37 protein-coding genes are annotated in these 54,726 nt (G+C 70.2%); 18 read left to right on the forward strand and 19 right to left on the reverse strand.

Annotated features, from left to right (window positions below; translation table 11 throughout):
* The 3 genes from QHF85_RS41370 to QHF85_RS41380 form a co-directional block, all read left to right on the forward strand.
* A partial coding sequence (locus QHF85_RS41370) for a DUF533 domain-containing protein (protein WP_281332960.1) occupies window positions 1-457 on the forward strand: 457 nt, incomplete at its 5' end.
* 31 nt (window positions 458-488) lie between these two features.
* Window positions 489-917: an archease gene (locus QHF85_RS41375; protein WP_281332961.1), complete on the forward strand. Its 429-nt coding sequence runs from the start codon at window positions 489-491 to the stop codon at window positions 915-917.
* A complete protein-coding gene (locus tag QHF85_RS41380; protein WP_281332962.1) occupies window positions 883-2,361 on the forward strand; it encodes an RtcB family protein in 1,479 nt (492 codons plus the stop codon). The genes QHF85_RS41375 and QHF85_RS41380 overlap by 35 nt, the downstream gene beginning before the upstream one ends.
* Here QHF85_RS41380 and QHF85_RS41385 read toward each other — a convergent pair whose 3' ends face one another.
* The 4 genes from QHF85_RS41385 to QHF85_RS41400 all read right to left on the reverse strand — a co-directional run bounded on the left by QHF85_RS41385 (window position 2,362) and on the right by QHF85_RS41400 (window position 8,925).
* Complete coding sequence (locus QHF85_RS41385; protein ID WP_281332963.1) at window positions 2,362-2,988, reverse strand: ABC transporter ATP-binding protein; 627 nt, start codon at window positions 2,986-2,988, stop codon at window positions 2,362-2,364.
* Window positions 2,985-4,226: a hypothetical protein gene (locus tag QHF85_RS41390; RefSeq protein WP_281332964.1), complete on the reverse strand. Its 1,242-nt coding sequence runs from the start codon at window positions 4,224-4,226 to the stop codon at window positions 2,985-2,987. Before QHF85_RS41390 ends, QHF85_RS41385 begins: the two co-directional genes overlap by 4 nt.
* 185 nt (window positions 4,227-4,411) lie before the next feature.
* Window positions 4,412-7,501 (reverse strand): DUF4215 domain-containing protein, encoded by a 3,090-nt coding sequence (locus QHF85_RS41395; RefSeq protein ID WP_281332965.1) that lies wholly within the window; start codon window positions 7,499-7,501, stop codon window positions 4,412-4,414.
* A gap of 332 nt (window positions 7,502-7,833) precedes the next feature.
* On the reverse strand, window positions 7,834-8,925 hold the full coding sequence (locus QHF85_RS41400) for a phosphodiester glycosidase family protein (protein ID WP_281332966.1): 1,092 nt from the start codon (window positions 8,923-8,925) through the stop codon (window positions 7,834-7,836).
* Between the two features lie 271 nt (window positions 8,926-9,196).
* Between QHF85_RS41400 and QHF85_RS41405 the strand changes: the two genes are divergently transcribed.
* Window positions 9,197-13,207, forward strand: coding sequence for a M36 family metallopeptidase (locus QHF85_RS41405; protein WP_281332967.1), 4,011 nt, complete (start codon window positions 9,197-9,199; stop codon window positions 13,205-13,207).
* Between the two features lie 4 nt (window positions 13,208-13,211).
* Here QHF85_RS41405 and QHF85_RS41410 read toward each other — a convergent pair whose 3' ends face one another.
* Window positions 13,212-14,012 carry an alpha/beta fold hydrolase gene (locus tag QHF85_RS41410; protein WP_281332968.1) on the reverse strand — a complete coding sequence of 267 codons (801 nt, stop codon included), beginning with the start codon at window positions 14,010-14,012 and terminating at the stop codon, window positions 13,212-13,214.
* Window positions 14,009-17,464: a hypothetical protein gene (locus tag QHF85_RS41415; protein WP_281332969.1), complete on the reverse strand. Its 3,456-nt coding sequence runs from the start codon at window positions 17,462-17,464 to the stop codon at window positions 14,009-14,011. Before QHF85_RS41415 ends, QHF85_RS41410 begins: the two co-directional genes overlap by 4 nt.
* Window positions 17,465-17,731: 267 nt before the next feature.
* Here QHF85_RS41415 and QHF85_RS41420 point away from each other — a divergent pair, with 267 nt between their 5' ends.
* From QHF85_RS41420 to QHF85_RS41455, 8 genes are all read left to right on the forward strand, one after another.
* Window positions 17,732-18,352, forward strand: a complete 621-nt coding sequence (locus QHF85_RS41420) for a DUF4142 domain-containing protein (protein WP_281332970.1) — start codon at window positions 17,732-17,734, stop codon at window positions 18,350-18,352.
* 285 nt (window positions 18,353-18,637) lie between these two features.
* The gene (locus tag QHF85_RS41425; protein WP_281332971.1) at window positions 18,638-19,483 is read left to right on the forward strand and encodes an HAD hydrolase family protein; all 846 of its coding nucleotides are present in this window, start codon (window positions 18,638-18,640) and stop codon (window positions 19,481-19,483) included.
* Window positions 19,484-19,632: 149 nt separating this feature from the next.
* Window positions 19,633-21,207, forward strand: a complete 1,575-nt coding sequence (locus tag QHF85_RS41430; RefSeq protein WP_281332972.1) for a hypothetical protein — start codon at window positions 19,633-19,635, stop codon at window positions 21,205-21,207.
* An 18-nt stretch (window positions 21,208-21,225) separates the two neighbouring features.
* On the forward strand, window positions 21,226-22,785 hold the full coding sequence (locus QHF85_RS41435) for a VWA domain-containing protein (RefSeq protein WP_281332973.1): 1,560 nt from the start codon (window positions 21,226-21,228) through the stop codon (window positions 22,783-22,785).
* A 119-nt stretch (window positions 22,786-22,904) separates the two neighbouring features.
* A complete protein-coding gene (locus QHF85_RS41440; RefSeq protein ID WP_281332974.1) occupies window positions 22,905-23,231 on the forward strand; it encodes a rhodanese-like domain-containing protein in 327 nt (108 codons plus the stop codon).
* Window positions 23,232-23,485: 254 nt separating this feature from the next.
* Window positions 23,486-26,005 (forward strand): serine/threonine-protein kinase, encoded by a 2,520-nt coding sequence (locus QHF85_RS41445; protein ID WP_281332975.1) that lies wholly within the window; start codon window positions 23,486-23,488, stop codon window positions 26,003-26,005.
* A gap of 619 nt (window positions 26,006-26,624) precedes the next feature.
* Entirely contained in the window at window positions 26,625-26,957 is a 333-nt protein-coding gene (locus tag QHF85_RS41450; RefSeq protein ID WP_281332976.1) for a DUF2325 domain-containing protein, read from the forward strand.
* Window positions 26,958-26,975: 18 nt separating this feature from the next.
* Window positions 26,976-28,619: an acyl-CoA synthetase gene (locus QHF85_RS41455; RefSeq protein WP_281332977.1), complete on the forward strand. Its 1,644-nt coding sequence runs from the start codon at window positions 26,976-26,978 to the stop codon at window positions 28,617-28,619.
* Window positions 28,620-28,626: 7 nt separating this feature from the next.
* Here the strand turns inward: QHF85_RS41455 and QHF85_RS41460 are convergent, their stop codons facing one another.
* Complete coding sequence (locus tag QHF85_RS41460; protein ID WP_281332978.1) at window positions 28,627-29,655, reverse strand: pyridoxal-phosphate dependent enzyme; 1,029 nt, start codon at window positions 29,653-29,655, stop codon at window positions 28,627-28,629.
* Window positions 29,656-29,669: 14 nt separating this feature from the next.
* Window positions 29,670-31,997, reverse strand: a complete 2,328-nt coding sequence (locus tag QHF85_RS41465) for a GH92 family glycosyl hydrolase (protein ID WP_281332979.1) — start codon at window positions 31,995-31,997, stop codon at window positions 29,670-29,672.
* Between the two features lie 90 nt (window positions 31,998-32,087).
* Between QHF85_RS41465 and QHF85_RS41470 the strand changes: the two genes are divergently transcribed.
* Window positions 32,088-33,644 carry a serine/threonine protein kinase gene (locus QHF85_RS41470; protein WP_281332980.1) on the forward strand — a complete coding sequence of 519 codons (1,557 nt, stop codon included), beginning with the start codon at window positions 32,088-32,090 and terminating at the stop codon, window positions 33,642-33,644.
* Between the two features lie 12 nt (window positions 33,645-33,656).
* The gene (locus QHF85_RS41475; RefSeq protein WP_281332981.1) at window positions 33,657-36,530 is read left to right on the forward strand and encodes a TonB-dependent receptor; all 2,874 of its coding nucleotides are present in this window, start codon (window positions 33,657-33,659) and stop codon (window positions 36,528-36,530) included.
* A gap of 417 nt (window positions 36,531-36,947) precedes the next feature.
* Here QHF85_RS41475 and QHF85_RS41480 read toward each other — a convergent pair whose 3' ends face one another.
* The 6 genes from QHF85_RS41480 to QHF85_RS41505 all read right to left on the reverse strand — a co-directional run bounded on the left by QHF85_RS41480 (window position 36,948) and on the right by QHF85_RS41505 (window position 44,449).
* Window positions 36,948-37,934, reverse strand: a complete 987-nt coding sequence (locus QHF85_RS41480) for an NAD(P)H-quinone oxidoreductase (protein ID WP_281332982.1) — start codon at window positions 37,932-37,934, stop codon at window positions 36,948-36,950.
* A gap of 55 nt (window positions 37,935-37,989) precedes the next feature.
* Window positions 37,990-39,561 carry a hypothetical protein gene (locus tag QHF85_RS41485; RefSeq protein ID WP_281332983.1) on the reverse strand — a complete coding sequence of 524 codons (1,572 nt, stop codon included), beginning with the start codon at window positions 39,559-39,561 and terminating at the stop codon, window positions 37,990-37,992.
* A gap of 400 nt (window positions 39,562-39,961) precedes the next feature.
* Window positions 39,962-41,050 (reverse strand): hypothetical protein, encoded by a 1,089-nt coding sequence (locus tag QHF85_RS41490; protein WP_281332984.1) that lies wholly within the window; start codon window positions 41,048-41,050, stop codon window positions 39,962-39,964.
* Window positions 41,051-41,150: 100 nt separating this feature from the next.
* On the reverse strand, window positions 41,151-42,185 hold the full coding sequence (locus QHF85_RS41495) for a PEGA domain-containing protein (protein ID WP_281332985.1): 1,035 nt from the start codon (window positions 42,183-42,185) through the stop codon (window positions 41,151-41,153).
* 12 nt (window positions 42,186-42,197) lie between these two features.
* Window positions 42,198-43,667 (reverse strand): serine/threonine-protein kinase, encoded by a 1,470-nt coding sequence (locus QHF85_RS41500; protein ID WP_281332986.1) that lies wholly within the window; start codon window positions 43,665-43,667, stop codon window positions 42,198-42,200.
* Between the two features lie 134 nt (window positions 43,668-43,801).
* Complete coding sequence (locus QHF85_RS41505; protein WP_281332987.1) at window positions 43,802-44,449, reverse strand: DUF2267 domain-containing protein; 648 nt, start codon at window positions 44,447-44,449, stop codon at window positions 43,802-43,804.
* 108 nt (window positions 44,450-44,557) lie between these two features.
* On the opposite strand from QHF85_RS41505, the gene QHF85_RS41510 reads away from it, so the two are divergent.
* Window positions 44,558-45,595: a Glu/Leu/Phe/Val dehydrogenase dimerization domain-containing protein gene (locus QHF85_RS41510; protein WP_281332988.1), complete on the forward strand. Its 1,038-nt coding sequence runs from the start codon at window positions 44,558-44,560 to the stop codon at window positions 45,593-45,595.
* Here QHF85_RS41510 and QHF85_RS41515 read toward each other — a convergent pair.
* On the reverse strand, window positions 45,579-46,400 hold the full coding sequence (locus QHF85_RS41515; protein ID WP_281332989.1) for a hypothetical protein: 822 nt from the start codon (window positions 46,398-46,400) through the stop codon (window positions 45,579-45,581). The genes QHF85_RS41510 and QHF85_RS41515 overlap by 17 nt on opposite strands.
* Before the next feature lie 413 nt (window positions 46,401-46,813).
* Here QHF85_RS41515 and QHF85_RS41520 point away from each other — a divergent pair, with 413 nt between their 5' ends.
* Window positions 46,814-47,572 carry a hypothetical protein gene (locus QHF85_RS41520; protein WP_281332990.1) on the forward strand — a complete coding sequence of 253 codons (759 nt, stop codon included), beginning with the start codon at window positions 46,814-46,816 and terminating at the stop codon, window positions 47,570-47,572.
* Between the two features lie 54 nt (window positions 47,573-47,626).
* Window positions 47,627-48,628, forward strand: coding sequence for an NAD-dependent epimerase/dehydratase family protein (locus QHF85_RS41525; protein ID WP_281332991.1), 1,002 nt, complete (start codon window positions 47,627-47,629; stop codon window positions 48,626-48,628).
* Between the two features lie 56 nt (window positions 48,629-48,684).
* Here QHF85_RS41525 and QHF85_RS41530 read toward each other — a convergent pair whose 3' ends face one another.
* The 4 genes from QHF85_RS41530 to QHF85_RS41545 all read right to left on the reverse strand — a co-directional run bounded on the left by QHF85_RS41530 (window position 48,685) and on the right by QHF85_RS41545 (window position 54,302).
* Window positions 48,685-49,248, reverse strand: coding sequence for a phytochelatin synthase family protein (locus tag QHF85_RS41530; RefSeq protein WP_281332992.1), 564 nt, complete (start codon window positions 49,246-49,248; stop codon window positions 48,685-48,687).
* A 120-nt stretch (window positions 49,249-49,368) separates the two neighbouring features.
* Window positions 49,369-50,244: a hypothetical protein gene (locus QHF85_RS41535; RefSeq protein WP_281332993.1), complete on the reverse strand. Its 876-nt coding sequence runs from the start codon at window positions 50,242-50,244 to the stop codon at window positions 49,369-49,371.
* Between the two features lie 1,683 nt (window positions 50,245-51,927).
* Entirely contained in the window at window positions 51,928-53,238 is a 1,311-nt protein-coding gene (locus tag QHF85_RS41540) for an aminotransferase class I/II-fold pyridoxal phosphate-dependent enzyme (RefSeq protein ID WP_281332994.1), read from the reverse strand.
* A 134-nt stretch (window positions 53,239-53,372) separates the two neighbouring features.
* Window positions 53,373-54,302 carry a LysR family transcriptional regulator gene (locus QHF85_RS41545; protein WP_281332995.1) on the reverse strand — a complete coding sequence of 310 codons (930 nt, stop codon included), beginning with the start codon at window positions 54,300-54,302 and terminating at the stop codon, window positions 53,373-53,375.
* Window positions 54,303-54,448: 146 nt separating this feature from the next.
* Between QHF85_RS41545 and QHF85_RS41550 the strand changes: the two genes are divergently transcribed.
* A partial coding sequence (locus QHF85_RS41550) for a hypothetical protein (RefSeq protein ID WP_281332996.1) occupies window positions 54,449-54,726 on the forward strand: 278 nt, incomplete at its 3' end.

The raw sequence follows: 54,726 nt of genomic DNA on the forward strand, positions 1-54,726 counted from the left end.
GCCCGTCGCCGCGCCCGCGCCCGCGCCCGCGCCCGCGCCCGTCGCCGCGCCCGCGCCCGCGCCAGTCGCCGCGCCCGCGCCCGTTCCCGCCGCCGACGTGCAAGCCGATGCCTTGCTCCTCGTGCGCGCCATGATCACCGCAGCCTTCATCGACGGCCAGATCGATCCCGACGAGCGCGCGCGTATCCTCGACCGCCTCGCGCGCGCCGGCCTCGGCCCCGAGGATCGCGCCGCGCTCGCCCGCGAGCTCGAAGCCCCGCAGCCGCCCTTCGCGCTCATCGGGCAGATCCGCTCGCCCCAGATCGCCGAGCAGTTCTACGTGGTCTCCCTCCTCTCCGCGGGCACCGAATCGGAAGCCGAGCGCGCCTATCTCAAAGGGCTGCCCTCCATGCTCGGCCTGCGCCCCGAGGACGTCGCACGCCTGCACGGTGGCCTCGGCATTCCATCCCTCCCGTGACGTCGGCCTCCCGGCGACGATATTCCCCCGCATGACGTCCGGCCCGAAAGGCCCACGCCACACCTTCGAGGACCACACGGCCGAGCTTCGGCTCGGCCTGTTCGCGCCCACGCTCCCCGAGCTCTTCGCCGAGGCCGGCCGCGCCCTCGCCGAGCTCGCCGTCGGGGAGGCGCCGCTGCCCGAGGCCTCCGGCGAGAGCGTCGCCGTCTCGCTGCATTCGGTCGATCGCGAAGCGCTGCTCGTCGACTGGCTGAACGAGCTCGTGTTTCGGACCGAGGTGGACCGCCGGGTTTACGTCGATTTCCATTTCGACGAGCTCGCCGCCGATCACCTCGTGGCCCGGGTGCGCGGCGCGCTCGTTTCGGACCTTCGGCCCCTCGTCAAGGCCGCCACCCTGCACGACGTCCACATCACGGAGGATTCGCATGGCTATTCGGTCCACGTCGTCCTCGACATCTGAACCCCCGCGCGCGCCGCCTCCGCCGCTCGTCGAGGTCGCCCCCTCCGTGTACGAGATTCCGACCTCGTATCGCAGCGACATGCGCGTGCCGGCGCGGATCTTCGCGAGCCCCGAGACGCTGCCCAGCTTGCTCTCCGACCATTCCGTCGAGCAGCTCGTGAACGTGACCACGCTCCCCGGCATCGTGGGCGCCGCTTGCGGAATGCCCGACATGCACGAGGGGTACGGTTTTCCCGTCGGCGGCGTGGCCGCGACGGCCCTGCCCGACGGCGTGATTTCGCCGGGCGGCATAGGGTTCGACATCAACTGCGGGGTGCGGCTGCTCGTCTCGAACCTCGAACGCAAGGCGATTGCCGATCGCGTGGAGAGCCTGGTGCACGAGCTGTCGCGCAGCGTGCCCTCGGGCGCCGGGCGCGGGGGGCGGTGGTCGTTTTCGGGAAAGCAGCTCGACAGGATCCTCGAAGGCGGCGCGGGCGCGCTCGTCCGGGATCACGAGGTGGGGACGGCGTCCGATCTCGAGGCCATCGAATCGGGCGGCGCGCTCGAAGGCGCCGACGCGTCCGCGGTGTCCGAGCGGGCGAGGCAACGCGGCGCCGATCAGCTCGGCACGCTGGGCAGCGGAAACCATTTCCTCGAAGTGCAGGTCGTCGACGAGGTGTTCGACGAGGGGATCGCCGGGCGGCTCGGACTCGCGGTCGGGCGCGTGACGGTGCTCGTGCATTCGGGATCCCGCGGGCTCGGGCATCAGGTGTGCACGGATCACGTGCGCTTGATGGACAGCGTGATGCAACGATATGGCATTCACGTGCCGGACCGTCAGCTCGCCTGCGCGCCGCTTTCGTCGCCCGAGGGACAGCAATACTTCGCGGCCATGTGCGCCGCCGCCAATTTCGGTTTCGCAAACCGGCACCTCATCGCGCACCTCGTGCGGGATGTGTTTCGCCGGATGTTCGGGGACCGGGATGGCTTTTTGCGGTTGATCTACGACGTGGGGCACAACACGGCGAAGATCGAGAAATACGAGGGGAAGAAGGTGTGCGTGCATCGCAAGGGCGCGACGCGCGCCTTCGGCCCCGGGAGCCGGGACGTGCCGGCGGCCTATCGGGACATCGGGCAACCCGTGTTCATTCCGGGCAGCATGGGGACCTCGTCCTTCGTGTGCGTCGGGACCGAGCACGGGAGCGAGGCCTCGTTCGGGAGCACCTGCCACGGCGCAGGGAGGCAAATGAGCCGCACCGCCGCAAAGAAAAAGGTGACGGGGCAGGCGCTCCGCAAGGAGCTCGAAGGGCGCGGAATCGTGATCCGTTGCGCGTCGAATGCGGAGCTCGCCGAGGAGGCGCCCGTGGCCTACAAGGACGTCGATCGGGTGGTCGACGTCGTGGCCGCGGCCGGGATCGCCAGGAAGGTCGCCCGATTGCGGCCGATCGGCGTCGTGAAAGGGTGATCAGGCCTCAAGCTTGCCGGCCGAGAGCCGGAGGCGCGTCGCGGCGATCGCCTCGGCGAACGCGGGATCGTGCGTCGCGACGAGGATCGTCGTGCCCGCCGCGCGACGCTCTTCGAGCAGCGCCGCGAGCTCGCGCACGCCGGCCGCGTCGAGGCCGTTCGTAGGTTCGTCGAGCAATAACAAGCGCACGTCGCCGAGGATCGCCGCGCACAGGCAGCTCCGGCGCCGCTGGCCGAGGGAGAGGCCGCCAAAGGGACGATCCCAGTACGCGCGGAGGCCGAGCCGTTCGAGGAGCGCTTCGTCCGGGAGCGGGACGCGCTTCAACGCGGCGACGAGCGCGGCGAGCTCGCGCGGCGAGAGGTGGGCCGGCGCGTCGGCGGCCTCGGGCACGTAGCCGACGTGCGCGCGCGCGGAGGCGCGTGGGCCGAGGAGCGAGGCGCCGTCGAGGCTCGCGCGGCCCCGATCCGCGTCGAGCACGCCGGCGAGGATGCGCAGGAGCGTGGATTTGCCGGCGCCGTTGTCGCCGAAGATCGCCACGATCTCGCCCGGCGCGGCCGAGAGGCTCGCCCCGTCGAGCACGAGCCGCCCGCCGAGCTGCTTGTTCAAGTCCACAATCGAGAGCGTCACGCCGCACCCCGCAGCCTGCGTAGCACCTCGGCCCGGCGCGCGGCCAAGCCGATCCGCATGATTCCGACGGCGACGATGCCCACGAGCGAGAGCTCTCCGGCGAGCGAGGCCGCGGTCGCGCCGAATGCGGCCCACACGAGCGCCTCGAGCATGCCGCGATCGCCGCGCCGCGGAGAGGCCTCGGCCTCGCGCGCGCCGCCGACGAGGACCGCGCCCGTGGCGAGCCCGGAGGCGACCGCGAGCGTGACGATGCGCGCACCGAGCGCGAGGCGCGCATGCAGGCCGAGGGCCCCGACCGTCGCGAGGACGAGCCCGCTCGTGGCCCCGAGGATGCCGCCTGCGAGGGCCGCCGCGAGTGCGCGCGTCCGTGGCGGCGTCCCGGTCGCGTCGCAGAGCCACGAGGCCGCGCGCTCCGCCCGCACGACGGCCGCCGCGGCCCCCGAGAGGCCCGGCGCGAGCGCGATGGCTGCGAGGCCGAGGGCGAGCGCGCCGATCGACGCGTCCGCCTCGAGATCGTGCCCGCGGGCCGCGAGCGGCAGCACGAGCCCGGCGAGCGCTGCGAGTGCGAGCGCGCGTCCGACGACCCCTGGCTCGCCGCGAAGGACGCCGAGCACGAACGTCGAGGCGAGCGCGCCGAGCGGGGATCGGGCCCACAGGCCGCGGTTCGTCCCGGCCGCGGCTTCGGGGGCGCGGCGGAAGGCGGCCGGGACGGCCAGGCAGGCTGCGAGGAGGGCTGCCCCGAACGCGAGCGGCGGGTTCCGCGTGAAGACGGCGAGGCCCACGCCGGCCGCCGCGAGCGCCTCCTGCGCGCCCCACGGCCGCGTGCTGGCGAGTGCGTGCCCTGCGAGGGCCGCGAGCCCGGCCGTGACGCCGGACAGGAGCCCCTCGCCGCGCCCGAACAGGAGCATCCACGGCGCCTCGACGGCGAGCGCGCAGGCGCCCCCTGCGAGGTGAAACACGAGGCGTGGTGCTGGTAACCAGCGTAGATACGTCCCGGACGGAGGAACGAGCGCGGCGCGCGCGGCGGGCAGACCGAGCACGAGCCATCCGGCCCAGAGGACGGTCATGAGTGTGGGGGAGGCGCGCATCACGGCGAGCGCCTCGGGCGTGCTCATCCCGTTGGGCCCGAAGAGAACCGTGGCGAGGATGAAAATGCCGAGCAGGAGCGGGGCCGCGAGGGGATACGCGGCGCGGATCGAGAGGACGACGAGGATCTTCGCGAGAGCGAGGTGTCGCATCGCACTCCCTTGCCGTGTGCGCGCAGGAGCTGAGGATTCTAGGCTGTTCTACCCAATCTGATGCATCGACCGCATCGCGGTCGATGCACCAGAGGTCCAGGGCTTGCCCTGGTCCGGGTTGAGGGGCGGACAGCCCCTCATCGGGTCCGGGGTGAAACCCCGGCGCTACGCCATGAAGTACCCCTTCAGGGCGTGGCGCAGAAGACCATGGCCCAGCTGTTGAGCGTGCCTTGATCCGAGCTCGTGTCGTCGAGGACGTGGAGCCGCCACCGTCCGACGGGTGACTTGCCGTTGACGGGCGTCAGCGACGTCTCCGGTGCGTAGCAGCCCGAGAAGGGCGCGGCGCCCGAGGTGACGGCTGTGGCGCAGGTCGAGTCGAGGATCGTGCTCGTGTAGTTGTCGCTCGAGCTGCCGTTGTCCGTGGTCATGTCGAGCTCACCGAGGCCCGGCGGCTGCAGGAACACGTCGACGTCTGCGTCCCAGGTGTGCGTGACGTTCAGGAGCACTGCCGCGCGGTTCACGGTGCCGACGTTCGCCACGCCGACGTAGCTGCTGATGCCCGTCGTGTTGCCGTCGGGCAGGGCGAGCGGCGTGTCGTAGGCCCGGACGACCACGAGGCGCTGTCCTGCCGCGCAGGCCGTGAAGTAGGCCGGGATCGCGCAGTCCGTGTCGGCGGCGTCGATGAGCGTGTCGCCGTCGTTGTCGATGCCGTCGTTGCAGTACTGCTCGACCGGCGTGCAGACGCTCGGCGTCCCGATGCACTTGAAGTTCGGCTCGAGCGCGCACAGGGACGAGCAGCCGTCGCCGTTGTTCAGGTTGCCGTCGTCGCAGGCGTCCGTGCCGTTGATCGTGCCGTTGCCGCAGCTCGTCGTGCAGACGCTCGGCGTGCCCGTGCAGGCGTAGCCCTGCTCGACCGTGCAGACCGAGGAGCAGCCGTCGCCGTTGTTCAGGTTGCCGTCGTCGCAGACGTCGCTGCCGTTGATGGTGCCGTCGCCGCAGCTCAGGGCGCAGACGCTCGGCGAGCCGTTGCACTGGTAGCCTTGCTCGATGGTGCAGGTCGACGAGCAGCCGTCGCCGGCCGTCAGGTTGCCGTCGTCGCACGCCTCGCTGCCCGCGCGCACGCCGTCGCCGCAGAGCGCGGTGAACGTCACCTGGAGCTGGTAGGCGCCGATGGTCGCGTTGCTGCCGAACTCCTCCACGCGCACGTAGTACGTGCCCGGGGCGAGCTTTTTCGCCGCCGCGTCGGCCGCCGTCGTCGGATCGATCACCGAGCAGCTATTGATGCCGTCGTCGTCGTCCTCGACGAGGATCGTCGAGCAGCTCGCCGCCGCGTAGAGATAGACCTTGGTGTCGTTCCCCGTCGTGCAGCTGCCCACCGACGGGACGAACGTCTCGACCCTCACGTCCGCGACGGCGGGCACGGTGAACGAGTACCAGTCCTGATCGCCGACGGGGCTGATTTTGCCCGTGATCGCGAAGGGCGGCTTGAGCGGACCGCTCGCCGTGCCGCAGGCGGCGTTCGGCTCGGTCTCGACGAGGACGCAGGTGCTCGGCGCGCCGTAGCACGCGTAGAAGGGCTCGGCGTGGCAGGTGGGGTCGCAGCCGTCGCCGGGCGTCGCGTTCGTGTCGTCGCAGGTCTCGGCTGCCGCGTTCACGTAGCCGTCGCCGCAGGTCGCGGCGATGCAGCCCGGAAGGCAGGCGTCGTCGTCGTTGAGGTTGCCGTCGTCGCACGGCTCGGTGCCGGCCTTGATGCCGTCGCCGCAGACCGTGTGGCACGTGCTCGGCGCGCCGCTGCACACGTACCCGAGCTCGGCCTGGCAGGTCGCGCCGCAGCCGTCGCCGGGGGCCGTGTTGGCGTCGTCGCACGTCTCGGGGCCCTTCTGGAGGCCGTCGCCGCAGATTGGCGTGCAGGCGCTCGGCGTGCCCGCGCAGAGCCAGCCCGCTTCGATCGCGCACGCCGCGTCGCAGCCGTCGCCGGCCGTGGCGTTGCCGTTGTCGCAGACCTCGGCGCCCGTGATGAGGCCGTCGCCGCAGAGCGAGATGACGCAGACATTGCCCGCGCAGATGTTGCTCGTGCAATCGCCGTTCACGAGGCATGCCTTGCCGATGTCGCAGGTCGTGCAGGCGCCGCCGCCGCAATCCACGTCCGTCTCGGCGCCGTTCTTCACGGTATCGTTGCACGCCGCCGTCTGGCAGAGGTTGCCCGTGCAGACGCCGCTCTTGCAATCGGTCCCCTGATTGCAGGCGAGGCCGTCGGCGCACCCGGCGCAGTCCGTGCCGCCGCAGTCGACGCCGGTCTCGCTACCGTTCTGGACCGTATCCATGCAGGAAGGCTGGTTGCAGATGCCCGCCGTGCAGATCTTGCTCGCGCAATCCGAGTCCACCGAGCAAATGAGGCCGCCGGCGCAGGGCGAGCAGTTCGGGCCGCCGCAGTCGACGTCCGTCTCGTTGCGGTTCGTCACCGTGTCGGTGCAGGTCGGCAAGCAAACCGAACCCGAGCAGGAGCCGCCCACGCAATCGCTGTCCTGCGAACAGCCGAGGCCGGGGCCGCAGGGGTCGCAGGTCCCGCCGCCGCAATCGACGTCGGTCTCGGCGCCATTCTCGACGGTATCCGTGCAGGTGGGCGCCTGGCAGGTGCCGGCTTTGCACACGCCGCTCTGGCAATCGGAGGCCGCGCCGCAAATGAGGTTGTCGGCGCAGGGGGCGCAGGTGCCGCCGCCGCAGTCGACGTCCGTCTCGGCGCCGTTCTTCACGGTGTCGCCGCACTCCGCAGGGACGCAGATGTTCCCGGCGCAAACATTCTCGGGGCAGTCCGAAGGCGCGAGGCACTCCACGCACGTGCCCATGCCGTCGCAGAGCTTGCCCTCGTTCGACGTGCAGGCGTCGCCGGCCTGGAGCGGGTTGTTCTCCGGTTGTCCCGCATTGCAGACGTCCTGGGTGCAATCGTTTTGATCGTCGAGGATGTCGGTGTCGTCGTTCTCGAGCGAGACCTTCCCCTGGCCGTCGCAGATCTCCTTGGCGCAGTCGCCGACCATCTGCGTGTCGCTCGGTGTGCCCATGGGGGCGAACTCTTCGCCGCAGACGCCCGCCGTGCAGGTGCGCGTCCGGCAGGCCGTGTCGGCGCCGGGGCAATCCTCGGGCCTCGTGCACGCGCCCGCGCCGCCGGCGCCGCCCGCGCCGCCTTGACCACCGGCGCCGCCGGTGTTGCCCGGGGGCTCCGTGTCCTCGCAGCCCGCTCCCGCGCTCACGGCCACGAGAAGCGCGAAGGTCGCCATGGCGACCCTTGTGATTCCGAACCTTCTCCATCGACTCATGGGCGACATGCCCTTTCTCCCCGTCGGCGCCATGCCAGCGCGAGGGACCACACGGCCCGCCGGCCCCCGGCGACGCCGATCTCTCCGGTTTGCCAAAGCGAACCTCACCACAGGCGAAAAAACCGGTCAAGGGGTAGATCGGTCCGGAAGCACCCTCGGAGAGCCGCTTTCGGGGCTATGGGGGGCCTCGCCTTCGGGCGCATGCTCCCGCGTCCGTCGACTCTGCGGTCTGCCCTACCCAACCCCTCGGCCGCGGCGGTTCACAGCGGGGGCCGGTCAAGGCGGGCGCCACGTCAAGGCCGCGCGGCGGCGCCGGATTGTTTCTGCTTCAGGTAGAAAAAGTCCCGGGGTGCGGGCTTCGACACATATCCGGTCTTCGTGTATTCGACCTTTTCGATCAACGTCGACACGACCGCCGGCGGGGTCGAATGGTCGTACAGGAGGAACCGCGTATACGACCAGTTGATGTCGAGCTCCGCGGCGGACGCGGCGCCCGCCGATTTCATCGCCGCCGCGAGGTCGCGCGCCCATACCCATTCGCCGATTGCGAAGAGGAGCGTCGTGCCGTCCTCGTGCAGGCCGATCGCCGTGCGGCGAATCTCGCGATCGCCGCCCTCGGCCGCGCCCCAGAGCCGCGCCGTGTCCTCGGCCGAAAGGCGCGGGTGGAGCGCGCCGCCCTCGATCAGGCAGGGAGGCGTTTGCCGATACGACCGGATCTGCGCGGTGAGGGGCGCGAGCGCCGGGAAGCTCGTGATACGCACGGACCCGTCCCCGAGCAGCGCCACCGTGCAGCCGTCTTCCCGCGGCGGGAGAAAGACGTCGCCGTCGACCATCATCCCCCATTGGCCGTGCTTGGCCATGAAGCCACCATTGAACACCGCAATCAGCGAGGGCAGATCCGCCGCGGGGACGAGGCCGGGGCGTCGATCTTTTGACACCCCCGTCGACGTGGGCTCCTCCGTGCCCGCGACGAGGCGCAGATCGACCCGGCGCAGGTCGATCGCCACGAGGACGACGTACGGGTGCGGCTTGATCGCGTGGGGGTGGACCGTGGCGCGCGCGAGCGCTCCGGTGCCGCGCGCGCGGCCCTCCTCGATGGGCGTGAAGACGCCGTCGCCGGGTTTGGCGGTGCGCGCGTGGGGCGGCGTGAACGCGGGTGGCGGAAAAGGAGGACCCGAATTCGTGGGAGCAGGAACCTTTGGTGCAGCAGCGGTCTCCGCAGGGCTCGGTTCCGCAGGCTTCGGCGGCGGCGTGACGACGGGCGGGGACGCGGGGATCGCCGCGGATCTCGGCGGCGGCGGGGCCGAAGCGTCGAGGGGAGGGGGCGTCCCGCCGCACCCGCAGGCGAGGATCGAAAGGAACCACGGGAAGAACCGGCGCGCCATGTCCGGCCGCCATTAGCACAAGTCGCGCGGCGAGCACCTGAACTGCGAAAGAAAAGCGGCGCGGTGGGAGTTTTCCAAGCCGCGGTCGACGGAATCTTGCATCATCGTCCGAATACGTGCGGGAGCGCCCGCCGGGCTTCGCCGATACCATAACGTTCGGCGCAAAATTGCTTCCCTCTGGCGCTCCGACCGAGTACGCCTGGCTCTTGCCCCGCTCTCGCCTGCTTCCCTTTCGAGGGGGCGAGAGCGTCTCCTTTGGTGGAGGATTTTGATGAAGCGCTCCGTTCGTTGTCTCACCATGCTCACGGCGCTGGTCGGTGCTTCCTTCGCGCACGCGAAGGAGCTGCCGAATTTCGATGCATTTTATCGTGCGCAGCCGGCGCCCTCCGGGACGCCGCGCATCTCGCGGTCTCCCCTCGGCGGACACGTCACGTCGGTGCATCCGCAGACGGGCGCGCCCACGTTCTTCTGGGCCGCGCGGGATCAGGCCGGCACGAAGGCGCTCGTCGCTTCCACGAAGCCCGACGTCGCCGCGCGCAAGGCGCTCGTCTCCGCGGCCGAGATGCTGAAACTGCCCGAGGCCGCCATCCAGGCCACGGTCGTGCGTGAAATTCACGATCGCGGCGCCGGCGGCGTCGTCGTGCGCCTCGGCCAGGAGATCGACGGCGTCGAGGTTTTCCGCGGCGGCGCGAGCGTCATGCTCGATCGCAGCCACCGCCTCGTGGCGGCCGCGAACAACCTCCACCCGGCCGGATTCGCCGGAAACAAGCGGGTCCCGCGCACGTTCGTCGTGACCCCCCAGGGCGCGCTCGCCAGCGCGTTCCGGGATTTCCACAAGGCCGATCTCCCCGCGGCGAACCTCGTCCCGCGCGGCGAAAAGGGCCGTTACCAGACCTTCGATCTCCTGCCCACGCAGGATCACGAGTTTGCCGGCCCCGCGCGCGTGAAGAAGGTGTACTTCCCGCTGCCGGATCGCCTCGTTCCCGCGTACTACCTCGAAATCCGCCCGCGCGAAGTGGGCGAGAAGGACGCGGGGCTCTACGCATACGTGATCGCGGCCGACGACGGTCGCGTCCTCTATCGGCAAAACCTCTCGCACGACGCGGTCTTCAATTATCGCGTCTGGGCCGACCAGAACGGCGACAAACGCCCCCTCGACGGCCCGCAGGCCGATTTCACGCCGCACCCGACGGGCCAGCCCGACGGCTCCGTGCCCCCGTTCATCGCGCCGGTGCTCGTGTCGATGGATGGGTTCAACAAGAACCCCCAGGGCACGTTCGATCCGTGGTTGCCCTCCGGGGCGACCTCGACGTCCGGCAACAACGTCGACGCGTACGCCGACCACTACCAGCCGGACGGCTTCGGCAATGGCGACACGCGCCCGAGCGTGACGGCGCCCGGAGCGTTCGATCGGACCTACGACGTGAACGTCGCGCCGACGGCGAACCAGAACCAGATCATGGCCGCCGCCACGCAGCTCTTCTACGTGACGAACTGGCTGCACGATTACTGGTACGACTCGGGCTTCGACGAGGCCGCGGGCAACGCGCAGAAGAGCAACTACGGCCGCGGCGGCGTGGAGAACGATCCGCTCCTCGCCGAGGCGCAGGACGACGCGTTCAACAACCAGAGCCGCAACAACGCGAACATGCAGACGCCTGCGGACGGCGAGTCGCCGATCATGCAGATGTACCTCTGGTCGGGCGCGAGCGCGCGTAGCCTCACGACGAACCCCGGCGGCAAGGGCTACGGCACCGACATCGCCGAGTTCGGGCTGCAGGTGTTCAACACGACCGGCTCCCTCGCGCTCGTCGACGATCAGTCCACGACCACGACGAACGAGACGCCCGGCACCTTCACGGACGGCTGCCAGTCCATCAAGAACAACGTGGCCGGCAAGATCGTCCTCATCGATCGCGGCGCCTGCACGTTCAAGCAGAAGGCCGTGAACGCACAGGCCGCGGGCGCGATCGGCATGATCCTCGCGAACAACGCCGACGAGCCCGCGCCGCCCTACATGCCGAACGGGCAGCCGAACGGGAACGTGAACATCCCCGTCCTGTCCGTCACGCTGGCCTCGGGCAACGCCATCAAGCAGGCCATGATGGCCGGCGACGTGACGGCCACGATGGTCCGCTCAGCCGAGGGCGTCGAGCGCGACGGCACGATCGACAACCACATCGTCGCGCACGAGTGGGGCCACTACCTGCACAACCGGCTCGCGTACTGCGGCGCCAACATGTGCGGCGGCATGGGCGAGGGCTGGGGCGACACGGTCGCGCTCCACATGACCCTGCGCGAGGGCGACGATCTCGACGGCGTCTTCGGCATGAGCGTCTACGCCACGGCGTCGCTCGGCGACAGCGGCTACTACGGCATCCGGCGTGTCCCGTACACGACCGACATGTCGAAGAACGGCCTGACCTACCGGCACATCGCCGACGGCGAGGCGCTGCCCGATCACCCGATGGCGGTGATCCCCGCGCCGAACTCCGAGGTGCACAACGCCGGCGAGGTGTGGGCGACGATGATGTTCGAGGCGACGGTCGCGCTCCTCAAGCGCAGCCAGGAGCCGGGCGCTCCCTACGACTTCGAAGGGGCTCGCCGGCGCATGGCCGACTACATCGTCGCGTCGCTGAAGATGGTCCCGCCGGACGCGACGTACCTCGAGCAGCGCGACGCGATCCTCGCGGCCGCGGCCGCGGTCGACGTGAAGGACATGGAGACCCTCGCCCAGGCCTTCGCCAAGCGCGGCGCGGGCTCGTGCGCGGTCTCGCCGCCGCGCGACTCGAACGACAACGTCGGCGTGGTCGAGAGCTTCGAGGTCAAGGCCGCGGTCTCCGATCTCACGAGCGGGCTCGACGACGCCGTCCAGTCCTGCGACTCCGACGGGCGCCTCGACGCCCAGGAGTCGGGCCGCGTGACGATCGAGCTCAAGAACACGGGCGTCGCGCCGATGACGGACGCGGTCGCGAGCGTGACGGCGCAGCAGGCGGGCATCTCGTTCCCGAACGGCACGCAGGTGCAGTTCGGCACGGTCCCGCCCTTCGGGACGGCGAAGGCCACGATCGACGTGGCCCTCGACGGCTCGGTCGCCGGCATCAGCTCGGTGAAGCTCGACGTCGCCGTGACGAGCGCCCAGACGTGCGAGCCCAAGTCGACGGTCGTCGAGGTGCCGTACATCAACTACGACAACGTGCCGGAGTCGGCCACGATCGAGAGCGCCGAGAGCGACATCGAGACGTGGACGGCGTCGGGCGACGGCGCCGATCGGGTCTGGAGCCGCATCCAGAACGGACCGCCGAACCACGTGTTCTACGGCGTGGACTCGGGCAGCCTGACCGACACCTCGTTCGAGTCGCCGGTGATCATGGCGGGCCCGGGGCCGCTCACGATCACGATGAAGCACCGTCACGAGTTCGAGGTGGGTCCGCCGCCGCAGGGGGGTGGGCAGCTCAACTACGACGGCGCGGTCATCGAGGTCTCGACGGACGGCGGCCAGAGCTGGCAGGACGCGGCCCAGTTCGCGAACGTGCCCTACACCGGCCAGATCACGAACGTCTCCGACAACCCGCTTGGTAACCGTCAGGGCTTCACCAACCGGAACGCGGCGTGGCCGGGCTTCAGCTCGATGACGCTGAACTTCGGCACCTCGCTCGCGGGCAAGGCGTTCAAGCTGCGCTTCCGGATCGGCACCGATCCGGCGGCCGGCGCGTACGGCTGGGAGATCGACGACATCGACGTGCAGGGCGCGACGAACAAGCCCTTCGCGTCGATCGTGGAGGACAGCACGAGCTGCGTGGGCCTGCCCGTCGCGAACGCCGGCGAGGACCTCGTGGTGTCGGGCGGTGATTCGGTCGCGCTCGATGGTTCGAAGAGCAACGATCCGGACGGCGAGCCGCTCACGTACAAGTGGACGCAGACGGCCGGGCCCGAGGTCGCGCTCACGGCCGCCAACGAGCCGAAGCCCACGTTCGTCGCGCCGGACACGCAGGTCGAGCTCAGGCTCACGTTCCAGCTCACCGTCTCCGACGGCAAGGGCCTGGCGAGCGATCTCGTGAACGTGACCGTTCAGCCGGGGTCGAGCGGCAACGGCCCGGCCACCGGCTCGGGCACGGGCGGCAACACGGGCGCCGGCGGCGGCCCGATCATCGTCGACGAGGGCGGCTGCGGCTGCGCCGTCGTCGGTGACGAGCAGAAGAGCCCGGTCGTGCCTGCGGCGGCGGCCCTCGGCATGATCGGCGCGGTGTTCGCGCGGCTGCGTCGTCGGAACCGCAAGTAATCCGTCACGGACTGGAGGCGGCGGCCCTCTCGGCTGCTGCCTCCAGCGCCTTCTGCCAGTCCCCCCGCATCGAAGCGCTCACCGTGTGCCCCACGCCGGGGTAGGTGGTGAGCTCCGCCGAAAAGCCCACCGCGACGAGCGCGCGCACGGTCTCGGTCGCGCCGGAGAGCGGCACCATCGCATCCGCGTCGCCGTGGAACGCGTGGACCTTCGGGGCGAGTTTTCCCATGGGCCACGCGCTCGGGTAGAGCGGCGGCGCGAGCAAGCCGGCGAGGGGAAGCGCCTCGCCGACGCGCTCGGGGTGCTTCACTGCGAGCGTGAAGCTCAGCATCCCTCCCTGGGAAAACCCGGTCACGATCGGCCGTCCCCGCGTCGGCTTCGTTCGTTCGAGCTCTTCGAGCATCGTCGCGAGCCCGTCCGCCGCGAGCGCCGTGCCCTCCGCGAGCTTCGCCGGATCCCGACGCGCGAGCGGGAACCAAGAGAAGCCGTCTCCGTGCGGCGAGGTCCCGTACGGAACGACGACCCGCATGCGGCCTTCGATCCGATCGAACAGCCGAACGAACGACTCCGGACGATCGCCGAGCCCGTGGATCGCCACGACGAGCGGCAGCCGTTCGGTCGCGGCGGCGCCGCCCGTCACGCGTTCGAGGTAGCGGATCCCGGCGGCTTCCGTCGGCCCGGATGCGGGCTTCGCTTCCGTCTTCGGGGCTGCGCTGCCCGGCGGAGGCTCGGGCGGCGCGTCTCGCCCGCACGCGGGCGCGAACAGCACGAGCGCGACGAGGACGGCGCCCGCCCCGCGGATCATGCCGAGGCCAGGCGCGCGGCCCGCTCCCGTTCGCGCATCGGCGGCGGCAGGATCGACGCGCCGAACAGCACGCGCCGCGGCGCCTCGCCCGCGACCTCCTCGCGCCACGACAGGGCCCACTCGGCCCAGGGGATGTGCTGATCCCGGAACAGGATCTTCCGCAAATCGAGCGGCTTGGGCTCGATCGCCGGGCGCTCGCCGCGGAGCGTGGGAGCCGCGAGCGGGCCGCTGAAGCCGGCGTCGAGCGTGTAGATCACCTCGGTCCGGTAGCCCTCGCCCGGCCAGAGCACGAGGCCCTCGTCGGCGATGTCGTACGGCACGTCGTCGCCGAGCGCGGCGCGGATCTGCTCGCGCACGAGGTCCACGCCCGCCATGCGGTAAAACCCGGCGATCGCGTTCTCGAACAGGATGCGATCCGGCCCGTCGAGCGCGTCGACGAACCCCGGCTCGGTCACGCTCGCCACGACGAGCCCGCTCTGCTCCTCGAACGCGATCACGGCCTTCGCCCTGGAGACCGCGTCGCACGCGAGCTCGAGGCGCAGCCGGTTCGATCCGAGCTCGACGCTCTGCACGGTGATGGCGCCGGCGCGGAAGCGGGGGCAGGCGGCGAGCAGCCCGCTCACCTCGCGATCGACCGCGCGCCGCACGGTCTCGCGCAGATCGTCGAGCTGCTCCTGCAGGCCGCGCAGTGAGCCGTGTCCGCGCTCGATGCCGCGGGACTCGTCGAGCTCGGCCCGCCGCGCGGCGCGCCGAAGCTTCCCGTACAGCTTGGGCAACGTGCCCGAGTGAAAGCCTGGGCGCATGAGCGTGCCGACGGTCTCGCCTTGGTGACCGATGGGCACGGGCCCTAGATTTTTCGCGCGGTTCTCACGGTAAAGGCGGAAGTTTTCCTTGAACTCCCACACGAGGAAGCCGAACACGCTCGGGAAGAGGAAGACCGTGGTCGCCGCGATCGTCCCGCCGATCACCGGGCCGAGCGGGGCGAGCGCGTGGTTCATGACCGTCAGCATCTCCGCGAGCTGCTGGATCAGCATCTTCTGCGCGACCGTGACCACCGGGAAATGCTTCACCGGGTTGATCTCGGGCTCGATGAGCAGCGTGATGTAGAGCCGGATCACGTACGCCACGAAGAACCACACGAGCCCGAGCCCGGCCTTCAGCGGGATCGTGGCGCGCTTGTCGCCCTCGCGGAAGCGCAGGAATTCGTCGACGCGGTAGAGCGTGCGCTCCGAGAGCTCCAGCATCGCGCGGAAGACGCCCATCACGAGCCGCAAGAGCCCCGGCAGCGCGCGCCCCTTCAGCGCCTCCCAGCCGAGCGCGATCTGATCGAACACGACCTCCTGCGCCACGAGGCCCGCGCGCGTGTTGAGCAGCACGCTCGCCGCGACGAACACGCCGGCCGCGCCGAGGGGCCCGATCACGCCGGGCACGTCGCGCAGCGGCGTGGCCATGTAGAGGATCGTCGCGACCACGAGCGGCATGAGCACGTACCGCGCGATCGCACGGGCGAGGCCACTCTCCAGCACGCGCCGGATCGGCCCGAGGGAGAAGACCCACCGCGGCAGGCGCACGAAGACGGCGGCGAGCGCGTGGCCGAGGATCGACAGGAGCCGCATCGCCCCCGCGCGCAGCGCTTCGCTGTGGATGAGCCCGAAGAGCACGACCGTCATCACGAGCAAGGACGCCGTGCTCACGAGGTGCGGCGGCGAGAAGCCGAGCGCCTTCGCGGCCGGCCCGACCATGTGCTGCAAACCCTCCAGCACCACGAACGCGCCGCCGGCCGGCAGGATCACGAAGAGCGTGACGAGCCGGCCGAGCTTCGTGCCGAAGAACACGCTCGACACCTTCTGCAAGGCGCGCAGGTACACCTCGCCGCGGCGGTAGACGCCGTCGAGCGAGACGTCGAGCGCCTTGTCAGCGAGCAGCAGCGGATCGCCGCGCACGAGCTCACCGGGGAGCCCGACGTCGCCCATCTTGAGCTGACTGCGGGAGAGCGCGTCGCGGAGCTGCCCGATGCTCAAGAATCCGCGCGTCACCACCTGATCGCAGAGCTCCTCGACGAGCTTCTTGCGCGCCACGCGCTCGGGCACGCTCGCGGGCCGGAGCCCCACGCCGTCGAGCGTCCCCTCGATGACGGGCCGGAGCGTCTTGCGCACGTTGTCCTCGGCCCGGCGCACCGCCATCCGCAAGAGCCGCGCGATGAGCCTTCGATCCGCGGACGGCATCTCCACGTGCCGCAGCTTTTGCAGCGCGCTCCGGAGGTGCCGCGCGATCTTGAGCGGCCGCGTCGCCGGTAGCTTCCGCACGATCGGGCGATCCCCGAGCGAGAGCGCCCACGTCACGAGATCGACCGCCGACGCCCCGCGCTCGTGCGCCACGCAGGCCCGCTGCAGATCGTAGAGCAGCCGCGCCTCGACCGGGTACCGGAGCGCCTGCCGTTCGCTCGCCGTCACCGCGAGCGGCATCAGCGACGAGGTCCACGGCACCCGCGGCGCGCTCTCCGCGCTCTCGCCGGGGCCCACGAGCGCCGCATCGAGCCGCGCCCCGAGCGCGTCGAGATCCCGCTGCACCTGGGCGCGCAGCTTCACCTGCTGGTCCTCGCCCGCCGCGGGCATCGCCGCGAGCAGCGAGAGCGCGGCCCGCACGTGGTTGCCCTCGGCGCGCGCCTTCTCGGCCTGCACCACGAGCTTCTGCGCCCCTGCGACCGTCGTCGCGCGTCGCGACAGGAACGCGGGCAGCACGTCGAGCGCGGGGAGGGCCGAGTACGTGGGCGTCGTCGACTCCTTGCCGAACGGCGCGTCCGTCGGATCGGCCGCGCCCTCGGGCCGGCAGCCCGCGAGCAGCGCGCGGGCGTCCACGTCCCCGCCGATCACGGAGAGCGCCCGCGACGTGTCCCGCAGCGTCGGAAACGTCCTCGCCACGAGGCGCGGGGCAAAGTGATGGAGCTCGAGGAAGAGCGCCGCGAACTCGGTGTACACCTCGGCGTCGTCGCCGGGGGGCAGGAGCAGATCGTCGGCCCGCAAGACGCGCCGGATCTCGTCGAACTCCGTCTGCCCGATCCGATCGATCCGCGCCCGGATCGCCGCCTCGTCGAGCGCGCCCCTTCGCCGCGCGGCCTCGAGCGCGAGGTGCACGTGCCCGTGGAACGCCCCGCGCCAGATCCGCGTCAGCACCTCGGCCGGCGACGCATCGAGGATCTCCGAGCCCTTCGGCCGGGGCAGGAGCACCACGTGCTCGGGCAGCTTCGCTCCGACGGCGCCGAGCTCCGCGGCCGGCACGAGCGCGAAGAGCTCGTCCCGCGCGAGCGCGTAACACGACGGATGCGGCACTTGCAGCCCGATGCCCACGATCCGCCGGTGGCGCTTGATCACGCGGGCGACGAGGCGACTGTCCACCACGAGCGTCCCGGTCTCCGCGCTTCGCAGGCTTCGCTCGATGGGGGTCGTATCCATGCGCAAGAGCAAGAGCGACGGGGACGATGGGGCGTTGGGCCCCGGGATCCCGAGCGCCGCGCTCGTGCCCCCTTACACCACGCGGCGCGCAGGTACAACGACCCGGGCGGAAGGCAATTTGCCGTCCGGGGCTCCCCGACTTCGGGAGACACGGTGGGCCCGGCTCTCGTTCGGCGCCGCGGGGCCTCATGGCCACGACGGCGCTGGCGCGTGGATCTCGGCTCTGGCCGGAGCGAGCGAGCGGCGCCTTGGAAGAGGAGACGACGCATGGCTCACGCATTCCATCGGTCCTTCCGCCGGGCCTTCATGTTGCTCGGGCTCGCGTGCGCGGGCGCTTGGGGCTGCGGCACGGAGGCGGGGCAGCACCGTCCGGGTCAGACCACGGAGGAGGCCTCGGAGCCGCTCTCGGACGGACAGATTTTGGCCGTCGTGGCGACCATCGATCAAGGCGAGATCACGAACGCGGAGACGGCGCGGATCCGGGCCACGAACGACTCGGTCCGCAACTTTGCGGAGCACATGGACGCCGCGCATCGAGAGAACGAGACGCGCATCCAGGGGCTCCAGGCGAAGCTCCGGGTCAAGCAGGAGGGGAGCGAGATGCAGTCGAACCTGCGCCGCCAGGCCGAGCGCACGGCCGAGGTGCTCCGGACCACGCCGGCGAACAAGTTCGACGTCGCCTACCTCGACGCGCAGATCGCCATGCACCAGCGCGCGATCACCCTCTTCGATGCGCAGCTCATCCCGAACGCCGAATCGACGGACCTCCAGACCTTCCTGCGCGACCTGCGCCCCTCCCTGGTCCAGCACCTCGGGCAGGCGCGGCAGCTCCGCAATCGCTTCCCGGCGCCCACGGGCAACGAGATTCCGAGCCGCCGAGGCCGATAAACACGAAATATCTCCCGAGCGCCCAGATCGGACAGGGTACGTCCGATCTGGGCGTCGATTTCGGACGGCCGCCCGCCATTGCATGATAATCTCGCCTGTGGCTGGCGTCACGGACGGGGCCCCGAGGCCATCGGGCTCGCCGCGGCCGATCGTGGCCTCGCTCGTCCCACGCCCGGGGGGCCACCTCTTTCTTTTCTGGCCACGCCTGCGAAGGAATGGATGCGATGCTTGTCTTGACAAACTCTTGCCACGGCTTTTTTTCGCCGGCCGTGCGGTGGACGCGCCATGCCGCCGCTCGGTGATCGCCGGATGTATCTGCCGCGCATCGCGGCCCCGCGCTGGGTCGTCTTCGCCGATTTCGACGAGACCTACCTCGCGCACGACGGCTCGCCCGAGCGCCGCCGCGATCGGCGCTCGCTCGAGCAGCTCCTCCTCGAAGAGGCCCGCGCGCTCGGCCTCGTCTTCGGCTGGATCGCCGACGGGCCGATCGACGTCGTCGCCGCCACGGTCGGCACCCACGGCCTGCGCGTCGTGCCCCATTTCATCGCGAGCTCCTGGGGCGCCGAGCTCGATTTCTTCACCCGCGAGGAAGGCCGCCGCCCGGTCGCCGAGTGGGACGCGCGCGTCGCTCAGAGCGGCTTTTCGAGGGCCCGCGTCGCCGCCGCGCTCGACGATCTCCTCCGCCGCGGCGTCCCCCTCGTCCGCCGCGAGCAGGCGGGCCGGCGCATCGATAGTTACACGTTCCAGCCGAACGGGCGCGGCCGACCCGAGATCGCCTCGATTCTCCACAAGGTCGCCGAGCGCCACGGGATCGGCGTCCACGTCTATCCCTGCCACCCCGCGCTCGGCGAGCCCGAGGGTACCTACGACGTGGATTTCGTGCCGCGGGGCGTCGGAAAACGCCAGGTCGCCGATTTCGTCCTCGAGCGCCTCGGCATCCCGCGCTCGCGGGCCTTCGGCTTCGGCGACGACGTGGGCGACGTCGACATGCTCTCCGCCGTCGAGCACGGCTACCTGGTCGACAACGCCACCGATGACGCCCGCCGCCGCTTCTCCCGCACCGCCGGGGCGAGTTATGCCCGCGGGATCCTCGACGTGATCGAGCGACGCATCGAGCGCGTCCGCCTCTGATTCGCCCTCCGCCGCGACACCGCTGTCAGGGCCGCGCGGCGGGCCCAGGAGCACGATCCCTTCTCGAATGGCCGGAATACATGTATGGCACGTGCTTTGCTGGCCGTGCCCAGCCTTCGCCTTTCCCTCACGCAGGAGAAGAAATGCCAATGGAACGACCGTTTGCGGCGCGTCGCGCGCTCTTGCACCCCCTTTGGCTCGGATCTCTCGCCCTCCTCGCCCTGAACGACCACGTCCTCAAGGGCGCGGGCATTCTCCCCGGCGCGCTCACGGGCAAGCTGAGTGATTTCGCCGGCCTCGTGGTGGCGCCTGCCCTCCTCGCGACGCTCCTCCGCCTCGGGAGCCGCCGCAGCCTCTTTTTCGCGCACCTCGCGACGGGCGCCGTCTTCGCCGCCATCAAGCTCTCGCCCGCGGCGGCCCGCGGCTTCGAGGCCCTCGCCGCGCTCACGCCTTTCCCGTGGCAAATCACCGTCGATCCCACCGATTTGATGGCGCTGCCCGCGCTCGCCCTCGCGTGGCGCGTCCTCCTCCCGGCCATGCAGCGCCCGCTGCCCGAGCGCCCCCTGGTCCAGCGGACGGCCGTCGTCTTTGGCTCCCTCGCGTGTGCCGCCACCAGCGAGCCCGTGGAGCCGCCGCCGGAGTGCGGCCCTGATTTCTGCGGCGTCACGCCCACCGAGAGCGGCGCGCTCTCCCTCGGCAATACGACGTCCGACGAGCGCCTCGTGCGCCTCCGGCCCCTCAAGGACTCGGTTCAGGTCGATTGCGACACCCTTCTCGCCAATCCCGAGTCCGCGCTCTCGCGCGAGCTCTTCGCGCCTGCCGAGGCGTGGCTCCTCCAGCCGGGCCGGGGTTTGCCCCTCCAGAACAATGACGTGGCCGGCTGCGTCGCCTACCTCATCGACGCCGACGGCCTCTCGCCCACGCTGCTCGCCTGGTCCTCCGCGACGTTCCCCACCCAGTTCGTCTCCACGTCGACGGACGCGCCCGACGGCCGCATGGTCCCGCTCTCGCTCGATTCGAATGGCAAACTCTCGATCGGCCCGCACGCGGTCGTCTTCAAGGCGCCCGCGCTCGAAGAACCGCCCGTCGCCCCCGGCTGCGGCTCGCCCGACGAGACCGTCGGGATCGAGTGGTCCACGCCGCTCCCCCTCGGCGGGCCCTGGCTCGTGGAGTCCGTGATCTCGTCGCCCGACGATTGCCACGCGCTCGTGCTCCAGAACAAATCGACGATGTACGTCTGCGTGCCCGGCGCGGCCATGCCGTTCAAGGCCGGCGACAGCATCAAGATCAACGAGACCGAGATCGTCGGCGGCTCCTACGGCGAATCGAACGGCGAAGCGCCCGAGGGCAAGGCCCTCTTCATCCGCAGCGAGACGCATACGGTCCTCGCGGTGCGCGGCAACGTCCTCGCGCGCTACGAGATGACGGGCGGGAACGCGCCGGTCTCCGAGCCCACCGTCGAATCCGATCTCGCCGAGGGCTGCGGCGGCGCGCACGACGAATGCGGCAGCCTGCTCGTCCCGCTCGAGGTCAGCTACCTCGGCGATCACGTCCCCTCGATCACCTTCCTGCGCGCGGGCAGTAGCCTCAGCCTCACGGACGGGTATGGCACGCTGCACCTCGTGCGCGCCGAGGCCATGCCCATCCGCGACACGGATTGCCCGCCCTTCGCTCGCTCCAGCCGTCATTACGAATCCGTCCTCGTCGTCCCCGCGGGGCCCTGATTTCGGGAGGAAACCACCATGGACCATCGAATCGGTACTGCGCTCCTTTCGACCCTGCTCGCCTCGCTCGTGCTCACGGGCTGCGCGGCCGACTCCGCGGAGTCGGGCGGCTCCGCCGTCCCCCCTGCCGAGCCCGGCGCCACCGGCGTCTCGCAGGGCGGCGCCCAGGACTTCGGCCTCTTCCGCAAGATCCTCGAAGACGGGAAGATCCCGGGCCCCGGCGCGCTCGACGACCTCGGCTTCTTCGCCGAGCACAAGCTCGATTACACCGCGCCGAACTGCGGCAACGACGTCTGCATGCACGGCCTGCTCGGCGTGATGGGGAACATGATCACGGGCTCGAATTGCACCCTCGTCCAGATCGGCATGAACTCGCCGATCGACGTCGGGAACATCGCGCGCCCGCCCTTGCACCTCGTCGTCGCCGTCGACGTCAGCGGATCCATGTCCGGCGAGCCCATGGATTACGTGAAGGCGGGCCTCGTCGAGATGATCCCGGCGCTGAAGCCCACGGACAAGATCTCTCTCGTCACGTACTCGACGAGCGCCAAGCTCGTCCTCGATCACGTGAACGCGTCGGATACCCAGGCGCTCGAGAGCGCGTTCGAGGGCCTCTACGCCGCGGGCTCGACGAACCTCTACGACGGCCTTTTCACCGCGTTCTCCGTCGCCGATTCGCATTTCGATCCGGGCTACCAGAACCGCGTGCTCTATCTCTCGGACGGCGTGGCCACGTCGGGCCTGACGAACCCGAGCAAGCTCACCTCGCTCGCCGAGGCGTACGCGAAGAAGGGCATCGGCGTCACCACGATCGGCGTCGGCGCCGAGTTCGACGTCGAGGTGATGCGCGATCTCAGCGAGGTCGGCGCCGGCAACTTCTACTTCCTCGAAGATCCGAAGGCGGTCGTCGAGGTCTTCACCGACGAGGTGAATACCTTCCTCGTGCCCGTCGCGCTCGACGTGAACATCGATGTCGCGGTCGGCGGCGGCTACGTCGTGCGGGGGGTGTACGGGACCAACGGATGGCAGACGGCCGAGGGCGGGGGGACGATCTCGATCCCGAGCCTCTTCCTCGCGGGCCGCACGAGCAGCGAGGACCCCATCTCCGAGGGCCGGCGCGGCGGCGGCGGCGCGATGATCCTCGAGCTCGTGCCGCGCTCCGGCGCGATCAGCGTGCCCGATCCCTACGAGGTCGGCTCGCTCGTCCTCTCGTACAAAGACCCGCTCACGGGCTTCACGAAGTCCCAGGTCACGGACATCAAGGCCCCGCACGTGTACGACGATCCGCAAGAGTTCTTCACGGACGAGACCGTCGAGAAGGGGTTCGTCATGTTGAACATCTACGCCGGCTTCAAGCTCGCCGCCGAGCTCTCGGCCGACAGCGATCCGCGCACCGCGCGCCGCACGCTGGAGGCGCTCCGCCCGAACGTTGACGCGTGGCTCGCCGAGCACCCCGACCCGGACATCCAGGACGATCTCAAGTACGTCGACCTCTTCATCGAAAACCTGAAGGTCGTCGAGGCGACCACCACGCCTTACGAACCCGCCGATCCGCCCCCGCCCTGGCCCGCGGACTGACCAAGCTGGCCCACTGACACGATCCTGCCCTTCGATCGAGGCGCTCGTGCAGGGCGCCTCGATTTCCCTTACGCTGTTCGGCGCGCGCCCCGGCGCGCCAAACCAAGCAGAAAGGGATCATGAAGCACAGGTACATGTTCGTCGCGCTCGCGGCGGCCGTGCTCCTCGCCCTGCCCGGGTGCAAGAAGCCCGGCGGATCCGCGGGCGAGCACGGCGCCGAGACCGAGGCCTTCGGCAGGCTCTCGGTCGACGAGGTCGAGGCCAAGATGAAGGAGGCGAAGGAGGGCAAGCTCGCCTTCCACGTCATCGACAACAACGCGCGAAAGACCTTCGACAAGGGCCACCTGCCCGGCGCGAAATGGGTCGACTACGAGAACGTTCGAGCCGAGGATCTCCCTGCGGACAAGGAGGCCACGCTCGTCTTCTATTGCGCGAACGACCATTGAACGGCTTGCCACGAGGGCGCGGTCGGCGCCCTGAAGCTCGGTTACAAGAAGGTCTTCATCATGCCCGCCGGCCTCGCCGGCTGGAAGAAGGCCGGCAAGCCCGTCGAGCCCGCCTCCTGAACCTCTCTGCCGGTTTTTCCAACCGGTCCGTTTTTCCCTCCCTCTCTTCTCACGCAACCGGAGCTTCCCCTGCCGCTCGCGCCTGGGTATAACGGCGCCGCGCGTTTCGCGGGAAAACCGGGAGGAGCACGTCCGTGGGCGACGATCGGAACGAGCTGGGCGAAAAGGCCCCGGGCATGCGCCACGACGACGCGCTCCCCGATCTCGATCCCGAGCCGCGATCCGTCGCGCCGAGCAGCATCTCGCTCTCGCCGGGCACCGTCGTCGCCGACAAGTTCGCGCTCCAGCGCGTGATCGCCTCGGGCGGCATGGGCACGGTGTTCGAGGCGTGGGACACGCTCATCGAGCGCAAGGTCGCGCTCAAGCTCATGCACGCGCACTACGCGAGCGATCCCTCGATGGTGGCCCGCTTCCGCCGCGAGGCGCAGGCCGCGGCGCGCGTGCAGCACCCGAACATCGTGAACGTGCTCGAGGTCGGCCGGCGCCGCGACGGCGCGTTTTACCTCGTGCAGGAGCTGCTCGTCGGGCAGACCTTGCGCGAGCACCTCGACGCGCGCGGGCCACTCGAGCCCGACGAGGCCCTCGCGATCCTCGTGCCCGTGATGAGCGGCATCGCCGCCGCGCACGCCTCCGGCATCATCCACCGCGATCTCAAGCCGGAGAACGTCATCCTCGCGCGCTCGCCCTCGGGCGAGATCATCCCGAAGATCATCGACTTCGGCCTCGCCAAGCTCCACGACCCGGGCAAGCAGAGCCTCACGCGCCTCGGCATGCTGCTCGGCACGCCGCAGTACATGGCCCCCGAGCAGGTCCTCGCCGAGAAGGTCGACACGCGCGCGGACGTCTGGGCGATGGGCGTCGTCACGTTCGAGATGCTCTCGGGCGTGCAGCCCTTCGGGGCCGATGGCCTCGCCAAGCTGCTCGCGAAGATCGTCTCGTCCGAGCCGCCGCCCTCGCTCGACTTCGTCGCGCCCAAGGCCGCCTGGCCCCTCGCGCCCGTCGTCGCGCGCGCGCTCGAACGGAGCCTCGACAAGCGCTTCGCCACGATCCTCGATTTTCGCGACGCGCTCTGCGAGGCGCACGGCGGCGCGCGCTTGCTCGTCGGGCACGCGGCGCCGCACGCGGGGCAGCTCGCTTGGCCGGGATTCGCCGACGTCGTCCCCCTCGAAGACCCGGTCCTCGACGCGCCGGTGCACGACCTCGCCGACGGATTTTCCGCGCAGAGCCACGACGACGGAGGCGGGTACGTCCGGGTCCACCGCCCACCGCCCGCGCGTCCGTCCCGTCCTGCGGCGCCTTTGCCTCGCGTGCCCGTCTTGACCCCGCTCCCGGCTTCCCGGACGGAGTGGGGCGGCCCCGAGAGCGCGCGCCACACGGACGAGGAGCCCGTCAAGCTCGCCGAGGAGGCGCTCGACGTGAATGCCCTCGCCGACGCGGTTCGCTGGGCCGAGATCGCGCTCGAGATCCCCGGCGAGAACGAGGACGTCCGCGGCAAGGCCTGGCTCGTGCTCACGATCGCGCACCGCTGGCTCGGCCATTACGGCGAGGCCGCGCGCGCGGCGCAGGAGGCGATGGCCCGCATGCCGCGCGGCTCGAACGGCTGGCATGCGGCGTTCGGGCACCTCGTCATCGCGTACGGCTACCTGGGCCGCAAAGACCGCCTGCTCGCGCGCGTGGACGAGCTCGTCCAGCTCGAAGAGGAGGAGGGCGTCACGACCGAGGCGCACCTCGTGAGCGCCTGCCGGCTCGCGATCTTCGTCCTTCGCGCGGGCGTCCCGCAGCTCGGCCGCAAGCTCGCGCGGGACGCCCACAGCCGCGTCGCGCGTGCGGGCGCCGTGGGCCCCTTCCTCCGGGCCTGGCTCGCCGCGGCCCGGGCGGAGATTGCCATTTTCGAGGGGGATCCGGCGGCATATCTGCGCCGCGTCGAGGCCGCCGTGGACGGTTTCACCGAGGCGAGCGACGTCCGCAATGCTTGTTTGCAGCGCACGAATGTCGGGCTCGCGTACATGCACCTCGGGGCGTACGACCGGGCCTGCTTCGGCCTGCGGCGCGCGGTCGCGGTGGCGGAGCCCATGCAGCTCGATTTCGTGCCGTTCGCGCAGGGGGCGCTCGGGTATTGCCTCGCGCACCTCGGCCGCGACGCGGAGGGGCTCCCGATCATCGAGGCGGCGCTGGAGACGTCGCGCAAGCGGAACGAGCGGCGCCGCGAGGCGGGGCTGCTCATCTACGCGGCGCGGATCCGGGCGATGCAGGGTCATCACAGCAGCGCGGTGACGCTCGCGCGCACGGCCGCGGAGGAGGCCGAGGATCTGCCGGCCCAGCGCGCGTATGCGCTCGCGGTGCTGGCGGACGCGCTCCTCGCCGAGGGTCATGCGGTCGCGGCGCTGGCGCCCGCGAGCGAGGCGGCGAGCCTGCTCGACAGGATCGGCGGAATCGAGGAGGGCGAGGCGTTGACGCGCCTCGTGCAGGCGCTCGCGCTGCGTGGCACGGGCCAGGAGGCCGAGGCGAAGCGCCGGCTCGGCGAGGCGCGGCGACGATTGCTGGAGAAGGCCGACAAGATTGGGGATCGGCGCTTTCGTCGAAGCTTTCTGGAGCAGGTGCCGGATCACCGGCGGCTCCTGGAGATTGCGTCGCAATGGCTCGGGGCGCCGTGAGGCCGAGCATGGTCTCATCTCGAAGCCGCTTCGCTGGGGCTTTGCCCCAGACCCCACCGGGGCTATCCGCCCCTGGACCTGGACCAGCGCAAGCGCTGGACCCGGGGTCGATGAACTGCGCGATGCGCAGTTCATCGAACGGGCCGAATCAAGACCGGCGACGATCTTGCCGACCAAGACAGCAGCGCTGACGTCCTGACTGGCGGGGTGGTCCCACCGGCCTGTGGGAAGAACTGCGCATCGCGCAGTTCTTCCCCCTGAGGTCCAGGGCTGGCCCTGCAAAGAGGGGGCGGACAGCTTGATAAACTTTCCCCGCATCGACTGCGCTTCGCGCAGTCGATGCCCAGAGGTCCAGGGCTGGCCCTGGTTCGGGTCGAGGGGCGAACAGCCCCCGCGGGGCCCGGGGCAGCGCCCCGGCTCCACGGTCCCAGATGAGACCCATGCCCCTCCTTCCTCATTCTGTCGTAGCGCCTGCCACGAAGCCCCCCTCCTTGCCAGCTTGTCAGACCCCGCTTCGGGCGGGTCGACATTTTGACCGGGAATAAAGCGAGTCACCCTGCGAAATGCGGGGAAATCGCGATCGTTCGCGCTGGCCCGGGGCTTGCGATGGACGTCTGGCATGAGCCGAGAAGCCCTTGCCAGAGAGTTCGAGAAGGATTCGCGTGGTGGTCGGACCGTGCTCGTGATCGGCGGCAGCGGGGGAATGTCGGACCGGTACCGGGACGTCGCCGAGAAGCACGGCTTTGCCCTCAAGCACTACGAGACGCGCGTGCCGAAAGGGGTGCGTCGCGACGTGGGGAAGGTCGCCCTCGTCATCATCATGGTGACCATGGTCTCGCACGCGCTCCGGGATCAGGTGCAAAACCTCGGGATCGACGACACCCCCGTGGTGTACCTGCGGAGCGCGTCCGTTTCGGCGCTCAGAGGCGCGCTCGAACAGTGGGAGGCGTGATAGGCTGCGCCCGCCAGCATGAGCACGAAACGGAACCCTTACGAAGACTTGCCCCGCACGAAGGCGAACTACGCCCCGCTGACGCCGATCACGTTCCTCGAGCGCGCAGCGGCCGTCTTTCCGGATCGCGTCGCCGTCATCCACGGCCGCATCCGTTTGACCTGGGCCGAGGCCGAAAGGCGCGCGCGGCGGCTCGCTTCGGCGCTCTCGCGACGCGGGATCGGCGTGGGGGACACGGTGGCCGTGCTCCTGCCAAACACCCCGGCCATGCTCGACGCCCATTTTGGCGTCCCGATGACCGGCGCGGTGCTGAACACGCTGAACACGCGCCTCGACGCGCAGACGATCGCGTTCATGCTCGATCACGCGGAGGCAAAAGTCCTGCTCGTCGATCGTGAGCTCTCGGGGATGGCGCGGCAGGCGCTCGCGCTCGCGCAATCGAAGCCGCTCGTCGTCGACGTCGACGATCCGATGTACGAGGGCCCGGGCGAGCGCATCGGCGCGCTCGAATACGAGGCCTTCCTCGCCGAGGGTGATCCCGGCTTCACGCCGCGCGTGCCCGAGGACGAGTGGGAGGCGATCTCGCTCAATTATACCTCGGGGACGACGGGGGATCCCAAGGGCGTCGTCTATCATCACCGCGGCGCGTACCTGAATGCCATCGGCAACATCGTCACGTGGAGCATGCCGAAGCACGCGACGTACCTGTGGACGCTGCCGATGTTCCACTGCAATGGCTGGTGCTTCACCTGGACCGTGGCGGCGAACGCCGGGACGAACGTTTGCCTTCGTAAGGTCGACGCGCGCCACGTCTTCGAGGCGATCCGCGAGCACAAGGTGACGCATTATTGCGGCGCGCCGATCGTGCACGCGATGCTGGTGAACGCCGATCCCGCGCTCCGGGAGGGGATCGACCACCGCGTGCACGCCATGGTGGCCGCGGCGGCGCCGCCGGCGGCGATGATCGAGGGCATGGAGCGGATGGGCTTCGATCTCACGCACGTCTATGGTTTGACCGAGACCTACGGGCCCGCGGCCGTCTGCGAGAAGCACGACGACTGGGCGGCGCTCGACATCAGCCACCGCACGGAGAGAATGGGCCGCCAGGGCGTGCGGTACCTCGTCGAGGAGGGGCTCACCGTGATGGATCCCGAGGTCATGGAGCGCGTGCCCGCCACGGGGGAGGTGATGGGCGAGGTCGTGTTCCGCGGGAACATCGTGATGAAGGGGTATTTGAAGAACCCGCGCGCGACGGAGGAGGCGTTCCGGGGCGGATGGTTCCATTCGGGTGATCTCGCCGTCCTCCAGCCCGACGGGTACGTGAAGATCAAGGATCGCTCGAAGGACATCATCATCTCGGGCGGAGAAAACATCTCCTCGCTGGAGGTGGAGGACACGCTCTATCGCCACCCCGCCGTGCTCGCCGCGGCCGTCGTGGCGGCCCCGGATCCGAAATGGGGCGAGACCCCACTCGCGTTCGTCGAGGTGAAGGAGGGCGCCGCCATCACGGAGGGGGACCTCATCGCGTTTTGCCGGACACACCTCGCCCACTTCAAGGCGCCGCGCAAGATCGTCTTCGGCCCGCTCCCCAAGACCTCGACGGGCAAGATCCAGAAATTCTTGCTGCGCGAGCGCGCGCGGTCGACCGACGCGATCGAATAGAAGGGTTTTACGCTTCGCTACGTCCTGCCTCCGGAGGCGAAAGAATTCCCCGGAGCGTTGCTTCCGACACGTTGCGTCCGGTAACGACATTCACCACGCGCGGGCGCGCCACGCCGGTCCGCGCGAGATCGATCTTCCCCGCGATCAGCGCGGCCGCGCCCACGGCGGCCGATCCTTCGACGACGAGGCGCTCCTCGCGCAGGAAATGGCGCATCGCCTCGGCGATCTCGGCCTCCGTGACGAGGACGAGATCGTCGAGGAAGCGCCGGCAGAGATCGAACGTGATGGATCCCCGCTCGACATTCCCGGACAAACCATCCGCGAGGCTCGGCAGCTCCTCGGCCTCGGTGACGTGGCCCGCGGCGAGGCTCTTGTGCATGGCGGGCGAGGCCTCGCTTTGCACGCCGACGACGCGGGTGCGCGGCGCGATCGATTTCACGTAGAGCGCGATGCCCGCGGCGAGCCCGCCGCCGCCGACGGGGACGAGGACGAGGTCCACGTCGGGGAGATCCGCGAGGATCTCGATCCCGACCGTGCCCGCGCCGGCGATGACGTCGGCGTCGTTGTAAGGCGAGACGAACGTGAGCCCGCGCTCGGCCTCGATGCGCCGGCCGTCGGCCTCCGCGACGTCGTAATTGCCCACGGAGACGATGAGCTCGACGGGGTAGCGCCAGAGCGATTCGAGTTTGGCGGGAGAGACGGTGCGAGGCACGACGAGCGTCGCGCGCGCTCCGAGCGCGGCGGCGGCGTGGGCGAGGCCGAGGCCGTGATTTCCTGCGGATGCAGCCACGAATCCGCGCCGAAACACCTCCTGCTCCTCGTCGCGCAATCGCAAGAGCTTGTTCGCCGCGCCGCGCACCTTGAACGAGCCCGTCGGCTGGAAGAGCTCGAGCTTGTGGAAGACGTCGGCCGGGATCGTGGCCGAGAGCGGGAGGCTCGGATCGAGCGGCGTTTTTCGGATGAGGCCGCTCGGGGCGAGCCTCTTCGCCGCGGCGAGGACGTGCCGCGGCGAGACGGAGGGGAGGGGATCGTTCATGGAAGAATGGTTTGTCAAGGCGTGGTGACGCCGAAGGAGCCCGGGGAATTTCCCATCTCGAAGCGGAGGGTGCCGCCCTGGGCGAGATCGCCGTGGAGGATTTCGGGTTTGTCGAGGGCCTGGCCGTTCCAGGTGACGGCCTGCACGTAGATGTTCTCGGCCGAGACCGCGGGGGCCTCGACGACGACGGTGCCGCCCGCGACGGTGATTTCCATGCGGGGGAAGAACGGCGCGCCGAGGATGTACCGATCGGTGCCGGGGATCGGATAGAAGCCCGAGGCCGTGAAGAGGTACCAGGCGGAGAGGGTGCCGCCGTCGTCATTGCCGGCGAGGCCGCTCGGCTTGTCGGTGTAATGGGCTCCCGCCGCCCAGCGGACGTATTTCTGCGTGAGGTCCGCGCGGCCGATCTGCGCGAAGCCATAGGCCGCGTGGATGTCCGGCTCGTTGCCGTGCCAGTATGCATTGCGCGGCGCCGCCGAGGCGAAGTTGTCCTCGATGGGGCGCTCTTCGAGGTCGGCGACGGATTCGTCGAAGAAATGCTGGAGCTTCTCCACGAACGGCGCTTGCCCGCCGAGCAGCTCCGCGATCCCGGGGATGTCGTGCTGCGCCCACAGGCTGTGCCAGCCGTTCGCCTCGGCATAATGGTCCGAGATCGCGTACGGGTTGTACGGGTTCTCGACGAAACTGCCGGCCTCGTCCTTGGCGCGGAGGAAGCCCGTCACGGAATCGAAGAGGTTTCGGTGGTTTTTCGCGCGCTCGGCGAACATGGCCGCGTCGTCGGTCTTCCCGAGCGCCTTCGCGAAGAGGCCGAGCGCGAGGTCGTCGTGCGCGTATTCGAGCGTGTGCGAGACCGAGCGGCCGGAGCTCGACGGCACGTAGCCGTACTCCATGTAAGGCACGACGCTCCCGCGCCCGCCACGCCCGCCGGGCGGATCGACCGGGTCCACGGCGGCCCGACGTGAGATTGCATAGGCGCCCTCGGCGTCGAAATCCTTGACGCCCTTGATGTAGCTGTCGGCGAGCACCACGTCGGCGCTGGCTCCGATCATCGTGCCCGCTTCCCCGGTGGCGATGGGCCATTTCGGGAAGAAGCCGGAGATCTCGGCCATGGCGTGCAGCGATCGGACGGTGTCGCGCGCGGCCTCGGGCGCGACGAGCGAATACAAGGGCGTCAGCGTGCGGTAGGTGTCCCAGAGCGATTGATCGGTCAGGAAGGAAAAACCGTCCGCGGTGCGCTGCTGTCCGCCATACAGGTACCTCCCGTCGACGTCGCTCGACGCGGTGGGCATGAGGAACGCGCGGTAGAGCGCCGAATAAAAGATGCGCCGCTCGGTCTCCGTGCCGCCCCAGAGCTTCATGCGGCCGAGGAGATCGCCCCAGGCTGCGGCCGTCTTCGCCCGCGTGCCGTCGAAATCCCAGTCCGGGATCTCGGCTTCGAGGTTTTTCGTGGCGTTCTCCAGCGAGACGAAGGAGAGCCCGACCTTCAATTCGACCGCCGCGTCCGCGCCGAGATCGAAGGAGAGCGCGAAGCCGACCTTCGTGCCGCTGCCCGACGTCCCCTCCGCGGGCGCGTCGCCGTTCGACCAGACCTGCGCCGCTTTCCAGGGCGCGCGCGTCCGGGCGTCGAAGAAGACGTCGTAGCCGCCGAATCCACCCGACATCCCGCCCACGTGGTGCAGTTTGCCCCGGATACGTTGCGCCTCGGGCTCCAGCGTGAACTCGGCCTGCGTGACCTCGCCTCCGCTCAGGTGATGATCGAGATCGAAGACGACGTGCCCCTCCTTCGTGCCCGCCGGATACCCGTGGCGGTGCTGCGCTGCGTGCCGCGTCGCCGTGAGCTCGCTGTGGATCGAGCCTCGATCGAGCGTGACCTCGTAATACCCGGGCGATGCCTTCTCCGTCGCCTTGTCGAAGTGCGATTCGTAGCCGGGCGCCGAGAAGCGCGACGCTTCGAAGGCGTCGATCGGCATCACCCCGAGGACGCCGTAATCGGTCGCGCCCGTGCCGTGCAGGTGCAGGTGCGAAAAGGCCCGGACCTGATCGTCGCCGGCCCAGTAGCCCGAGTAATGCAAAAAATTGATGGTATCGTAGGGGCCGCGCGTATCGGGGCCGACCTTCGCGAGCCCGAACGGCGCGGCCGCGCCGGGGAAGGCGCTTCCATTCGCGAAGCCGAAGCCGCCGCTGCCGACGCGCGGATCGGCGTAGACGAGCGGATCCTCGACGCGCGTGGGCTCGTCCGTGGGCACCTCCTGCGGCTCGAGGGTGCACCCGGTTCCGCCGAGGACGTTCGTCACACCGAGCAGGAGGAGGGGCGCGAGGGCTCGATCGAGGCGAGGGGGCATACGCGCGATGCGAACACGAAGGAGCCGCGGCCGTCAACCCGAGCCTTGCGACGACGCGCGAGATCCCTTAGCGTGGATTTCGCGCTCGGCATGAATGAACTCATCGGCGGCCGATACCGGATTGAACGCAGGCTCGGCGCGGGCGGAATGGGCGCCGTCTACGAGGCCACCGATTTGCAGGGCGGCGCGCGCGTCGCGGTGAAGGTCGTGACCGCGGAGGTCGCGAGGAACGAGCTCTTGCTCGGGCGCTTCGAACGCGAGGTGCGCGCGGCGCGTGGGCTCGACACGCCGCACGTGGTGCGCGCGATCGACGCGGGGCGCGACGGCTACTCGGGGCTGCCCTTCCTCGTGATGGAGGTGCTCGAAGGCGAGGACGTGCGCGCGCTCTTCAAGCGCCTCGGGCCGGTCCGCCCCGATCTCGCGCTGCGGATCGTGGCGCAGGCCTGCCGCGGGCTCGACGTGGCGCACGCGCAGCGCATCGTGCACCGCGACGTGAAGCCGGCGAACCTGTTCCTCGCGAACGGCCCGGGGCCCGGCGGGCGCACGGTCAAGATCCTGGATTTCGGCATCGCGAAGCTCGCCCCCGATCCCGAGAGCATGGCCGAGGCCGGCGAGCTGACGAGCCTGACGCAGACCGGCAGCATGCTCGGATCGCCGCTCTACATGGCGCCGGAGCAGGCGCGCGGGCACAAGCAGATCGACGGCCGCGCGGATCTGTGGTCGCTCGGCGTGGTGCTCTACCAGGCCCTCACGGGCGTGACGCCGCACCGGGACAGCGGCGCGCTCGGGGATCTGATCATCGCGATCTGCACCGAGCCCGCCGAGCGTGTGGAGCGGCTTGCGCCGTGGGTGCGGCCCGAGGTGGCGGCGGTCGTGCATCGCGCGCTCGATCTCGATCCCACGCAGCGTTTCCAGAGCGCCGCCGAGATGCACGCGGCGCTCGTCGCGCTCTTGCCGCCCGGCGATGCGAGCGCCGCGATCCACGAGCGAATGCTGGTGCCGCTGCCCGAGCCAGAGCGCGCGCGCCTCTCGGTCCCGCCGCGCCCGCCGGCTGGAGCCCCGACGATCTCGGAGCCACCTCCACGTTTGAGCGCTCCGCCCGGACACGCCGCCCAGACCCCCGGGGCCCCGGCGGACGCGACCGCGTTCACGATGGCCGATCCGCCGACGACGCGCTGGTCGAGCGCGGCGCTCGGCATCTCGGCCGAGACGCCCGCGGCCATGCAGATCGGCGCGCCCTCGTCGGCGCCCGTGGCGGTCACGCAGGCAACGCCGCCGAAGCGACGCGCGGGCGCGATGGCGTTCGTGGCCATGGCGGCGCTCGCGCTCGTCGTGGGCGGGAGCGTCGCGTTCGTGGGGCTGCGCGCGCCCGGAGGGTCCGGACAAACCTCGGTGGGACAAACCAATCCAGGACAAACCGTGCCCGCCGTCACGACCACGAGTCCGCCGGCGGTGGAGCCTCCGGCCACGACGGCGCAGGAGCGCGCGTCCGCCGAGGCCGCGACCGTGGCCGCGCCGAGCGCCACACCGGCCGCGCCGAGCGCGAGCGGCTCGTCCCGAGGCCTCGCGCCCTGGCCCCGCGCCTCGTCGCGCGGATCCGCGGCGCCGAAGCCCACGGGCAAGAGCGACATTTACCTGGGCCGGTGACGCGTGCCGCTGATGAGGCCCCCTCGCGTTCTGGGAAGCATCCTCGTCGCCGCGCTCATGCTCCTCGGCGCGGCGCGCGCCTCGGCCGACGGGCTCGCGGACGAGGCCGAGCTCCATTTCCAGCTCGGCGCCGCCGATTATCAAAAGGGCGATTACACGAGCGCGCTCGAGCATTTTTTGCTGTCGAACCGGCTCGTCCCGAACCGGCGCGTCGTGTTCAACATCGCGCGCTCGTTCGAGCAGCTCAGGCAATGGCCCGACGCGCACCGCTACTACGTCGACGCCCTCGCCGGGGAGACCGATCCCACGGCGATCGAGGCCTCGAAATCGGCCATCACGCGCCTCGCGCCGAACGTGGCGATCCTCGACGTCGTGACGGATCCGCCCGGCGCCACCATTTACATCGATCGAAAGGATCTCGGCTCGCGCGGCCACGCGCCGCGGCCGCTCGCCGTCAATGAGGGCAAATACCGCGTGATCGCGGAGCTGCCAGGCTACGAGCCCAAGGCGAGCGAGGAGGTCGTGGCGAAGCGCGGGAGCGAGACACGCGTCGCGCTCTCGCTCGTGCGCATCGTGGGCAAGGTGAAGGTGGCGGTGACGGGCGCGCCGCGCGCGGCCGTGCGGGTCGACGAGGAGGGCGGCCCGCCCGCGTGTTTCGCGCCCTGCGAGCTCGCGCTCTCGCCCGGCAAGCACGAGCTTTACGTGTCGGCCGAGGGCGCCTCCGCGCCGCCGAGGCCGGTGAACGTGGTGGCGCGCGAGACGACCGAGGTGAACCTCACGCTGCGGCCGCCGGTGGGCGTCGTCGTCGTGGGGACGACGGAGCCAGGCGCGCTCGTGAGCATCGACGGGCGCGCGGCAGGTTTTTCGCCCGCCGTGATCCGCGAGGTGTCCGCGGGCGCGCGGCAGGTGCGCGTGAGTTTGCCCGGGCACGCGCCCGTCGTGCGCGACATCGTGGTGCGGCAAGGCGAGCAGGTGGATCTCGGCACGCTCGACCTCGTCCCGCTGCGCGAGGTGACGGCGGCGTCGCGGTTCGCCGAGCGGATCGAGGACGCGCCGAGCTCGGTCACCGTGATCGATCGGCGCGAGCTTTCGGCATTCGGCTACCCGACGATCGCGGAGTCGCTGCGCGGCGTGCGCGGCGTGGCCATCGCGAACGACCGGGCCTACGCGTCGGCCTCGATCCGCGCGATTGGCCAGCCAAACGATTATGGCAGCCGCGTGCTCGTGCTTTCGGACGGGCAGGCGCTGAACGACAACCTCCTGAACAGCTCGTACATCGGCTCCGACGGCCGGGGCGATCTGCATGACGTCGACCGCATCGAGATCGTGCGCGGCCCAGGCTCCTTGCTTTACGGCGCCGGTGCATTCTCGGGCATCGTGAACCTCGTGACGCGCTCGCGCGAGGAGCCCACGGGATTTCACGTGGGGATCGGGAGCTACGACGGCGCAGTCCTGCGGGGGCGCGGCGGATTTCACCTGCGGAAGGGGCAAGACAAGGGGATCTGGGCGAGCGGGTGGGGCGCGCAATCGGACGGCTTCGATCTGGAGGTGCCGATCACGGGACAACCCGAGCCCTTCCGGGCGCGCGGCGTCGAGGCCTTCCGCGCAGGCGGCACGGCCGGGCGCGTGTACTGGGGCCCAGCGACATTGCAATGGTTCGTGAACCACCGGATGCAGGCGACCCCGGTGGGCGCCTACGCGACGCAGACCGGCAATCCGCGGACGTCGTTCGGGGATACGCGCATGATGGTGGAGGCGCGCTTCGAGCCGCGCCTGACGCAATCGCTGCAATTGCTCGTGCGCGCGCACGCGAACCGCTACACGTACGACGGGCTTTATGCGTTCGAGGGGGAGGTCGACAACATCGAGACCTTCGCAGGGACGTGGATGGGCGCCGAGGCGCGGCTCGTGTATTCACCAGGGCCGCGGCTGCGCGTGACGGTGGGCGGCGAGGGGCAATGGCACCCGGAGGCGACGCTGCAGGGCCGCGAGGACGTCAATCGCGTGACCACGGAGCGATACCTGGACGAGCGGCGGCCCTATCAGTTCGCCGCGGGGTATGCGCTCGCGGAGGGCGCGCCGCTGCCGTGGCTCAGGCTCTCCGGCGGTCTGCGCATCGACGTGTACAGCACGTTCGGCGCAGTCTTCGTGCCGCGCGCGGCGATCATCACGCGACCCACGCAAGGCGGGACCCTGAAGCTGATGGGCGGCCGCGCATTCCGGGCCCCGAGCATTTACGAGCAGCTCTACAACGACAACGGCCAGTCCCAGGAGAAGCCGACGAAAGACCTCGACGCCGAGAAGATCTGGTCGGGCGAGGTGGAGTACACACAACGTTTCCTCGAAGACTGGGCCGCACTCGTAGCCGTGCACGGGAGCCACATCGACGGGCTGATCTTCACGAGGCCCATCCCGGGACGAACGACGGTGTCCTACGCAAACAGCGAGACGGGCATGCTCGTGCTCGGCGCAGACGCCGAAATTCGCCGCGAATGGCGCAAAGGATGGATGCTCGCCGCGACATACGGGTATCAACGCGCGACCTACCTCGACGACACGCTCACCGATCCGCGGGTGCGAAACGTACCCGAGCACCTGGCAGGCTTTCGCGGGGTGATCCCGGTAATACCCTCGATCGCGTCCCTCGGGCTCCGCATGACGCTGGAAGCGCCGCGTCTACTCGCAGACGGCGGCACGACGGGGACGCAAGTCGTCGCCGATCTGACGGTATCCGGCGAGGTAAAATCGTACGGGCTCCGGTACGTCGTGGGCCTTTACAACCTCGCCGACCGCCGCGTGCTCGTACCCGTGACGGATACGTTCCAAAGCCGAACGATGCCCCAGAATGGGCGGACGTTTCTGGTGGATCTGGTCGGGACGTATTGATATCGGGAGGCGTCTCGCCGGGGCGCTGCCCCGGGCCCCGCGGGGGCTATCCGCCCCTCGACCCGGACCAGGGCCAGCCCTGGACCTCTGGGCATCGACTGCGCGAAGCGCAGTCGATGCGGGGAGAGTTTTTCAAGCTGTCCGCCCCCTCTTTGCAGGGCCAGCCCTGGACCCTTTGGGGAAGAACTGCGCGATGCGCAGTTCTTCCCACAGGCCGTTGATACAACGTTGCCCGTTGAACTGTCAGCGCTGCTGTCTTGGTTGGCAGGATCGCCCGTGGTCTTGACCCGGCTGTTCGATGAACTGCGCATTGCGCAGTTCATCGACCCTCAGTCCAGCGCGGGCGCTGGTCCAGGTCCAGGAGCGGATAGCTCCTGGTGGGGCCTGGGGCAAAGCCCCAGCGAAACGGCTTCGACACTAGCTCCGCGCGTCGAGCAATACCTTGCCAAACGACACGTTCGACGCGACGTACCGGTGTGCCTCGGCTGCCTCCGAGAGCGGGAAGACGCGGTCGACTACGGGGCGCACGATGCCCCGTGAGAGCCATGGGCTCAGCGTGCGTTCGAGCAATTTGGCCGCCTCGATCTTCTCCTCGATGGGCCTCGATCGGAGCACTGTGCCGATGATCTCCAGGCGTTTTTGCAAGAGCACGCCGAGCGGGAGCTGCGCGCTTGCCCCTGCGGTCAGGCCTACGACCACGATGCGGGCTTTTTTTGCGGCTGCGGCGATTGTCTCCGGGACGTAGGCGCCGCCCACGAGATCGAGCACGACGTCCACGCCGGCCCCGCCTGTGCGGGCGAGGACCTCGGCTGCGAAGACGCCGCCTGGGGTGACGATTCCTTCGTCGAGGCCGAGCTCGCGGCATCGGTCGAGTTTGTCTGCGGTGCGGCTCGTGCCGAGCACGAAGCAGCCGAGCGCGCGGGCGATTTGCACGCCTGCCGTGCCGACGCCGCTGCCTGCTGCGTGCACGAGGACCCGCTCGCCGGGTACGAGACGGCCGCGCACGACGAGTGCGTCGAGTGCTGTGAGGAAGGCCTCGGGCACGGCTGCGGCGTCCTCGTCGGAGAGGGCGGCGGGGGCGGGGACGACTTCGCGCTCGTGGGCGAGGAGACGGTCGGCGTAGGCGCCGCCGGCGACGATGCCGTAGACGCGCTCGCCGCCGGAATAACGGGTCACGCCGGGGCCGATGGCGTCGATGGTGCCGACGTATTCGAGGCCGGGGATGTCGGCGGGTACGCCGGGCGGGGCGGGGTAGAAGCCGGCGCGCTGGAGCAGGTCGGCGCGGTTGACGCCGGCGAGGTGGACGCGGATGCGGACGTGGCCGTGAGGCGGCTCGGGATCGGGCAGGTCGCGGAGCTCGAGGACCTCGGGTCCGCCGGGGGAACGGATGACGACGGCGCGCATGGCGGGCGTGTAGGCGGCCCGCGGCGGGAACGCAAGCGCGCGCGTCGGGGTTTGGTCAGGGGGGATCTTTGACCGTGACGGTGACGAAGTTGTCGTTCGACACGGCCCAGACTTCGATGCGGCCTGGGGCTTCGCCGGTCGTCGGGTCGAAGTTGAGTGGGCCCGAGGTGCCGGCGACGTTGATGCTGCCGCCGCCGGCGAGCGCGTTTTTTCCCTTGGGCCAGTCGGTCGAGGTGAGGTCGACGAAATCGCCCATGGCGAGCCGGCCCATGCCCTCGGCGACCTGCCGGCCGTCGTAGTTCGTCCCCTCGCGCGAGGCCCAGATGACCCCGTACGCGCCGACGTACGTGGCGTCGTACGACTGCGCGGTGAACGAGAAATCGGCCGAGTCCGTCTGGAATTGCGACTTCATGTTCGCGCGGAAGAGCTCGTACGTCGGGCCCGATGGGCTCGCCGGCGCCGTGCCCTGCGCTCCCGCGATCATCTGCTTCACCTCGGCGGACAGGTTAGGATCGAGCAGCTTCGTCGCGTCCTTGGTGCCGTCCGTGAAGAAGAACTTTCGACCTGCGACGGGCTTGCCCACCATCGCTTTCAGGACCTCGACGGTTTGTCCAGCTTGAACCATGATCATCAGGACGCCCGCGGGGTTGTACGCGTCGACGTCGGCGGCGAGCGTGGCGAGTGCCGTGGGATCGGTGAGCTTCGCTTCCTCGATCGGGAAGAGCTCGGATCGCTGGAGCCCGTAGGCGTCGCGGAAGACGGTGGCGAGGCCCTGGCCGTAGGCGTCGCTCGTGTAGACCACGGCGATGTTGCCGCCGGCGACGACCGGATCGGGCCCGATGACGTCGTTGGCCATGACGACGCCCTGGAGCGTGTCGCTCGGGCACGTGCGCCAGAAGAGCCCCGGCTCGCCCATCGCGAGGCGATCGTCGGCGTCCGTGAGCGCTGGGCTCGTCGCCGAGGGCGAGATGATCACCGTGGGATATTGCTTCTCCTTGAGGCGCGCGATGAGCCGCAGCGAGTCCGAGGAGGAGAGGGGGCCGACGATGTACGGGACGCCGAGCGTGCCCGCGAGGTAGTCGAGAGCCGCCTGGTTCAGCTCGTCGCGCGCCGGGCCCGTCGCGGTGTTGTTCTCGCCGCCGTTGTCGCAGACGACGACGGCCATGCGCTGGCCGCGGTTGAGTTTGTCGCTGGCGTTGATCTCGCGCACGGCGACGCGCACCGACTGCGTGAGGACCTCGTCCTTCGTCTCGCCGATCGAGAAGATGCTGCCGATGACGAGCGGCGCGTCCGGGCCGGCGAGCGGCAGATCCGGCAGGTTCGCCGGCTCGAAGATCGTGCTGCACTGCGGGTGCTTCGGGAACGCCGAGACGCAGACGCCGTCGACGCACGCGCCGCCGCCGCCGAGCTTGCGGCAATCGTGGCCCGTGGAGCACGCGGGGGGATCGGTGCAATACCCCGCGACGCAGGTGCTGTTCGGGCCGATGGCGAGGACACACTCGTCGTTGGTCTTGCAGTCGTCCTGCGTGACGTTGCCGAGCGAGCATGCGCCCGAGGCGACGAGGGTCCCGCCGGCCACGAGCAAACCAAGGAGGATTCCGGTTCCCCGGAGAAGTCGTGCAAGCATGGCAGAGCCCGAGCGTACGACCATTGAAGGTCGCAGAGAAGTCCGGCGAAGAGGCCGGGTCTTGGATGGGGCCGCTGCGCCGGGGCGCTGCCCCGGACCCCGCGGGGGCTACGCGCCCCTCGACCCGCGCCAGGGCCAGCCCTGGACCTTTGGGGGAAGAACTGCGCGGTGCGCAGTTCTTCCCACAGGCCGGTGGCAAGACCTTGGAGGTCTTTTCACGCTTCGACAGGCGTTGTCGGTCGAACCGCCTTGGTTGGCAGGATCGCCTGTGGTCTTGACCTGGCCGTTCGATGAACTGCGCATCGCGCAGTTCATCGACCCCGAGTCCAGCGCTTGCGCTGGTCCAGGTCCAGGGGCGGATAGCCCCGGTGGGGCCTGGGGCAAAGCCCCAGCTCCGCGCCTAATGCAAGACCGCGTCCTCGCCCTCGTGCAGCTCGATGGCCGCGGCGCCGGGCAGGCGGCGCAAGGCGATGATCTCGCCGGGGGCGCAGCCGAGCGCCACGTCGGGCGAGCTCGACGTCAGGATCCACTGCACGCGCGGCAAGGCGCGGCGCAGGCGCGGGACGAGGGTGCGCAGGCGATGGGCGGGCTGCTCGATCTCGACGTCGTCGATGAGCACGACGCCCTCGGCTTCGCGCGGATCCCGGTCGGGGAAGGCGGCGGCGAGCGAGCGCACGGCGTGCGCGCCGAACGCGACGAGGTGGCGCAGGCTCCGGGGCAGGTCGTCGAACTCGATCAGGTGGTCGTCGGCGTCGCGGAAGAGGGGCTCGAGGCGCACGGGATCGACGCCGACGAACGCGCAGCCGTCCTCTTCGAGCAGGGCGCCGAGGACCCCGAAGAGGGCCGTCTCGAGGCGGGTCGCGGCGGCCGGCGCGTCGTCCGATTTGCGGCTCAGCGCGGCCGTGATGCAGGCGAAGGAGAGGACCTGCTTCGTCTCGCGGGCGATGTCGGTGCGGCTCGCGTCGTCGAAGCTCGTGGAGGTGCGGACGTCGTAGCGCAAGAGGGTGCGCTCGGGCGTCGTGAGGAGCACGGGCGTGCGCGAGAACCAGCGGGCGCCCGAGAGGGAGACCAGGACGAACCCCCGTTCGCCGGCGCGGCGGTCGAAGAGGGCCTGCTCGCGGCGGCGCAGCAGGGCCTCGTCGTCGCGCTCGTCGAGGCGCGCGTTCGGGCTCGCGACGCAGAGCGGGTGCGGCCGGGCAGGGTCGTCGTCGCCGAGCAGCCAGTCGGCGACGACGAACGGGGGCGCGTCACCGCGAGGCTCGGGGCGAAGGGCGCCGGCCGGTGACGCGGCGCTGCGCGCGTGGACGAGCTGCGCGACTGCGTGGCCTGGGCGGGTCGTGGCGATGGCGGCGAGCACCGCGGTCTTGCCCACGCCCTCGCCGCCGAAGATCACGCAGAGGCGCCGCGGAGAGCCATCCGGGTCGCAGAAGGGGAGCGTGATGTCGCCGAAGGGGCCGAGGCCGACGAGGCGGATGCGAGCAAGAAGCACGGTGGCGCCGTTTTACCACAAGGGCGCGGCCGAGGCGCGGCGCGCGCAGGCTTCCATGCGGGACATCCGGCTGCGCGTGCGCGACGGATCGCGGCGGTCGTCAGAAATGGCCGAACGCCGAAGCGCCGACCCCGGACGGGCCGATCCACGGGACGAACCCCGTGGAAGGCGCGGGCGCGCCTTTTTTCGGCGCCGTGACGATGCCGAAGATGGCCGCGCCGATCCCCGCCGCGCCGACGATGCTGCCGGCCACGGTGAGCCCGAGCGTGCGGTTCCACTTCGCCTGCAGGGCATCGGCTTGCGCGGGCGTGTAGCTGTCGTTGCAGGCGTTGTTCGGACAATCGCGGCTGACGGTCTTCTGCGCGTCGTTGAAGCTGATCCCGAAGCCGACGGCGACGCCCACGCCGACGAGCCCGACGCCGCCCGCGATCCACGTCCACACCGGGATTTGCCGGCCGCCTTCGCCGTCGGGCGAGGCCTCGTCCGGTTTGCCGAAGGGATCCACGACGTCGCCGCCGCCCGCCGAGGCCGGGCGCAACGCGATGTCGACGGTGCGGGTTTGTCCAGCCGTGGCCTGCACCTTCTCGGCCCGCTGGCCGAAGCCGGGGGCCGAGACGACGACGGTGTGCTCGCCCGGGTTGACCTTGTAGGGGAGCGACACGGCCGCTTGCGGGATGGTCTCGGCGTCGACCTTCACGGTGATCTCGGCGCCGGCGGGCGGGCCGCTCACGTTGATCACGAGCGAGGGGATCTTCGGTTCGAGGCTCTGCGCGAGCGCGTCGGCCTCGGTCATGGCCGTGGCGAAGGCGGCGTTGCCGGAGGCGTTGTCGAAGCGCGTCACCTCGAGGGCGACCTCACGCGCCTCGACGAGGTGGCCCATGGCCTGGTGCACCCGCGCGAGATCGAGGCCGGTCGAGGGCACGCCCATGATCGCGTGCGCGCCCTGGCAATCCTTGAGCGCCTCGGGGAGTTTGTTTGCGGCGAGTTTTTCGCGACAATCGACGAGCAGCTGCCGCGCCGTCTGCTTGGCGGCGGCGGAGGGCTGCTTTCCCTGGGCCTCTGCCGCTCCGGAGAGCGAGAGGCCGAGCGCGACGATCGTCGCTGTGGCACCGAGTCGAGCTTGCGTGTGGCGCATGGAAGCCGTGGTTCAGAAGCCGATGTTGTCCTTGCCGCCCTTGGGCGACTTGGTTGCGGCTTTCGTGGTCGTCGCGGGCGGAGGTGCGGTCGTCGTCGCGGGCGCGGACGCCGTGTTGCGGGTCGTGAGTTTGCCCGTGGCCGTCGTCGCGGGCGCCGCCGGTTCGGCGAGCGCGCTTGCGGTCGGCGGAGGCGCCGGGGCGACGACGGGCGTGGGGGAGGGGGAAGGCGCGGGCGTCGCGGCTGCGGCTGCCGTCGAGGCCTCGACGGGCGCGGCGGAGACGGGCGCGGCGTCGTCGCCTCGCCCGACGGCGAGGAACACGCCCACGGCGCCGAGGACGACCACGCCGACGCCGGCCGCGATGAGCGCGGGCTTCTTGCCGCCGCCCGCGCGCGCAGCGGTGGTCGAGGTCCCGATGAGCGTCTGTGGCGCGCTCGCGGGGCCTTGCGGCGCGCTGTACGGCGGCGTGTACGGCGAGGAGACGTAGCCGCTCGGGGAGAGCGGGGCCGGCGTCAGGGCCATCGGCCCGCCCGAATAGGGCGCGGGCGTCGGCCCACCCGAGTAGGGCGCGGGCGTCGGCTCGGGGTGCGTGTGGAGCGACCCGCGGGCGACGCCGCCCGTCACCGCGTAGGGCGACGGCGCGCCAAGGATGGCTTGTTCGAGCGCCTCGGCCATCTCCTTCGCGCTGGCGTAGCGCTCGGCCGGATCGCGCCGGAGCGTACGCTGGAACCAGGCGTCGACGGCGGGCGGCACGTCGGGCCGGAGCGCGCTCGGGAGGTGGAAAGCGCCCGTGTGCACGGCGACCGAGAGCGAGCCGACGGTCTCGCCGTGGAAGGGCACGCGGCCGGTGATCGCGTGGTAGGCGACGACCGCGATGGACCAGAGATCCGAGCGATGATCGACGCGCCGCGCGCTGAGGAGCTGCTCGGGGCTCATGTAGAGCGGCGTGCCCATCATCGAGCCCGTGGTCGTGGCGCCGAGCGAGCCGTCCGGGCCCATCTTGGCGATGCCGAAATCGAGCAGCTTGACGAAGGTCTCGCCGTCGAGGTTGCAGAGGAAGATGTTGTCCGGCTTGATGTCGCGGTGGACGATGCTGAGGGCGTGCGCGCGGGCGAGCGCCTTCGAGGCCTGCGACACGACGAGCGCGACGTCCTTGAGCGGCAGCGGCCCTTCCCGGCGGATGCGGCGCTTCAGGTCCTCGCCTTCGAGCAGCTCCATCACGATGTACGGCGTGCCGTCGACGGTGAAGCCGTGATCGAAGACCTGCGCGACGTGCGGGCTCTTGATCTGCGCCGCGGCCATTGCCTCCGTGCGGAACCGCTGCACGAGCGACGCGTTCTCGACGTACGTCGGCGACATGAACTTGACGGCGACCTGGGTCCCGAGCGCGAGGTGGTCGGCGATCCACACGCTGCCCATGCCGCCTTTTCCGAGGAGGCGCTGGAGCCGAAGCGTCGGCGTGATTTGCTGGCCTTCCTGCATCCGCGCGAGCCTTTCCGCACGACCCGCCCCGGCCCCGCCGAAGCGCGCGTGGGCGACTCGGTCGGAAGGTACACGATTTCGGAGGGGGATCGTAGCTTCCTGCCAGAATCCAGCGACGCCGCGAGGCTTTGCTTCTAGCGGCCTTTTTCACCGACGGGGCGAAGCGGACCGGGTTCGCCCTCGGCGAGGGTTTCGTGCTCGCGCTCCTGCGTGAGGCCGCGGCTCGACGAGAGTTTCGTCTCCTCGTGAGGGTTCTCGGCGCGAACGACCGAATCGGCGTGGGCACGCTCGGGCCGGGCCTCGCTGAGCGGCTTTGCGCTGCCGGGGCGGCCGGTGGCGAAAGAGTGTCCCTTTCCAGGCTCGGGCTCGGGGGGCCGGCGGAGGTGGACGGGCGGCGAGGGCAGGGGCTCGCGCGGCGCGAGGAGGCCGTCGAGCTCGGGCTCGAGGTGGCGGCGCAAGCGGAGGCGGGTCGTCTCGGGCAACCGATCGCCGAGGACGCCGAGGACGAGCCGGGTGTGCTCGATGGCGAAGCCGAGCGGCGCGCCCTCGCGCTCGGCGACGCGGCGGTAGAGCGCGTCCTCGGAGAGGTTGCCGAAATGCGGGCCAGCGAGGATCCAGGCCGCGAGCGGCGCGGGGAGCGCGTGCGCGAGGGCGCGGGCCTCGTCGGGCACGAGCGCCTCGGCGAATGCCCGGAAGACCGCCTCGGCGAGCGTCCGCGCGAGCGACGTTTCTCCAAGTCCTCCACGCCACGCGACCTCGTCCAGGAAGGATGACTCGTCCATGCCCGCTCCTTTGCGCCGAGGGGCATGCGAGGCCCGCGCCACGCGCCGCGCGCGGCCGAGGGAAGCGCGCGCTTGCGTCGCGGGGCGATCGGTGCGTCCTTGCGATGCATGGCGGAAGTCGTCACCAAGCACGCGGCGGGCGGCCCGCGCTGCGTCTTCGTCACGGATCCTCGCTCCGGCCTGCGCGCGATCGTGGCCCTCGACGACACGACGCTCGGGCCCGCCGTGGGCGGCGTACGCACGATGCGCTACGCCTCGGCCGACGCGGCGCTCACCGACGTGCGCGCGCTCGCGCGGGCCATGACGCGGAAGTGCTCGCTCGCCGGGCTCGACGCGGGCGGCGGGAAGGCGGTCGTGCTCCTCGCGGACGGCCTCGATCGGAAGGCCGCGTTCGCGCGGCTCGGGCAGGTGGTCGAAGAGCTCGGCGGCGTGTTCCGTACGGCCGGTGATCTCGGGACGACGGCCGCCGATCTCGCGGTGATGGCCGAGCACACGCGGTACGTGCACACCGACGAACGAGGCCTCGCGGCGGCGGTGGCGCGTGGTCTTCTGCGGTGCATCGAGGCGTGCGCGTCCGCGCGAGGCGTGCCCGTGGAAGGGCTCTCGGTGGCGGTGCAGGGCGCGGGCGCGATCGGCGCGAGCGCGGCCGTGGTGCTCGCCGAGGCGGGCCTGCGGATCGTCCTCGCGGACGTGGACACGCGCCGCGCCGAGGAGGTCGCTCGTGGGATTGCCGGCGCGCGCGTCACGTCGGCGGAGCGCGTACTCGTCGAGGACGTCGACATCGTCGCGCCGTGCGCCGTGGGCGGTGTCGTGACGGCCGAGGTCGTCCGCGCGATGCGCGCCTGGGCCGTGTGCGGCGCGGCGAACAACGCGCTCGCGTCGCCCGAGATTGCGCGCTTGCTCGCGGCGCGCGGCGTCCTTCACGTGCCGGATCCGATCGCGTCGGCGGGCGCGGTGATCGACGGGATCGGCCTCTCCGTGATGGGCCTCGCGGACCGCACGCCGCTCATCGATCGGCTCGGCGAGACGGCGCGGCTCGTGCTCGACGAGGCGAAGGCGACCGGGCGGACGCCGATGGACGTGGCCGAGGCGCGCGCGCTCGCGCGGATCGCGGCGGCGCGGCGTCAGCTCAGAACCACTGATTGACGAGCTCCGCGGCGGCGATCGCGGCCGCGACGAACATGCTCATGCGTGCCGTTCGTTGCACCACGTAGGGGCGCGCCCAGAGGGGCGGCGGCTCGGGGAGCGCCTCGAAATGCTCGCCCCAGAGCACGCGCCTCACCTCGGGCGCGCTGCGGTAGTTCGCCTGCGCTTCAGGCGGCGGCATCTCGCGCGAGGCGCGCACCGTCACGAGCAACGCGCGCGAACCGGACGCGCGCTGGGCTGCTTCGAGCGACGCGCGCGCCGGGCCCGAGAGGGCGAGCTGCGTGGGGTGCCCGTCCGGCGTGTCCTCCTCGAGCCTCACGCTCGTCTCGGTGGTCGAGAGGACCCGCGCGCGGACGAGCCCCTCCTCGCGCGCGCCCGACGTGATCTCCTCGAGCCGCACCGTGTCCGGCAGAGCGTCCTTCGCCGCAGCGGGCATCGTGCGCTTCACGAGGTGCGCGGCGAAGAGCTGCAGACCGATCCAGAGCAGCGCGACGACCACGCTCTGCCCCATGTTCACGTAGGCGAACGCGCGCGCGCCGAGCCCGTTCACGCCGGCGAACGTGTACAGACCGAGCCCGTTGATCAGCGCGAGGGCGGCCGTGCCGACCGCGTTCATCCCGAGCCCGAGGAGAATGCCCACGGCGTTGATGCCGATCGCGATCGGCCCGACGGCCACGCTCGCGCCGATCGCCACGACGCCGATCGCGACGTTGCCGATCGCGATGAAGCCGACCGCGACGTTTCCGAACGCGATGAGCCGAGGGCGTGCGTCCTGCAATGGGCCCAGCCGCGGATCCCGGACCATCGGGAGAAAGGCTAGGCGACGAGGCGCCGGCCGGTCAACGAGGGCCTCGAAGGTGGCCCCGAGGAATCTACAAAGCCCGAAATTTTCCTGGAACGGCCGCCGTCCGCCCGCGGGGCCCTGCGCATCTGCCGCGCACCCCCCTGCGGATCCTCTGCCGCATGCGGAGCACGTGTCGCACGCCTGCGTACCGTCCGACGCACCTCTCGCCGGTGCCGAGGCCGCTCCGATCCGCCGTCTCGTGCTTCGGGACCGCCCAGATTGTTCGCCTTCTCGACGGCGCCCCGACGCGACCGCGTCACGAGCCGCGAAAAACCATTTGCGCGCGCCGCGTCATTTCGCAGCGAAATCGCGTCGTGAACGTTTGTCCGCGCTCGGTACGCCGTTTGCCCATGGCGCCCAGCATGCCCGCCCGCGTGATCCTCCCTCGATTCCTCGCCTTGCCGTTTCTCGCGACGCTCGCCCTCGCGTCGTCCGGTTGCAGCCTCTTCGATCTGCTCGAGCCCGAGACCACCCTCGCCGACCTCGACCCGGCCCGCGCGCGGGTTGAAGTGGAGCTCGGCGAGTCGCCGCGTGTCTCGCTCGCGCTCGTGGCCAAGGAGGGGACGTGCGAGGCGATCACGGACGACATCGAGGCCAAGGTGGACGATCGGCCGATGGATCTCTTCATCCGCGGCGGCGAGACGCCGACGAAGGACGGCTGGGTCTGCGGCGCTCCCACCTTCCGCAAGGCCCTCGCCGAAGAGAACCTCGGCGAAGGCAAGACGCACTTCGAGGTCTCGGACGACACGGCGCGCATCGCGCTCGACTTCGAGGACCTGCTCGCCCCGCGCTCTCTCACCCCGAACCACCCCCAGAACAAGATCGATCCCGGCGTCGACCTCTCGCTCGCGTGGTCCGCGCCGGGCGACGAGCTCGACGAGGAGAAGCTCGACGTCGTGTTCACGTACGACGACGAGACGCTCGAATTGCCGGCGCCGCCCGAGGTGAGCGTCGTGGACGGGGAGATCGTCGTCCGCATCCCTCAGACCTCGCCGGCGGGCCCCGCGACGCTGCGCGTGGACGCCGAGGTCCACGTGGCCGCCACGTCCTGCGAGGGCACGCCGAGCTGCGAGGCCACCGTAAAAGTCTCGCCGACGGTCGCACTCGAAGTGACGAACGGCACGGTCCCCTGAAGCGAGCGAGCAGCGCTCCCCATGCGCGGCGCGGGGCGGTAGACTCGCCGCGTGATGGGTGATGTGTCGTTGACGGATGCGAAGGTCCTCGTGACCGGAGCGAGCGGGTTCATCGGAGGACGCCTGGCCGAGCGCCTCGCGTCCGAGGACAAGGCGAGCGTCGTCGGGGCCGGGCGATCCTTCTCGGAGGAGGCGCGGCTTCGCGACGCGGGCGTGACGATCCACCGGGCCGACGTGCGCGACGAGGGCGCGATGGCGCGGCTCTGCGAGGGCAAGCGCGTGGTCTTTCACCTCGCCGCGTGGCTCGAACGCGGCAAGGGCGGCGAGGCGGACGCGTACGCGGTCAACGTGGACGCGACGCGCGCGCTCGTCGCGGCTGCGGCGCGCGCGGGGTGCGAGCGGTTCGTCCTCGTGAGTACGATCTCGGTGTACGGGCTCCCGTCGACGGATCACGTCGACGAGTCGGTGCCGATCGATGTCGCGCAGGTGGATCTCTACGGCCGCACGAAGGCGCTCGGCGAGGAGGCGGCGCGCGAGGAGGCAGCGAAGGCGAACCTCGCGCTCTCGATCGTGCGGCCGGCGATGGTGTACGGGCCGCGATCCGGCGGGTGGACGGTGGGCATGCTGCGGCTCGTGCAGAAGGGCGTGCCGGTGATCTTCGGCGACGGCCAGGGCCACGCGTATCCCGTCTACGTGGACGACGTCGTCGACATGGTGCGCCTCGCCGCGACGCGGCCCGAGGCGGCGGGCGAGGCGTTCAACGCGAGCGACGCGGCAGTCTCGTGGGAGCGTTTTTTCGGCTTCTACGGCGCGATGAGCGGGAGGCGCCCGCGCCGCGTGCCCATGCCCATCGCGCGCGTGATCGCCCGCGCGAACGAGCTCTTCAAGCTCGGCATCCCGCTCACGGTGGAGCGGCTCGATCGCTACGTGCGCAAGCTCCGCTATCCGTCGACGAAGGCCGAGCGGCTGCTCGGCTGGCAGGTGCGCGTGTCGCTCGACGAGGGCATGCGGCGGAGCGAGGCGTGGCTCCGCGAGACGGGAAAACTCGTTCGGTAAGACAAACGCTGCCGGACGACGACGCTCTCCGATGATCGGGAGGCAGAGGGGCGAGGCTACGCCTGCTCTTTTCGCAGGATGAGGACGCCGCGGGAGCGGTCGGAGGCGGAGTCCTTGTCGACACAGGCCTTGTACATCCGCTCGACGGGGCACTTCCAGAAGCGGGTGTACTTGCGGGGATTGACGTCGCCCACGGTGAGCTCGCCGGTGTCCGTGTCGTAGTCCGCCAGGAGCGCGAAGTGACCGCCGCCGAGCGCGGTGCCGTGCGCGATGTTGACGTTGAAGTTGAGCAGGTGGATGTCCTGCGGATCGGAGGCGGCGCGGGCCATCTCTTCCTTGAACCACGCGAGCGTCGCCTCGGGCCGGTCGAAGTGCACCACCCGCACCGAGACGGGCAGCTTGCTGCTCCGCATCAGCCGCAGCGCCGTGTCGTAGGTCTCGGCGAGCGTCATTCCGTCGTCGAGGACCGACGAGACCGGCAGCCGCGTGGCGTAGAAGATGTCATCGATTGCCGTGGGGAAGCCGAGCACGGTGAGCCCGTAGGCCAGCGCCGTGACGTTGCAACAGCGGATCGGCTGCTGGAACTCGACCATGCTGATGCGCTCAAGATCCTTCGACATTCTCGGCGAAACGCTCATTCCCAGTCTCCTATCACGAAATGCTCTCGTCGATCGGGTCGTCGCGCACGGATTCGAAGGCGCCGCGTCCGGACCGCGTGGAGCGCCGCGCGACGCCGCGGCTCAGCGCTTGAGGCGCAGCTCGTCCCAGGCCCAGCGGGCGCCGGGCTCGGCGTTGCGCATGCCGATCTCGGACTCGCATCCAACGGAATCGCGGGTCGGGAAGACGCGCTCGGCGATGACAATGCCCGAGCGGCGCTCGTAGAGCCTGGCGCGCAGGTCGGAGATGGAGACGGTGCTGCCATCGGGACAGTTCGCTTTGTGCGAGGCGTCATCTGCCACGAGCACCCAGTCGACGTCCCGGATCGTCTCGGCGACGCCGCGGAGGCGCGGAGATGCGGCGCCGCCGACGACCCACATCGAGCGCGGCTTCCCGGCCGCCTTGGAAGTGTCCCCCGGCAGCGCGACCGGGCCCTTGGCGGCGCCGCGCAGGACCTCCTCGACGCGCATGCGCAACGTCATGCCCCCGATCCGCAACGTCCCCTGTGCGCGGCCGCCATCGCGGAAACGGATCTCGAGCGGCACGTCGACGTAGAATCGATCGTCGGCGACCTCCGCGAGGTGACCGTCGAGCATCGGAAGGAGGGCCTCCGTCGGTACCGGGATCGCGTCTTCCACCTTCGCCACCTGGCCAGCGAGCGAGACGCTCTCGACGTCGTCGGCCTTGCGACCGAGGAGCCGACTGGTCAGCCCTTCGAGCTCGAACTGGCAGGTGTGCGGCGCTGGGCATTGCCCATCCTTCAGAGGCAGCGGAGCAGGGTCGGGCGGAGGCTGCGGAGCAGGCGCAGGCGGCGGCTCGGCCGAGCTCGATGGCTGCGCCGCGACAGCGACCTCCACGCCACTCGCACCGCCCGAGGGCGACGCGCCGCACCCCGCCGCAGCGAGGAGGACGGTCGAAACGAGGATGCCGTGGAAGGTGGACGTTGACGTCGGGCGCATGGCGCCCTTCTACATCGCCCCAGCCTGCATCCAGGGCGAAAGAACCAGAATTTCCGCATCCTTCGAGGCGCAGCACGCTTCCCGTGCGGCGGTTGGTCGTGTCCTTCCACACGGCGCGGAGCCCCGTTTCCCGCTTTGGAGCTCTTCGTCTTCCCGCTTGAGCGCAATGCTCTTGACCGTCGGACAAACCTGTGCATTCAAGCGCCGACGCGCATCGGGCGCGTGAAGGGCGCAGAACCGCAGCACATGAGGCCTGTGCCTGCGTGAGCGCCACCGCCCGCCAGCGGATCGTGCCCGAGCATTGGGGACAAACCAATGCCTGGCGTCTTCAACGTCGCATCGGTTCGATGCGGAGATCGCAACTTAAAGATATTTAATTGTCCACTTCGGCGCGGCGCAGAAAGCGAATGTCCCCACTGGTATGCCGGTTGCTTCGTATGCCCTCCATGCGTACGCTATCGTGGTTCGTAGGTGGGTTATTGGCTTTGGTGTTGTTCGCCGCTTGCGGCGGAGACGAATGCAAGCCATTGGACGAGAGGTGCAACGGATCGCAATTCCAGAGGTGCATCGGCGAGAAGACCTGGAGCATCATGCCGGGGACGCGGCCCGTCTACGTATGGGAGGACGCGCAATGCACCGGCCTGTGCGTGGAAATAGGCGGACAGGCCGTCTGCGAGCCGCAGCCAGACAGCCGTTGTCCTTCGTGCAAGGGAGACTGCGAGCACGGCGCCGCCTTGTGCGTCGGAAACTCGGCACTCGCCTGCGACGCGAAAGGGCGTTTGCTCCGCGAGAGCGTATGCGACGTCGCATGCGCAGTCGGCGTGTCAGCGACCACGAAAGAACCCATCGCCCTGTGCGCCCTCTCATCCGACCCAGAGCCCGCCTGCGAAGGCCGCGACAGCACCGGCGGCGTAGCCTGCGTCAACGGGCAAATGACAAGCTGCGAAGCCGGATTTGCAATCGAACGTCTCACACAGAACAACGGAGCTTGTGACCCTTCAGAATTCTGCGTCGAAACGAAGACCACCGCCCTATGTGCCCTCGAGCCCTCGCCCAACCCAAACTGCCTGGGCGTAGAAGACTTCGGCCACGTATGCGTCGACAGCACCACCCTCTGGTGCCGCGGAGGCTTCATCGTCGACCGCGGCCCCGCTTGCTAGCGTACCAGCGTTTCGCTGGAGCGCTTCGCTGGGGCTTTGCCCCAGGCCCCACCGGGGCTATCCGCCCCTGGACCCGGACCAGCGCAAGCGCTGGACCCGGGGTCGATGAACTGCGCAATGCGCAGTTCATCGAACAGGCCGAGTCAAGACTGGCAACGATCCTGTCAGTCAAAACGGCAGCGCTGACGGTTCAACTGGCGACGCGGTCCCACCGGTCTGTGGGAAGAACTGCGCATCGCGCAGTTCTTCCCCAAACGGTCCAGGGCTGGCTCTGCAAAGAGGGGGCGGACAGCTTAAAAAACTTTCCCCGCATCGACTGCGCTTCGCGCAGTCGATGCCCAGAGGTCCAGGGCTGGCTCTGCAAAGATGGGGCGGACAGCTTAAAAAACTCTCCCCGCATCGACTGCGCTTCGCGCAGTCGATGCCCAGAGGTCCAGGGCTGGCCCTGGTTCGGGTCGAGGGGCGAACAGCCCCCGCGGGGCCCGGGGCAGCGCCCCGGCGCGGCGCCTTGCGAAGGTACCGATCAGCTCGCCATGAGGGAGCGCAACCGCGGGAATGCCGCCTGGATGTCGTCCATCGACACGGCTCCCACGCTCAGGCGGAACCAGCCGTTCTCCTCGCGCAGCCCGAACGCCTGGAAGGGCACGACGGCGAGACCTGCTTCTTCCAGCAGCACCTTGCGGATCTCGTCGTTCGTCTGGATCGTACGGCCTCGGATCGTCTTGCCGATCCAGTCGAAGCGCGCGGACAGGTAGATGGCCCCTTGCGGCGCGATCGCGTCGACGGGCAATCCTTCGCGTTTCATCGCGGAGAACCCGGCGAAGAGCGCGTCGAGCCGCTCCTTCACCTTTGCCTTTGCGCCGGAGAGGAACGCGTGCATCGCGTCGGGCGCGTCGAGCAGCGCGGCCGTCGCGACTTGCTCGGCCTTCGGCGCCCAGGCGCCCACGTGTCCGAGGATGTCGGCCATGCGCCGGCGCACTGCGGGTGGCATGAAGCCCCAGCCGACGCGCATGCCTGTTGCGCAGAAGGACTTCGACAGCGCGTCGAGCAAGAGCGTGTAGGGCGCGACCTCGGGCACGAGCGAGACGGGCGTCTCGTGGCGCGCCTCGCCGTGCGTGAGCATCCAGTAGACCTGGTCGTACACGAGGAACACCGGGCGCAGACCCTCGGCTTCGCGGCGGCGGTTCTCGCTGAGCACGAGCTCGGCGATGCGCTGCAGCTCGTCGCGCGAGATGACCGTGCCGGTCGGGTTCAGGGGCGAGTTCACGAGCAGCAGCCGCGCCGAGCTGATGTGGGGCCGGAAATCGTCGGCGGTCGGGAAGAAGTTCGACGCGGCCGAGACGGGGATCTCCACGGCTTTCGCGCCGGAGAGGTAGGCGTAGTGGTTGTTGTTCCAGGACGGCACGGGGTAGACGGCTACGTCGCCGGGATCGATGAGCGTGCGGTAGGCGCCGTAGAGCAGCGGGCGGGCGCCGCCGGCGACGAGCACGGACTCGAGCGGGTACTTGAGGCCGAGCTCGCGTTCGTAGAAGCGTACGAGCGCTTCGCGCAGGACGAGCACGCCGTCGGAGGGCGGGTAGTTCGTGTGGCCCTCGGCGAGCGCGGCGCGCGTGCCTTCGCAGAGCTCGGTGGGGATGGGGAAGTAGGCCGGATCGAAGTCGCCGACGGTGAGGTTGCAGATCTGGGCGCCTTTGGCCTTCATGGCCCGGATCTCGCCGGCGATCTTCAGGATCTCGGAGCCGATGACGCCGCGCGCGAGCGCGGAGAGGCCGGCGTCACCGACCTCGAGCGGAGGAAATTCGAGGGCCGTTACCATGGGAGAGGCGCGGAGCATACTCGCAGATCCGAGGCTGGGGAACGGCAGATTGCGCGCACTTTTTTCGTGCGAATCCGTCCGGGGCAGGGAACGGAGGCAGGTGCGCGAGCGGACGCGGGGGATCGGCCGGTGAAGGATGTTGTTGCTCGGCGTCACCGGAGAGGCCGCGCGACGAGGTCCTCGGCTAGCTTTCGTAGCGCCGCTTCCCGTGGGTGCCCCTCGCGCCAGACGAGCCGGAACCAGTCGCTCGGTAGCTTCGCCTTCGGCAAGATCGGTACGAGCCGGCCCCGCCGCAGATCACTCGCCACGAAGTAGTGCGGCAGCACGGCGACGCCCGCTCCTGCGAGGGCGCGCAGGCGCACGGCGCCTATCGTGCCGAGAACCTCCACGCGCCGAAAAGCCCAGTCCTCGCTTCCCGGGCGTGTGTCCAGGAAGTAGCGGAAGAGCGGCAGGTCGCGTTGCGCGTCGAGCAGCGTGTGCGCGGCGCAATCTTCTCGATCCGCGAGGGGGCGACGCGCGAGGAGCTGCCGTTGCCCCACGAAGACGTACCGCTCCTCGTGCAGGCGCGCGTACGAAAAACCTGCGTCCGAGAGCCGCGCGCTCGAGACGAACGCGTCGATCACGTCGCGCTGCGCCTGCCGGACGAGGTCCGGCGTGTCTCCGAAGGAAAGGTGAAGCCTGCGCTCGGGGCGCGCCGCCGTGAGCGCGTCGAGCGCTGGGACGAGCCAGCTCAGGCCGAGCTCGAAGCGCGTGCCGATCGTGAGCTCGTAGGGCATCGGCGCGCCGTCTTCGCGGAGCACGACCTCGCCGCACCGCCGGGCCTGATCGAGGCAACGTTGCGCCTCCGGCACGAGGCGTTCGCCTGCGGCGGTGAGCGCGACGCGGCGGGTCGTGCGGTCGAACAGGGGCGCGCCGAGCGTGTCCTCGAGGCGCTGGATGCGATCGCTGAACGCCGCGGGTGATAACGCGACGGCGCGCGCCGCCACGCGGAAGTTCAGGTGTCGCGCCGCGGCCAGGAAGCAACGGAGCGATTCGAGGTCGGGGAGGGAGGCGCCGGTGTGGAGGGGAGCGGTGTCGATCATCGTTCGGTGAACCCGAACGATACAGTATCAAATATTCTGATTCACAGGACGTTCGGCGAAGCGCAACCTGTGAAGTGCCAGCGGGGAGCCGTGCGGCGCACGGTCTTCCGTCTGGAATCCGGTCTTCCTTCACGTGAGGTGATGCAATGAACATCGAAAAACTGTTCAATGTCCTGGTCCTGGGAGGCGCGGCGCTCGGTCTCGCTGCGTGCAACCACGCGAGCGACGGGGGGAACGGCGGCGACGGCGGCGCGGCGGGCGCGAATGGCGGGAATGGCGGGAATGGAGCGGGCGATGAGGGCGGCGCGGGCGCGACGTCCGGCGGCGGCGAAGGCGGCGCGGGCGCGACGTCGGGCAGCGGCGGCGCGGGCGGCGAAGGCGCGACGTCGGGCAGCGGCGGCACGGGCGGCGCGAGCAGCCTCGA

Origin of the sequence: Polyangium sp. 6x1, assembly GCF_029946515.1 — a bacterium.
GTDB lineage: Bacteria > Myxococcota_A > Polyangia > Polyangiales > Polyangiaceae > Polyangium.

Excerpts from the sequence above, each read along its gene's own strand:
- QHF85_RS41510 (WP_281332988.1), top strand. The coding sequence starts at position 44,558 with ATGGCGGAAGTCGTCACCAAGCACGCGGCGGGCGGCCCGCGCTGCGTC.
- QHF85_RS41505 (WP_281332987.1), bottom strand. The coding sequence starts at position 44,449 with ATGGACGAGTCATCCTTCCTGGACGAGGTCGCGTGGCGTGGAGGACTT.
- QHF85_RS41470 (WP_281332980.1), top strand. The coding sequence starts at position 32,088 with ATGAATGAACTCATCGGCGGCCGATACCGGATTGAACGCAGGCTCGGC.
- QHF85_RS41420 (WP_281332970.1), top strand. The coding sequence starts at position 17,732 with ATGGCTCACGCATTCCATCGGTCCTTCCGCCGGGCCTTCATGTTGCTC.
- QHF85_RS41475 (WP_281332981.1), top strand. The coding sequence starts at position 33,657 with ATGAGGCCCCCTCGCGTTCTGGGAAGCATCCTCGTCGCCGCGCTCATG.
- QHF85_RS41435 (WP_281332973.1), top strand. The coding sequence starts at position 21,226 with ATGGACCATCGAATCGGTACTGCGCTCCTTTCGACCCTGCTCGCCTCG.
- QHF85_RS41455 (WP_281332977.1), top strand. The coding sequence starts at position 26,976 with ATGAGCACGAAACGGAACCCTTACGAAGACTTGCCCCGCACGAAGGCG.
- QHF85_RS41540 (WP_281332994.1), bottom strand. The coding sequence starts at position 53,238 with ATGCTCCGCGCCTCTCCCATGGTAACGGCCCTCGAATTTCCTCCGCTC.
- QHF85_RS41465 (WP_281332979.1), bottom strand. The coding sequence starts at position 31,997 with ATGCCCCCTCGCCTCGATCGAGCCCTCGCGCCCCTCCTCCTGCTCGGT.
- QHF85_RS41525 (WP_281332991.1), top strand. The coding sequence starts at position 47,627 with ATGGGTGATGTGTCGTTGACGGATGCGAAGGTCCTCGTGACCGGAGCG.
- QHF85_RS41485 (WP_281332983.1), bottom strand. The coding sequence starts at position 39,561 with ATGCTTGCACGACTTCTCCGGGGAACCGGAATCCTCCTTGGTTTGCTC.
- QHF85_RS41400 (WP_281332966.1), bottom strand. The coding sequence starts at position 8,925 with ATGGCGCGCCGGTTCTTCCCGTGGTTCCTTTCGATCCTCGCCTGCGGG.
- QHF85_RS41450 (WP_281332976.1), top strand. The coding sequence starts at position 26,625 with ATGAGCCGAGAAGCCCTTGCCAGAGAGTTCGAGAAGGATTCGCGTGGT.
- QHF85_RS41405 (WP_281332967.1), top strand. The coding sequence starts at position 9,197 with ATGAAGCGCTCCGTTCGTTGTCTCACCATGCTCACGGCGCTGGTCGGT.
- QHF85_RS41530 (WP_281332992.1), bottom strand. The coding sequence starts at position 49,248 with ATGTCGAAGGATCTTGAGCGCATCAGCATGGTCGAGTTCCAGCAGCCG.
- QHF85_RS41430 (WP_281332972.1), top strand. The coding sequence starts at position 19,633 with ATGGAACGACCGTTTGCGGCGCGTCGCGCGCTCTTGCACCCCCTTTGG.
- QHF85_RS41495 (WP_281332985.1), bottom strand. The coding sequence starts at position 42,185 with ATGCGCCACACGCAAGCTCGACTCGGTGCCACAGCGACGATCGTCGCG.
- QHF85_RS41390 (WP_281332964.1), bottom strand. The coding sequence starts at position 4,226 with ATGCGACACCTCGCTCTCGCGAAGATCCTCGTCGTCCTCTCGATCCGC.
- QHF85_RS41500 (WP_281332986.1), bottom strand. The coding sequence starts at position 43,667 with ATGCAGGAAGGCCAGCAAATCACGCCGACGCTTCGGCTCCAGCGCCTC.
- QHF85_RS41515 (WP_281332989.1), bottom strand. The coding sequence starts at position 46,400 with ATGGTCCGGGATCCGCGGCTGGGCCCATTGCAGGACGCACGCCCTCGG.
- QHF85_RS41425 (WP_281332971.1), top strand. The coding sequence starts at position 18,638 with ATGCCGCCGCTCGGTGATCGCCGGATGTATCTGCCGCGCATCGCGGCC.
- QHF85_RS41395 (WP_281332965.1), bottom strand. The coding sequence starts at position 7,501 with ATGGCGACCTTCGCGCTTCTCGTGGCCGTGAGCGCGGGAGCGGGCTGC.
- QHF85_RS41440 (WP_281332974.1), top strand. The coding sequence starts at position 22,905 with ATGAAGCACAGGTACATGTTCGTCGCGCTCGCGGCGGCCGTGCTCCTC.
- QHF85_RS41410 (WP_281332968.1), bottom strand. The coding sequence starts at position 14,012 with ATGATCCGCGGGGCGGGCGCCGTCCTCGTCGCGCTCGTGCTGTTCGCG.
- QHF85_RS41535 (WP_281332993.1), bottom strand. The coding sequence starts at position 50,244 with ATGCGCCCGACGTCAACGTCCACCTTCCACGGCATCCTCGTTTCGACC.
- QHF85_RS41545 (WP_281332995.1), bottom strand. The coding sequence starts at position 54,302 with ATGATCGACACCGCTCCCCTCCACACCGGCGCCTCCCTCCCCGACCTC.
- QHF85_RS41380 (WP_281332962.1), top strand. The coding sequence starts at position 883 with ATGGCTATTCGGTCCACGTCGTCCTCGACATCTGAACCCCCGCGCGCG.
- QHF85_RS41480 (WP_281332982.1), bottom strand. The coding sequence starts at position 37,934 with ATGCGCGCCGTCGTCATCCGTTCCCCCGGCGGACCCGAGGTCCTCGAG.
- QHF85_RS41375 (WP_281332961.1), top strand. The coding sequence starts at position 489 with ATGACGTCCGGCCCGAAAGGCCCACGCCACACCTTCGAGGACCACACG.
- QHF85_RS41460 (WP_281332978.1), bottom strand. The coding sequence starts at position 29,655 with ATGAACGATCCCCTCCCCTCCGTCTCGCCGCGGCACGTCCTCGCCGCG.
- QHF85_RS41415 (WP_281332969.1), bottom strand. The coding sequence starts at position 17,464 with ATGGATACGACCCCCATCGAGCGAAGCCTGCGAAGCGCGGAGACCGGG.